The organism is Actinomadura miaoliensis (assembly GCF_039536785.1).
Lineage (GTDB): Bacteria > Actinomycetota > Actinomycetes > Streptosporangiales > Streptosporangiaceae > Spirillospora > Spirillospora miaoliensis.
In genome coordinates this window covers 56952-114261 of sequence record NZ_BAAAZG010000007.1, presented here as the reverse complement: position 1 = coordinate 114261, position 57310 = coordinate 56952, and the positions used below count along the sequence as shown (strand labels likewise).

Sequence of the window (57310 nt, the reverse complement as noted above, 5' to 3'; positions counted from 1 at the left end):
CTGGGAGCACCTGCGCCAGGCCCGCGCCGAGGGCCTGGCGGTGCTGCTGATCTCCGCGGACCTGGACGAGCTCATCGGCATGTCCGACACGCTGCGGGTGATCCTGCGCGGCCGCGTGGTCGGCGAGGTCGACCCCGCCGACGTGACGCCCGAACGGCTCGGCTCGGCGATGACCGGGGCGCCGCTGGAAGGGGAACAGTGAACCGGCTGAAGAACTCGCCGCTGGCGCTGACGGTCCTGGCGGCGGTGGTGGCGCTGGCGTTCTCCGTCGCCGTCACCTCGATCGTGCTGTCGATCAGCGGCTTCAACCCGCCGTCGACGTTCCAGGCGATGATCCAGTTCGGTCTGGAGCCGGACAGCGTCGTCAACATCGTCAACCGGGCGTCGACGTACTACCTGGCCGCGGTGGCGGTGGCGATCGGGTTCCGGATGGGCCTGTTCAACATCGGCGTGGACGGCCAGTACCGCCTGGCGGCGATGCTGGCCGCCGCGGTGGGCGGCGCGGTCGCGCTGCCGCCGGTGCTGCACCAGGCCATGATCATCCTGGTCGCCATGCTGGTGGGCGCGCTGTGGGCCGGCATCGCCGGGCTGCTGAAGGTCACCCGGGGCGTCAGCGAGGTGATCGCCACGATCATGCTGAACTTCATCGCCACCGGGATCATCGCCTACCTGCTGCAGAACGGCAGGCTCGGCACGCAGGTGGCGGGCAGCGACAACATCGGCACCGAGCCGATCGCCTCGTCCGGGCGGGTGGCCGGCATCCCCTACCCGGGGGCCAATCTGAAGATCTTCGGCCTGGTGCTGCTGGCCGTGGCGGTGGGCGTGGCGTTCCACGTCGTGGTGGAACGCACCCGGTTCGGGTTCGACCTGCGCGCCACCGGGCTGTCCCCGAGCGCGGCCGTGGCCAGCGGCGTCGACGCCAAGCGGATGGTCGTGGTGGCCATGCTGCTGTCGGGCGCGGCGGCCGGGCTGATCGGCATGCCGCAGCTGCTCGGCTCGTCCTACTCCTACGGTCTGGACTTCCCCGGCGGCCTGGGCTTCGTCGGCATCGGCATCGCGCTGCTGGGCCGCAACAACCCGGTCGGGATCGTGTTCGCCGCGCTGCTGTGGTCGTTCCTGGACCAGTCGTCGCAGATCCTGGAGTTCAACGAGATCCCCAAGGAGATCGTGGCGATCACGCAGGCGGCGGTGCTGCTGTCGGTGGTGGTCGTGTACGAGGTGGTGCGGCGGCTCGGGCTGCGCTGGCAGCAGCAGGCGGTCGCCGCGGAACTGGCCGGCCGTGACTCGTCCCCGAAGGAGGTGGCCGCGTGAGCTCGACCCTGGCCGAGGCGATGCCGGCGGCGGAGCCCGCGCCCGCCCGGACGGCGCGCCGCCCGCTGGTGCGCGTCCTGATCGCCCTCGCGGCCGTGTTCGGCGTGCTGGTGCTGCTGCGGGCCATCACCGGTGAGAACACCATCACCTCCGGCGGGACGGTGAGCACCACCCTGGCCCTGGGCCTGCCGATCGGCATGGCCGCGCTCGGCGGCCTGTGGGCCGAGCGGGCGGGTGTGGTCAACATCGGCCTCGAAGGCATGATGATCTTCGGGACGTGGGGCGGGGCGTTCGGCGCCTACTTCTCCGGCAACCCCTGGATGGGGCTGCTGATGGGCCTGCTGATGGGCGCCCTCGGGGGCCTGCTGCACGCGGTGGCCACCGTCACGTTCGGCGTGGACCACATCGTCTCCGGTGTGGCGATCAACATCCTGGCGCCCGGCGTGGCCCGCTACCTGTCCTCGATGTTCTTCCTGGGCGAGGAGGGCGGCGGCGCCACCCAGTCGCCGCCGCTGCCGGAGTTCCCGACCGTCAGCGTGCCGGGCATCGCCGGGCCGCTGCGCGACCTGGAGGACCGGCACTGGTTCCTGCTGTCCGACCTGGCCGGGCTGGTGCGCGGCCTGACCACGGACTTGTCCGCGCTGACCATCATCGGGCTGGCGCTGATCCCGCTGACCTACGTGCTGCTGTGGCGCACGGCGTTCGGGCTGCGGCTGCGCTCGTGCGGGGAGAACCCGTACGCCGCCGAGTCCCTCGGCGTCAAGGTCTACAGGATGAAGTACGTGGCGGTCACGGTGTCGGGCGCGCTGGCCGGGCTGGGCGGCGTGTTCCTGGCCATGGTGGGAACGCACCAGTACCAGGAGAACCAGACCGGTGGCCGCGGCTTCATCGGCCTGGCCGCCATGATCTTCGGGAACTGGCGTCCCGGCGGGCTGGCGGCCGGCACCGGGCTGTTCGGCTACACCGACGCGCTCCAGCAGCGCGGCGCCACCGGGGCGGTGCACGCCCTGCTGTTGGTCGTCGCGGTCGCGCTGTTCGCGTTCGCCGCCTGGCGGCTGCTGGCGCTGCGCCGAGCGCCCGCCACCCCCGCGGAGGTGGGCGACGGCCACCGGCGTTCCCGGATCTACCAGGCGGTGGCCGCCGCCGTCGCGGGCGCGCTGCTGCTGGCGTGGTACCTGCTCACCGACGAGCTGCCGAAGGAGATCGTCACCTACAGCCCGCACATCACGACGCTGCTGGTGCTGTCGCTGGCGTCCCAGCGGCTGCGGATGCCCGCGGCCGACGGCCTGCGCTACCGGAAGGGGGAGGCCCGATGAGTGGGGTCGACTGGGAGGTCCTGCGGACCGCCGCCCGGGAGGCGATGCGGCGCGCGTACGCGCCGTACTCCAATTTCCCGGTCGGCGCGGCCGCGCTGGTGGACGACGGCCGGGTCGTGTCCGGCTGCAACGTGGAGAACGCCTCCTACGGCGTGGGTCTGTGCGCCGAGTGCAGCCTCGTCAGCGCCCTGTACGGGCCGGGCGCGTCGGGCCGTCCCCGGCTGGTGGCGGTGGCGGTCGTCGGCGGCGACGGCGAGCCGCTGATGCCGTGCGGCCGCTGCCGCCAGCTGCTGTGGGAGCACGGCGGCCCTGACATGCTGCTGGAGACGACGCGCGGCGTGCGCCCCATGGCGGACGTGCTGCCCGACGCGTTCGGCCCCGACGACCTGACCTCCTGAAGGAGCCATCCGACGTGGACGCGATCGACGTCATCCGCGCCAAGCGGGACGGCGGCACGCTGACGCCCGAGCAGATCGACTGGACGATCGACGCCTACACCCGCGGCGTCGTCGCCGAGGAGCAGATGGCGGCGCTGGCCATGGCCATCCTGCTCAACGGCATGACCCGGGCCGAGGTGGCCCGCTGGACCGAGGCGATGATCCGGTCCGGGGAGCGCATGGACTGGTCGGGGCTGGACCGGCCCACCACCGACAAGCACTCCACCGGCGGCGTCGGCGACAAGATCACCCTGCCGCTGGCGCCGCTGGTGGCGGCGTGCGGCGCGGCCGTCCCGCAGTTGTCGGGCCGGGGCCTCGGCCACACCGGCGGCACCCTGGACAAGCTGGAGTCGATCCCGGGCTGGCGGGCGTCGCTGTCGCCCGAGGAGATGCTCGCGGTGCTGGCCGACGCCGGGGCCGTGGTGTGCGCGGCGGGCTCGGGCCTGGCGCCCGCCGACCGCCGCCTGTACGCGCTGCGCGACGTGACCGGCACCGTCGAGTCGATCCCGCTGATCGCGTCGTCGATCATGTCCAAGAAGATCGCCGAGGGCACCGGGGCGCTGGTGCTGGACGTCAAGGTCGGCTCGGGCGCGTTCATGAAGACCGTCGAGCAGGCCCGCGAGCTGGCCGAGACCATGGTGGGCATCGGCTCCGACCACGGCGTGCGCACCGTCGCGCTGCTCACCGCCATGGACCGTCCGCTCGGCCGGGCGGTCGGCAACGCCGTGGAGGTCGCCGAGTCGGTCGAGGTGCTCGCGGGCGGCGGCCCGTCCGACGTCGTCGAGCTGACCGTGACCCTGGCCCGGGAGATGCTGGCGGGCGCGGGCCTGGCGTCCGCCAAGGACCCGGCCGACGCGCTCGCCGACGGCTCGGCCATGGACGTGTGGCGCCGCATGATCTCCGCCCAGGGCGGCGACCCCGACGCGCCGCTGCCGTCCGCCAAGGAGACCCACGACGTCACGGCGCCGTCCTCGGGCGTCCTGACCCGCCTGGACGCCTACGCGGTCGGCGTGGCGGCCTGGCGGCTCGGCGCGGGCCGCGCCCGCAAGGAGGACCCGGTCTCGGCCGCCGCGGGGATCATCTGCCACGCCAAGCCGGGCGACCGCGTCACCGCCGGTCAGCCCGTCCTCACCCTTCACACCGACGACCCGTCCCGCCTCCCCCGCGCACTGGAGGCCCTGGACGGCGCCGTCGAGGTGACCGGCGACGGCACCCCCGACCTTCTGCCGCTCGTCATCGACCGCATCGCCTGACGGGTCGCGTCATCGGATACCGGGGGACATGATGTCGAAAACCCCTTCACGGCGTTATCGCCCCCTGTACCTCGTCTGCCTCACCATCGCGTGTTTCGGGGGACTGTTCACGGTCACCTGGGGTGGCGGCGCCATCGGCGCGTCGGTGGAACAGATGGGGAAGTCCAGGGCGACGGCACGGGTCCTGGAGGTCGAGGGCAACCGTTCTCAGGGGCACATCACCGTCGAGTTCACCACCCGCGACGGCCGCCGGGTCGAGACGGAGGACAGACGCCGCGGCTGGCCCGCCGACGCCGGGCCCGGCGACGAGGTCGAGGTCGTCTACGACCCGAATGACGCGGCGGGCAGTGTTCAGCGGTTCCAGGACGTGAGAAAGGCTCTGGTGGTGGTGCCGTGCTTCACGATCGTGGCGGTCCTGTCGGGCGTCGCCGCCTATCGCACGCGGCCCCGATGACGAACAGTGCCGCCGTGAACACAATTCCGCGCACCCGGCAGAAGTTCCGCGGGTAAGTTCCGCAACGGTGTCCGGACGCGGTCCCGATGTCGATATCCAACTGTTTCCGGCGCGTCAAGATCGTATGATGACGCGACCTGAGAAACGGGGAGGACTGCGTGAAAGTCACGCGGACGGAAATCGACGGGGTTCCCACGTTCTGGGCTTCCGGGGGCGACACCGACGGCTATCGCGTCGCGCTGCTCTTCCGTGTCGGCCAGTCCGACGAAACGCTGGCGCGCAGCGGAATCACACATCTGGTGGAGCATCTGACGCTGCACCGCGTGGGGCAGCCCGAACACCACTACAACGGCACGGTCGATTCGGTGACGACGGCGTTCTTCACCGAAGGCGACGGCGACGAGGTGATCCGTTTCCTGGCCACCGTCTGCGGCGCTCTGCGCGAGCCCCCGCTCGACCGCCTGGAGGCGGAAAAGCAGATCCTGCGGACCGAGGCCGCCGGCCGGTCCCCGGGGGCCGCCGGCCGGCTGCTTCTGTGGCGGTACGGGGCCGCCGGCTACGGCCTGCAGGGCTATGACGAGCTCGGGCTGCCCGCGCACACCGGCGAGGACGTCACCGCGTGGACCGCCCGCTGGTTCACCCGCGCCAACGCCGCCCTGGCCGTCGTCGGCGGCCCGCCGCCCGCCGGGCTGCGCCTGGACCTGCCCGACGGCGAACGCATGCCCCTGCCCGAACCGACCAGCGCCCTGCCGCACACCCCCGCCTACTTCAACTCGCAGGTCAACGGCGTCGGCCTCAGCGCGATCGTGCCCCGCGCCACCGCCGGCAACGTGTTCGCGACGATCCTGCAGCGACGGCTGCACAAGGCGTTGCGACTCGACGACGCGCTCAGCTACAGCGTGCAGGTCGGGTACTCGCCCCGCGACCGCGACGTCGCCCACATCGTCGCGTTCGCCGACGGGCTCGCCGAGTCCCACCCCCGGCTGACGCAGGAGTTCATCGACGAGATCGAGCGGATCGCCGACGAGCCCGTGGCGGACGCCGAACTGGGGGAGGCGGTGTCGATCCACCGCGCCCGCCTGGACCAGCCCGAGACCGCGGGCGCGATGACGATGTCGTCCTGCTGGAACGAGCTGATGGGCGCCCCCCACCGCACGTACGAGGAGATCCTGCGCCACCTGGACGAGCTGACGCCCGACGACGTGCGGGACATCGGGCGCACCGTGCGGGACTCGGCCCTGCTGATGGTCCCCGACGGCCAGGAACCCCACGTCGAGCGCTACGTCCCGGCGCCCGGCTGCTCGGTCGTGGCGGTGCGCGGTGAGACCTTCACCCGCGCCGACCCCGAAGCGGGCCACCTGCACCTCATCGTCGGCCCCACGGGCGTGACCAGCATGGCCGGGCCGAACATGGGGACCGTCCGCTACGACTCCTGCGCCGCCGTCCTCGCCTGGCCGGACGGCGCCCGCGCCCTCATCGGCCTGGACGGCATCACCGTCCACATCGAACCGAACCGGTGGGTCGGCGCCGACGGCCTGCCCGCGCAGATCGACCGGCTGGTCCCCGCCGACCGCCTCGTCCCCATGCCGGCCCGCCCCGACGAGGACATCCCGGAGCGCCCCGAGACCACCACCGCGCCCCCGAAGCCCGGCAGGCGCCGCCGCTCACTGCGCTCCCGCGTGTCCTTCGGCCTGCGCGAGGGCACGGCCTGGGACGACCCCGACCTCGCCGCCGCGCTGCCCCAGGTCGGCGGCGGCCGGCTCGACGCGGGCCTGGAGTTGCTGTCCCGCTCGCGGTCCCTGCCCGAACTGCGCGGCCTCTATCTCGACCGGCTCTCCCGTGCCGCGTCCGGCCACAGCGACCGGCTCGCCGCCATGGCCGCCGCCCGCCCGGACGACCCGGACGTCCACCTGTGGCTGGGCGGCACGCTCGTCCGCGAGGCCTGGGACGCCCGCGGCAGCGCCCAATCCGAGTATGTTTCGGACGAGCAGTTCGCCCAGTTCTGGCTCATCCTCGCCGGTGCCGGAGAACCGCTGTACCGTGCCGCCGAACTGCTGCCCGAGGATCCGGTTCCCTGGGACTCCCTGCAATGGCATGCCATCGGCCTGCAACTGGGCCGTTTGGAACTCGACCGTATATGGCGAGAACTGAAGGACCGGAACGACGGCCTGTATTGCGGCCATTACACGCGGGCCCAAGCCCTCTGCGCCAAGTGGTGGGGCTCGGACGCCGAAGTCCTCGAATTCGCCGAGTCGACGGTCGAGGCCGCCAAGCCGGGCGACCCCCTGGCGGCCATACTGCCCGTCGCCCTTCTGGAGAACGGCATGGACACCGACGACGGCCTGGAAGAGTACCTCTCCCGTCCCGAAACCCACGCCGCCCTGGGCGCGGCGGCCGACAAATGGCTGACCAACATGAAGGAGCACCCCCGCACCCGCGAGGCCCACCACCTCTTCGGCGCCGCGTTCTATTTCGCGGGCGACTCCGACCGGGCCCGCCAGCACCTCTCTCAGACGGGCAAGACCCTCCCCGACGGACTGCCCTGGGGCTACTGGACACGCCCCGCTCGCGCCTACAAGGACGCCCTCCGAGACCTCGGCCTCCGCTGACCCGCCGGTTCCGGTTGCCCCTGCACGGCCGCGTGCGGCGGCCCCGGATACTCACGCAGGCGGTTCCTCTACCTCAGGCGGTCAACCGTCGCCGGGGAAACACCTAACCGCCCGCCACCGCCTTCACGACATCACGCAACGCGTCTGCCCGTTGCCAGGAGTAGGTGCTGGAATGGGCGATGCGTTCGGCCTGGGCCAGCAGGGTTTGCGCGCCGGCCGGATCGTGTGCGGCCACCGTGGCCGCAATCTTCGCCAGCGCCCATGCGTGATCGACAGGGTGGAGGGTGGAGCGGGCGATGCGCTGGGCCTGGGCCAGCAGGGTTTGCGCGCCGGCCGGATCGCGCGCGGCCACCGTGCCCGCAATCTTCGCCAGCGCATGTGCCTGCTTGTCGGGGTCGGTGATGGAGCGGGCGATGCGTTCGGCCTCGGACACATCACGCGCGGCCGCCGCAGCCGCGACCGATGACAACGCCCATGCCTGCTGGTCGGGGTCGGTGATGGAACGGGCGATGCGTTCGGCCTCGGACACGTCACGCGCGGCCACCGCTTCCGCAACCCAGTACAACGCCTCTGCCTGATCGTCAGGGTCGGTGATGGAGCGGGCGATGCGTTCGGCCCAGGACACGTCGAGCGCAGCCGCCGCTTCCGCAACCTGCTCCAACACCATTACCTGCTTGTGGGGGTCGGTGATGGAGCGGGCGATGCGTTCGGCCTCGGACACGTCACGCGCGGCCGCCGCATACGCAACGCTCCACAATGCGTGTCCCTGCTTGTCGGGGTCGGTGATGGAGCGAGCGATGCGTTCGCCCTCGGACACATCGCGCGCGGCCGCCGCACTCGCAACGCTCCACAATGCGTGTCCCTGCTCGTCCGGGTCGGTGATGGAGCGGGCGACGCGTTCGGCCTGGGCCAGCAGGACGTGAGCGCTGACCGGATCGTGCACGGCCACCGCACGCGCGACCTCTGCCAACACCGTCACCTGTCTGACAACGTCAGGGACGGACCGGGCAATGCGCTCGGCTTGGGCCAGAAGGATCTGAGCACCGGCCGGATCGTGCGCGGCCACCACCTTGGCGACTTCGCTCAACGCCTGCGCCTGCTGGTCGGGGTCGGTGATGGAACGGGCGATGCGTTCGGCCTCGGCCGGATCGTGCGCGGCCACCGCCGTTGCAACCTGCTTCAGCACCCGCATCCGGTTGTCGGGGTTGGGGGCGGAGCGGGCGATGAGTTCGGCCTCGGCCGGATCGTGCACGGCCACCGCGGCTACGACCTCCGACAACGCCCGCATCTGCTGGTCGGGGTCGGTGATGGACAGGGCGATGCGCCGGGCCTCGGCCATGAGGGGGCTTTGCGTGGTGGGGGCGGTCCTCAGGCGGGTTGCCGCCTGTGCGGCTGAGGTGGGGCGTTGGGCGGGGTCTTTGGCCAGGAGCGCTGTGACGGCGGTGTCGATGTGGCGGGGTATGGCCGGGCGGTGGGTGCTGGGTGGGTCGGGGGTCTTGGTCAGGTGCATGGCGATGAGGGCGCGCAGGTCATCGGCGGGGAAGACGGTCCGGCCGGTGAGCAGGTGATACAGGGTGGCGCCGAGGGCGTACAGGTCGGCGCGGTGGTCGACGTGCCCGCCGTCGAGCTGCTCGGGCGCCATGTAGGCGGGGGTGCCCGGCTGGAACCCCTCCCTGGTCAGGCCGGCGGTGCCGTCCTGGAGGCGGGCGATCCCGAAGTCGCAGATCTTGACGGTGCCGTCGTCCAGGACCATGAGGTTGGCGGGCTTGATGTCGCGGTGCACGATTCCCGCGTCGTGCGCGGCGGCCAGACCGTCGCAGACCTGCGCCCCGTAGTCCAGGGCCTTCTGCACCGGAAGCCCGCCGGGATGCGCTTCCAGGACCGTGTTGAGGTCACGGCCGTCGAGGAACTCCAGTACCAGGAACGGATGGGTCCGCTCGATGCCGTCGCCTCGGTCCTCCCGGTGTTCGCCCAGGTCATGGACGGCCGCGATGTTGCGGTGGTTCAGCCGTGCGGCCGCTTCTCCCTCCCGGTGGAAGCGCGTCAGTACCTGAGCGGCGAACCTCTCGTCGGCTATCAGGTCGGCCAGCAGCAACTTGACCGCCACCCGGCGGCGCAGACGCTGGTCGAAGCCCTCCCACACCTCGCCCATCCCGCCGCGGCCCAGTAGCCGTTCCAGCCGGTAACGGCCCGCCAGCAGGTCCCCAGCCCTCATGCCGATCACCGTAGCCGGGCGCTCCGTCGCGTGACAGAAGCTTTCCGTCATCTGCCACCTCACCCATGGCGATGCCTCAGCGCCGGGGTGTCGGACGCGCGCGTCGAGCACGACGGGCATGACCGCGCCGTACTCGTCGTTGCGGCGCGGTCATGGCCGTCGGCGGCGGGGTTACTTCGGCGGCGTGACGGTGACGGTCACGGAGCCGCCACCGGAGCCGGTCATGCCCTTTTCGAGCTTCTTGGCGTTCACGACCTGGTCGATGCTGATGGTGTAGCCGTTCGCGAGCTTCTCGCTGTGCCCGGCCTTGCCCGTCACCCTCCAGTTGCCTTCGGGGGGCACGCCGTACCCGGCGAGGACGACGACGGTGCCGGAGCCGCCGTGGGCGCCGGCGACGCCCAGGCGCAGCCCGCCCACCCAGCTGGTGGTGCCGCGTGCGACCGTGTTCGTCTCCTTCTGCGGGTTGGCCGGAGGGCTGAGCCTGGCGGTGGGCACGGATTGCGGGGACGACTTCGTCATGGGATCGGCCTCCTCGGAGGAGCCGCAGCCGGCGGCCGCGAGCGTCAGGGCGCCGGTGAGGAGAATCGGCACCGCGCGCCGGTATCCACGCTGGAACATGCTGATCCTTCTCACTCGAACGAACTGATGTCGACGCCGCTGAGGTACTGGTTGAACTCTTCCATCGTCAGGGTGGCGTGGTCATAGCCCCACGGGTTGTACAGCTCCACCTTGCCATCCTGCGTGATGCCCTTGACGACGTAGGCGTGGTTGGCGTGGAGCCGGTTCTTGTAGATCGGCTTGCCGTCGACGTCGCCCTCGTCCTTGGTGCTCACGGTGACGGCCTTGCCGTTCCTGAGCCAGTTCTGCAGGTCCTCCCGGGACACGTCGTCGGCGTCCTCGCTCTCGCTGTCGTGGCCGGTGAGGGTCTCCATGCCGTTCCCCGGGTCGCCGCCGACGATCTCCTCGTAGCCGCCCTCCTTCTGCGCGAGCGCCTTCTCCAGGACGAGCGGCCAGATCGTCGGGGGCTGGCCCTCCGGGTTGGCGAAGGACAGGTTCCCATCCTTGTTGATGGGGAAGTAGGGGGTGACCGTGACCCGCTCGCCGTCCGGGAACGTCACCGTGTACGTCCCGTTCGGGTTCTGCCGGATCATGTTCCGGAGCCGCTCGCGGCCCTCCGGGGTTTGGGCGAGCGCGCCCATGCCGGCCAGCCACCAGCAGTCGCCGAGGCCTCCCTGGTTGAGGTCCTCAAGGGACGGCTGCCCGCCGTTGCCCCACAGCCGCGCGTTCGGCACGGAGCCCCAGGCGGTGGCGGGGTTGTCGGACTTCTCGTCTTCGTAGACCTCGGTGAAGTTCGGCTCGATGGATCCCGGCGCGATGCGTTCGAGCTGGTGCAGCAGCCACGCGTCGGCGCGGAGCTTGAGGACGTCCACCACGCCGGGCTCCCGCAGGAGCCGGCGGATCTCGGCGTCGCTGAGCTCGTCGAACAGGGCCTGGATCTCGCCCGGCGACATGCCGGCCAGGAGGTCTCTGGGTGCCCGCGTCCCGTCGCAGCCCCACTTCCACACCCTCCACCAGGCGCAGGCGCTGCCGAGATAGTCGCGGATCCGGTCCGCGGCCTCCTTGCCGGTCTTGCGCTCGTCGTCGGTGGGGGCCGGAGGGGGCTGGCCGGGATCGGTGGGCCGGTTCCCCCACTCCTGCTCGCTCGGCGGGTTGTTCGCGAAGACCCTGGGTTCGGTCTCGCAGTCGTCGTCGCCGACCTTGCAGACGGCGGCCCGGATGTCGCCGACGACGGTGGCGCCCACGCCCGAGAGCGTCACCGCCCCGGCGATCCCGGCGATCAGCAGGACTACAGCGATGTACGACAGCGATCCTTCGCCGGCGTCCGATCTCCGCCCTTTCACGGTTCACGCCCTCCTACACCAGAAGGGGCCCCATCAAACAGCCCGGCCGCCGGGAGGGCATGGGCCTCCGGGCCCCAATCAGGGCTCAAATACTGGGCCTCGAACGAGTGTTTGAATGAGAGTATGGGGAAGTCTTCGATCTTCCGGAGTTTTCGATTCATCGCCCCTGGCGCGCACGAGTCTGTTAACCTCGCCGTGCTCACCGCCGACCCCGAAGAGGGGCGCCCCATTACCACGGATTCAGGCCGGGTGCCCCTGTCTTCCACGTGTGCGTGTTCCATCTGACATAGGCGGCCGTCGGAACGCTCGCAGGGCAGTCCGAAAAGCAGTGGGCCCCGGCCGGCCCGGAACCGCGCGGTAACGATCTTGCAGTTGTTCGGCGGTCGAAGGCCCGGCCTCGTTGTGGGGCGGACGCATCCCGGGGCGCCCGGTTGTTTGGGGGATCGTCGCCGGGTAGGGACGCTGTGCGATGCGATTGGGCCGAGGCGCTGGGGGAGCCGATGCCCGATGCCCGGCCGCGAGCAGCGGTCTTCGCCGCCGAAGAGGCGCGCCCCATGAGCGGCCTTTCGGCACAGGGCGCCGGACGCGCTCCTCTCACCACCATCACGCCCGCGTATCCGCCGCCTCGGGCCCGCTCGATTTCGGCCCGGGGATTCCGGCCACCGTGATGCCAGAAGTCCCGCGCCGCCTGGAGCGGCTCGTGCGGGCGTTCGGCGGGCTTCCCCACCCTGTTCGCCAAGCAAGGAAAGAGGGGCTCCGATGAGTACGATCGCGCCCACGCTGCCCGCTCCCACGGGTCCCTGGCTCGAACCGGGGACGCTTCCCGGGGACTTCTACGCCTGCGAGGACCTGCTGTCCGGCGAGGAGCGCACCAGGATCGAGCGCATCCGGGACTTCGCGCGCACCGAGATCGCTCCGATCGCCAACGAGTACTGGGCCCGTGCGGAATTCCCGTTCCAGATCATCGACCGCTTCCGGGAGCTGGACCTGCTGGGCTGGGCGGACCCGCACGCGCGGCAGAAGCCGCCGAGCAATCTGGCGACGGGCTTCACCGGCATGGAGCTCGCGCACGCCGACGCGTCGATCTCGACGTTCTTCGGCGTGCACGCCGGACTGGCCATGGGCAGCATCAGGAGGCTCGGGTCCGACGAGCAGCGGCTGCGCTGGCTGCCGCCGATGAGCCGGTTCGAGAAGATCGGCGCGTTCGCGCTGACCGAACCGCACGGCGGCTCGGACGTGTCGGGAGGACTGGAGACGACGGCGCGCCGCGAGGGCGACACGTGGGTCCTCGACGGCTCCAAGCGATGGATCGGGAACGCCACCTTCGCCGATCTCGTCGTCGTGTGGGCCCGCGACACCGAGACCCGGCATGTGCTGGGGTTCGTGGTGGAGAAGGACACCCCGGGCTTCCACGCGACGAAGATCGAGAGGAAGGTCGCGCTGCGCACCGTGCAGAACGCCGACATCGTGCTCGACGGGTGCCGCGTCCCGGAGGCGAACCGGCTGCAGAACGCCCGCTCGTTCCGCGACACCGCGGTGATCCTGCGCGCGACGCGCGGCGGCGTGGCCTGGGAGGCGACCGGCCTCACGCTCGCCGCCTACGAGATCGCGCTGGCCTACGCCAAGGAGCGCGTGCAGTTCGGCAGGCCGATCGGCACGTTCCAGCTGGTGCAGGACCTGCTGGTGAAGATGCTGGGGAACGCCACGACATCGCTCACGCTGTGCTGCCGGCTGGCGGAACTGCAGGACGCGGGCGTCTACCGCGACGAGCATTCGTCGCTGGCGAAGGCGACGTGCACCGTGCGCATGCGCGAGAACGTCGGCTGGGCGCGCGAGCTGCTCGGCGGCAACGGGATCGTCCTGGACTACAGCGCCGCCCGCTTCATGGCCGACTCCGAGGCCATCTACTCCTACGAGGGCACCCGCGAGATGAACACGCTCATCGTCGGACGCGCGGTGACCGGCCTGTCCGCCTTCGTTCACTAGGTGATGACGATGACGAACGATCCCGTGTTCAGCGGCGTCAAGGTGCTCGACATCGCCAGCTACATCGCCGGCCCCGCCGCCGCGACCGTGCTCGCGGACTTCGGCGCCGACGTGGTCAAGGTCGAGCCGCCGGGCACCGGCGATCCGCAGCGCCGCCTGGCGTTCGCGCCGCCGAATCCGCGGGCCGAGGCCAACTACGCCTGGCACCTGACGAACCGCGACAAGCGCGGCATGGCGGTCGACCTGAAGTCCCCCGGCGGCACCAGGATCCTGGAGCGGCTGGTCACCTGGGCGGACGTGCTGGTCACCAACTATCCGCACGCGGTGCGCACGCGGCTGCACCTGACCTACGACGAGGTCGCCGCCTGGAACCCGCGGATCGTCTACGCGGACTTCACCGGCTTCGGCAACGCCGGACCGGACGCCGCGCTTCCGGGCTTCGACATGACCGCCTACTGGGCGCGCAGCGGCCTGCTGGCGATGACCCGCGACGCCGACGCGCCGCCGACCCTGCCCGTCGAGGGCAGCGGCGACTACGTGTCGGCGATGGGCCTGTACTCCGCGATCGTGACCGGCCTGTACCACCGGGAGCGGACGGGCCGGGGCACGTGCGTCGGAACCTCGCTGCTCGCGCATGGCGTCTGGGCGACCGGCACGCTGGTGTCGGGCGCTCTCGCCGGCGGCGAGTTCTACGGGCTGCACGACCGCAGGGAGTCGCCGAACCCGCTGATCAACCTCTACGCGACGGCCGACGACCGCTGGCTGATGCTGGTGGTGGCGGCGCCGCGCTGGCCCCGGCTGGCCAACGCGATCGGTCGTCCGGAGCTGCTCGAAGACCCGCGCTTCACGGACGTGCCGCGGATCACCGAGAACTCACGGGCCCTGACGCGGATCCTCGACGAGGTGTTCGCCGGGCGGCCGCTGGCCGACTGGAAACGGGTGTTCGACCAGGCACGGATCACCTACGGGGCCGTCCAGACACCGCAGGAGGCGGCTGCCGACCCGCAGCTGGAGGCCAACGACATCGTCGTCCCGCTGGAGGGCGTGGAGCGGCTCGACTCCACCATCAGCAGCCCGATCACGGTGCACGCGAGCCCGAAGACGCCGCCGAGGCGCGCTCCCGGGCTGGGCGAGCACAACGACGAGGTCCTGACCGAACTCGGGTTCAGCCCGGACGAGGTGGCCGACTTCCGCTCCAGCGGAGCCATCCCCCCGGCCGCGGCCGGGACGAGCTGACCGCGAGCCGTCCCCACGGGCGGCCATGGACACGTCCGGACTCCGGCGCTCGGCGAGGAGGCGTGCGGTCAGCCGGGCGTGCGCGCGGTGGCCTCGGGGTTGGTGGCGTCGCGGATGACGCGCAGGGCGGCGGTGAGGGCGTCGAGCTGCTCCGGGGTGAGCAGGGCGATGAACCATCGCTCGATCGCGGCGAGGTAGTCGGGAAGGACCTCCTCAAGTCGCCGGGCGCCCTCGGGGGTCAGTGCCGCGAACGTGCTGCGCCTGTCGTCGGGGCAGGACTCGCGCCGGACGAGCCCCGCGCGTTCCAGGCGGTCCACCAGACGGGTCACGCCGCTGGTGGACAGGGAGGTCTGGGCGGCCAGGTCGTTCATGCGCAGCCTGCGGCCGGGGGAGCGGCTCAGGCGCAGCAGGGCGTTCAGGTCGAGGCCGGACAGTCCGGCCCGCTTCCAGGTGGGTTCCAGTTTGGTGAGCAGGCCCGCGTGAGCCTCGAAGATCAGCCCCATGGCGGTCAGGCGGGGGTCGTCGAAGAGTTCGGTCACCCGTCCCATGGTAGTTGACGCAAGGATAGTTGACGTGAGGAAGAACTGAGGATAGATATTTGCTCAAGCAAAATTCCTCACCGCAACTAGGAGTGATGGCGATGCGATGGGTGGCGGGATTCCGGTCCGCGCTGGTCGGCCCGTACGAGCAGATCCGGCTCGCGCAGCCGCGCGGATTCGCCGGCCAGACGGTGCGGCAGGCGCTGCGCCTGGCGGGCGGCGGTGAACGGCTGCGGGTGCGGCTGTCCAACCGGTACGGGCGGGAGCCGCTGACGGTCGGGGCCGCCCGTGTCGCGGTGCGCAAGGCGGGCGACGAGATCGTCCCGGAGACCGACCGCGAGGTGCGGTTCGGCGGGGCGGGACAGGTGACGGTCCCGGCGGGCGGGGAGGTGGTCAGCGATCCGGTGGGCCTGGCCGTGGCGGCGGGGGCCGATCTGGCGCTGAGCCTGTTCCTGCCGGGGGAGACCGAGCCCGCGACATACACGGGGTTCGCCGGCGAGACCGCCTACGTCAGCGACGGGGATCTGGTCTCGGCGGCCGCCCTGCCCGGCGCCGAACAGGTCGACGGGCGGTTCTACGCGACCGGCGTGGACGTGCTGGCCCCCGAGGGCCCCCGGATCGCCGTGGCGTTCGGGGACTCGTGGTTCGAGGGGGTCGGCACCACGCCCGGCGCCAACCGGCGTTCGGTCGACGTGCTCAACGAACGGCTCGGCCGCGACTGGGTCGTCAACCAGGGAATCTCCGGCAACCGGCTGCTGACCGACGAGGTCGGCGAACACGGCCTGGCGCGGTTCGACCGGGACGTGCCGTCGGTGCCGGGCGTGACCCACGTCCTGGTCCACTTCGGCATCAACGACCTCGGGCTGCCGGGCATGGTGGGGCTGCCGCCCGCGCGGGCCGCGGACCTGATCGCCGGATTCACCGAGCTGGCCCGGCGCGCCCGTGACGCGGGCCTGACGATCGTCGCCGCCACCGTCGGGCCGTACGCCGGAGCGGTCTACGAGGGGATCAGCACGCCCGAAGGGCTGGCGGCGCGGCGGAGAGTGAACGAGTGGATCCGCACGAGCGGTGTGTTCGACGCGGTCGCCGACGTCGCGCGGGCGGTGGAGAACCCCGACGACCCCGACTTCATCCGGCCGGAGTTCGACAGCGGTGACGGCATGCACCTCAACGACGCCGGGGCCCGCGCCATGGCCGAGGCGTTCCTCGCGGTGGTCGATCTGCGCTGACGGGGCCGCCGGGCCACGGCCGCCGGCGAGTCCCTGACCGCCCGCGCTACCGCGTCGGCGCGGGCGGGGCGGCCGGGGGCGGCGGGGCGAGGTGCAGGCGGCTCAGCAGGATCTGCACGAGTTCCTCGACGACCTCGTCGAGGGTGGCGTCGACCCAGCCGACCGCCCAGTCGTGCATGAGGCCGTTGACGGCTCCGATGAACGCCGTCGCGGTGACCCGGTAGTCGCGGGCGGGGATCTCGCCGCGGGCGGCGGCGTCCTGGGCCTGCTCGTAGAGGAAGTCGATCCAGCGGGCGCGGCGGTCCAGGCGCTGGCGGTCCAGGCGGGGGCTCACGCCGATGATCTCGACGTAGGCGATGCGGGTGTGGCGGGGGTCGCCGGTGGCTCCGGCGGCGTAGGCGCGGAACAGGCGCGCGTACCGGTCGGCGGGGTCCAGGTGCCGCACCTGCGGAAGGACGGCCAGCACGGCCTGCTCGGCGACGTCGTTGACGTACAGGTGCAGCTCGGCCAGCAGGTCTTCCAGCGTGCGGAACTCCTCGTAGAACTGGCGGGTGGACAGCCCGGCGGCCCGGCACACGTCGGTGAGCCTGGTGGCGCGGTAGCCGGGGCCGGCGCCGAACAGGTCCAGGCCCGCCTCCAGGAAGCGTCTGCGGCGTTCGGCCTGCCGTTCGGCCGCCGACCTGCCCCCGTACCGGCCCGCCGCCGGTGTGATCCTGCCCGCCACCGTGTCCTCCGCTTCCGTGCCGCACCGATTGTCGCCCATCGGCCCCGGGCCGGGCCCGCGCCCATGGTGCTCGGCGGCGGCTGCGCACCCGTCTCCCGATCGGGTCTTGTGGCCGGGGTCACGCGTGCCTACTATCGAGTAACAAGTCTGAATATCCCCGTATTCAGACCTGCTCCGCGCCTTCTCCCCTCTCCCACCCCCGGAGGAAGAACATGCAGGCTTCGGCCTTTGCGCGTCGGCGCAGATCCCTGCTCGGCGGCGTCGTGGCGGCCGTGGCGGCCGCCGGCGTCGTGTCCGGCGCCCCCGCCGGCCCGGCGAGCGCCGCCCCCGCGCTGCAGGAGGTGATGCTCGTCGGCAACAACTGGGAAGGCACCGCCGACGCCATCAGGTCCACCGGCGACTTCGCCAGGATCGGCCGGATCAACCTCATCCCCGACAAGGACGAGCGGCTGCGCGAGATCTACCTCAACCCGATCAGGCTCGCCTACTTCCTGGGCATCCGGGAGACCGTCGGCGAGGGCCACGACCAGTTCGTCGACGACATGTACACGACCCCCGACGGCTCGGCCATCGTGGTGTCGCGCCCGAGCTTCGCCGACGTCGCCTCCATCGACACCGCCACCGGCAGGCTCAAGTGGCGGTTCCCCGTCTCCGGCTACCGGTCGGACCACATGGCCGTCTCGCCCGACGGCTCCCGGGTGGCGGTGTCGGCGTCCACCGGCAACACCGTCCACGTGCTGGACATCCGCACGGGACAGCAGGTCGGCTCGTTCGCCACCGGCGACAAGCCCCACGAGAACGTCTTCACCGGCGGCGGCAGGTACATCTGGAACATGTCGATCGGCGAGGTCAACAACGACTTCGACGCCCCCTGGCAGGACTTCCTCAAGGGCGACCGCAAGATCACCATCGCCGACGCCGCCACCTTCAAGCAGGTGAAGGTCATCGACATGCGGCAGCGCCTGGACGCCTTCGGCCGCAAGGACTTCTCCGACGCGGTGCGCCCGGTCGCCTTCACCCCCGACGAGTCCACGCTGTACTTCCAGGTGTCGTTCTTCAACGGCTTCTTCGAGTACGACGTCGCCACCGACAGGATCACCCGGGAGAAGGTGCTGCCGAAGAACCCGGACACCAGCGACGACCGCACCACCTTCGTCAACGACTCCCGCCACCACGGCATGTCGATGAACCCCGCCGGCACCAAGCTGTGCATCGCCGGGACCATGGACGACTACGCCACCGTCGTCGACCGCGCCACCCTCCAGGAGGGCCCGCTGGTGACGGCGTCCAAGCCGTACTGGGCGACCGTCAGCGGCGACGGGCGGGCCTGCGTGATCTCCGAGAGCGGCGCCGACCGGGTCACCGCCATCGACTTCGCCACCGGCCGCAAGATCACATCCGTGCCGGTCGGCGACCACCCCCAGCGGGTCCGCCTGGCCCACCTGCCGGCGGGCTGGACCGGCCCGTCCACCGGCTGACCCCCGCGGACGCCGGGACGCGGCGGTGCGGCACCCCCCGCGTCCCGGCCTCGCCGGGCGCGCCTCGCGGCAGTTCTCACCGGCATCGTCGGCTACCGTGCGTTTGAATACCGACGTATTCAGAGTCGGAGGCGGGCGGTGGACCGCCGGCGACGAGGCGCTCGCCCGGCACGCCCGCCGGGACGCCGTGCGAGGCCCGGCGGCGGTCGGAGAAGGAGACGGTATGGACGCCGATGTGATCATCGTCGGGGCGGGGCTGGCCGGTCTGGTGGCGGCGCACGAGCTGACCCGCCGGGGCCGGAAGGTGGCGCTGCTGGACCAGGAGAACGCCGCCAACCTCGGCGGGCAGGCGTTCTGGTCGTTCGGCGGCCTGTTCCTGGTCGACTCGCCCGAGCAGCGCCGCCTGCGGGTGCGCGACTCCTTCGAGCTGGCCTGGCACGACTGGCAGGCCAGCGCTCGGTTCGACCGCCTGGACGACGAGGACTCCTGGGCGGTGCGCTGGGCCCGCGCCTACGTCGAGTTCGCCGCCGGGGAGAAGCGATCCTGGCTGCTCGGCCACGGCATCAGGCTGACGCCGATGGTCGGCTGGGCCGAACGCGGAGACCTGCGCGCCGACGGCCACGGCAACTCCGTGCCGCGCTTCCACGTGGCGTGGGGCACCGGCACCGGCGTGGTCGGGCCGTTCGTGCGCAGCGCCCGGCAGGCCGCCGACGCCGGCCTGCTGACCTTCCACCACCGCCACCGGGTGGACGAACTCATCCTGGACGGCGGGGCCGTTACCGGAGTGCGCGGCACGCTGCTGGCCCCCGACGAGGCCCCGCGCGGCGCGCCGTCCAACCGCCGGGCCGTGGGCGAGTTCGAGCTGACGGCCCAGGCGGTCGTCCTCACCACCGGAGGGATCGGCGGCAACCACGACATGGTGCGCCGGCACTGGCCCGAACGGCTGGGCACCGCCCCCGCCAACATGATCACCGGCGTGCCCGCCTACGTCGACGGGCGGATGCTCGACATCAGCGCCGAGGCCGGGGTGCGGCTGGTCAACCGGGACCGGATGTGGCACTACACCGAGGGCGTGCGCAACTGGGACCCCGTCTGGCCGGGGCACGCCATCCGCATCCTGCCCGGCCCGTCGTCGATGTGGTTCGACGCGCTCGGGCGGCGGCTGCCCGACCCCTGCCTGCCCGGCTACGACACCCTGTCCACCCTGAGGTACCTGCGCACCACCCCCGACCTGGCCGGACACGACCACTCCTGGTTCGTCCTCACCCAGAAGATCATCGAGAAGGAGTTCGCGCTGTCGGGCTCGGAGCAGAACCCCGACATCACCAGCGGCGACCGCAAGGCGGTGCTGCGTGAACGGCTGCTGGCCAAGGGCGCGCCCGGCCCGGTGGAGGCGTTCAAGCGCCACGGCGCCGACTTCGTCGTGGCCGCCACCCTGGAGGAGCTGGTGGACAAGATGAACGCCCTCACCGACGAACCCCTGCTGGACGCCGCGCTGCTGCGCCGCCAGATCCAGGCCCGCGACCTGCAGGTCACCAACCCCTACAGCAAGGACTCCCAGATCCAGGGCATCCACAACGCGCGCCGCTACCTGGGCGACCGGCTCAGCCGCGCCGCCGCCCCGCACCGCATCCTGGACCCGGCCGCCGGCCCCCTCATCGGCGTCAAGCTGCACATCCTCACCCGCAAGACCCTCGGCGGCATCCAGACCGACCTGGAGTCGCGCGCCCTCGGGCTGGACGGGCGGCCCCTCGACGGGCTGTACGCGGCCGGTGAGGTCGCCGGATTCGGCGGCGGCGGAGTCCACGGCTACAACGCCCTCGAAGGCACCTTCCTCGGCGGCTGCCTGTTCTCCGGCCGCGCCGCCGGCCGCTCCCTGGCCCGCGACCTGTCCTGACGCCCCGCGCGCCGGCCCGCCGGCGACGGCCCGTACGGGGCGAACCCGGTCATATCGAAGTACTCCGAAACTTCGGTGGAGAGCGGTACCCTGCGCCCATGGCGGAGACTGCGCCCACACCGGATCCCGACCTGGTCAGCGCGTTGCGGGCGCTGTCGAACCCCGTGCGACTGCAGCTGCTGCAGTGGCTGCGCGAGCCGGAGCGCCACTTCCCGATGGACCAGGCGATCGCCGATCCGGCGGAGGTCGGCGTGTGCGTGAGCCACATCCAGGCCAGGGCGGGGCTGGCCCAGTCGACGGTGTCGGCGTACATGGCCGAGTTGCAGCGGGCGGGCCTGGTGCGGGCCACGCGCGTGGGCAAGTGGACCCACTACAAGCGCGACGAGCAGCGGATAGCCCAGTTCGTCGCCGCGCTCGGCAAGACGCTGTAACCCCAAGGGCGTCCCCTGCCGGGCCCGGCGGTTGCGGTACATATCGAGATTCTGCGATAGTTCGATATGTTCTGCTGAGGGCGTTCACGAAGGGACGTTCGATGGGTGGCATCGATGGCCTTGACCTGGGCCGGTTCGGCGTCTGGACCTTCGACTTCGAGCACCTGCCCGCCGCGCGGACGCGCGAGTCGGTCCAGGAGCTGGAGGAGCGGGGCTGGCCGACCGTGTGGATACCCGAGCTGCTCGGGCGCGAGGCGCTCACGCACGCCGGGTACCTGCTGTCGTGCACCGAGCGGATGCGCGTCGTCAACGGCATCGCGCAGATCTGGTCGCGCGGGGCCCGATGGACGTACGGGGCCGCGCTCCTGCTCGCCGACGCCTACCCCGACCGGCACGTCCTCGGCCTCGGGTTCGGCGGCGAGCCTCGGCCGGGCACCAGGCCCCTGGCCGGCATGATCGAGTACCTCGACGAGATGGACGCGCTGGAGACGGTCAACCCCCGGCCGGAGGCGCCGATGCGCCGCGTCCTGGCCGCGTACGGGCCCAAGATGCTGGAGCTGGCCCGCGACCGCGCCGCCGGGGCCCACACCTACCACGTCAACGTGGCGCACACCGCGCAGGCACGGGAGATCCTCGGGCCGGACGCGTTCCTGGGCGTCGAGCAGGCGGTGCTGTTCGAGTCCGACCCGGACACGGCCCGCGCGCTCGCGCGCGAGCACCTGCGGCCCTACCTGACCACCCCGTACAACATCGCGAAGTTCCGCCGGCTGGGCTACTCGGAGGACGAGATCGCCCACGGCGGCAGCGACCGCCTCGTCGACGACCTGGTGTTCTGGGGCGACCTGGACGCCATCGTGGGCAAGCTGCACGCCCACGTGGAGGCCGGCGCCGACCACGTCGGCGTCCAGGTGATCGGCATCCAACCGGGCGGGTCCGCGATGCCGTACTGGCGTCAGCTCGGCGAAGCACTCCTCACCCCCTGATACCGGCCCGTTGGGTCGGCCACGCCCCGGGCCGCCGCGTCCCGCACCTGGACGGTGCGGCCGGGCGCCTGGCGGCTGCCGACGTCCCGAACGGACCCGTCCGTCACGTGACGCGGTGATGATCGGCGCAACCGCCGAACCAGATCGTTCCTTCGGGAGTCTGAGGGGTGTCGTCGAGTCCCGGGGGTGTGCGAGTGAGTGACGCGGAGCTGGCCGAGCTGGTCGAGATGGCGGCGGACGAGCCGCGCAAGGCCAGGTCGGGGGTGACCAGGCTCGCGCGGCCCCTGCCCGCCAAGGAGCTGGCGCCGTTCTTCGAGCGGGCGTGCCGCGAGTTCGCCGCCGCCGACGAGAAAGAGCTGGCGACGTGGGCGTTCACCCAGGCGCGCAAGGCGGACAAGAACCACCCGGCGCTGGTCGACATGGACCGCCTGCACCGGGTGTTCCTGGAGTTCACCCCCATGGGCGTGGTCGCGCCGACGGCGTTGCGTGACCTCGTCAAGCTGATGGGCGAGCGGCTGGCGCCCGAGGAGGCGTACGACCGGTACGGCGAGATCCTGGACGCCGCGTTCGCCGACGACCTCGTCCCGTACGCGCGGATCTACCCCGACGCGCGCAGGCTGGCGAAGGCCGCGAAGATCAAGAAGGTTCGGGCCGAGGACGACCTCACCGGACGGCTGCTGCGCACGGGGGCGCTGCGGTACGCCTCGCACGCGGTGTGGAACGCCGCCGAGGACTCACTGGTGCGGCTGGCCGGCGGCGACGAGGAATTCATGCGGCTGCTGATCGCCGCCGAGCCGGACGACGACGTCGAGGACGATCCCGACCTCGCCGAGCAGATCCGGCAGATGTGGCTGGCGGCGCTGGCCAGGGCGGGCGCGGGTGCCCGCCTGGCGGAGGAGTGGTTCGCCGAGCACGCGAGCCGGTGCGAGCCGAAGGTGCTGGTCCAGCTGGTCGGGCAGGCGGGCGAGCGGCTGCTGCCGGACGAGCGGGCCGAGATCGATCCGGCCGCCGACCTGGTGTTCGGCCCCGCCCCGAAGCGCGGGTCGAGCTTCGAGTGGGCAGATGAGGAGAAATTCCCGCGCTGGTGGGACGCCACGCTCGACATGGCCGACCTCGCCGCCCGGATCGAGCGCGCCCCCGCCGCGTTCGCCCGGCAGATGGACGCCTTCGTCGCCAACCTGGGCTACTACGCCAACGTCGACTACGTCGCCACGTTGCGCAGGATGTGGCAGGAACCGGCGATCCGGGACGTGCTGCGCGAACAGGTCGCCACCTTGAAGGCCGAGGCCGCCTCCGCGTCGCTGCCCGTCCTCGCCCGGGCCGTGCACCGCCTGCTGCGGCTGGCCGACCACGACTACGCCGAGCTGGACCCCGGCTTCGCGGACGGCCTGGAGATCACCGACCCGGTGGACGCCCTGCACGCCGCCCTGCGCGGCGGCATCCCCGAGGAACTGCACTTCCCGCACGCCACGTGGAGCCGCAACCTCGGCGGCCACGTGGCGCTCGTCCAGAACGGCGACCATCTGACGGTCGCCCGCGGCATCCACTGGACCGACGTGTACACCCCCGACGGGAAGATCCCCGAGATCAGGATCCGGAAGGACGCCGACGATCTGGCGCTGTGGTACGACGGCGAGGAGTTCCTGGCTTCGCTGGACGTGCGCGGCTCCCTGCTGACGTTCCGCGCCCAGAGCGACGGCTTCGAGACTCGCCTGACGTTCGACCCCGCGACGCGCAACCGGCGCCCGGACGGCCCCGCCGAGGCGGAGGTCACGTTCCCGGGGGCGGACGAGCCGTCGCGCGTCGCGTTCCGCGAGGGCGTGATCAGCGTGATCGCCCCCGACGGCACCCTGACCGCCCGGCTGCCGTACGCACCGCGTCAGTCGCTGTCGAAGGAGAAGTGGGTACCGGTCTACCCGCCCGGCTGGTGGCCCCATCTGCGGCCGGTCGACCCCGACGGCTCGGCCGCGCTGCGCGACCTCGACCGCGAGCGGGCCGTGCGGCTGGTGGAGATGACACTCGTCGGGCGCGGGGCGGCCCGCGACGCGTGGTCGGTGCTGGTGCCGGAGATCTCGGCGCCCGCCCTGCGCGACGGCGTGATCGAGCACGCCCGCGGCGCCGCCGAGTGCGTGCTGAACGCCGTGCGCCTGCGCGAACGGCTCGGCCTGCCGCAGCCCGCGGAGCCGCCGTCGCCGCTGTGGACGCGTCCCGACCTTCCGGCCGGCGGCGCCCTGTCCAACCTGCCTGGCATCCGGTGGGTGGAGGGCGTCGTCCGGGACGCCATGGAGACCCCGGCGCCGTCCGAGCCCCGTCCGGTGCGGGTCGTGCCCCTTCCCGAGCCGCGCTCCGGACTGTCGGTGGCGTTCGGCGGGACGGGCCTGGCCGCGCTGGGCGCCGTCTGGCCGTGGAACACCGAGCGCAGCCGCAGGATCGCGCTGGAGGGCCTGAACGCGTGGGCGAACACCGCGCGCGGCGACGGGTCCGGACGCTGGCGGCTGCTGCGTCTCACCCCCGAGGACGGCCGGCACAAGGAGGACTCGGCCGGCGAGGTGTGGCGGACGCCGCGCGGAGTCCTGCTCCTCGGCCACTACAGCAGCCACGACAAGACGCTGGGCGTGTGGGAGTACGCGCCCGACGGCGCGTTCGGCCCCGTGGAGCTGCCGGGATGGCGCGAGCACAGGACGCCCGTGCCGCAGGGATGGGGCGGCGCCGACCGCGTCCTGGCCCTGCGGCGGCTGCTCGACGAACGCGGCCCCCTCCACGCCGACCCCGCCTGGGTCCACGAGCTCGCCGAACGCACCGGCATGTCCACGACCGACGCCGCGATGATCGTCTTCGGGGTCCGCTACTACACCTTCACCCACTACACCCCGCGCGAGGTGTTCCCCGCCGAGATCCTCGCGTTCTACCCCGAGGGCGGTACCAACGACGTGCCCTACCCGCTGCAGGACGCCGTCACCGAGTGCCTCATGCCGGACGACCCCGCCGACCTGTGGGAGCACGGCCCGGACATCGCCCGCGCCGCCGACCGCTACCTGGAACTGCGCGACGCACCGGTATAGGCGACAGTTGACGACGAGCTCCACGGAAACCTCCGGGTAGGTTGGCCGTCATGGACGATCGGCCGACTCTTGACGCGATCCGGCGTGCGCCGAAGGTGCTGCTGCACGACCACCTCGACGGCGGGCTGCGCACGGAGACCATCGTGGACCTGGCCCGCGACGAGGGATACGACGCGCTGCCCTCCACGGACCCCGACAACCTGCGGACCTGGTTCGAGGAGGCGTCCAACTCCGGGTCGCTGGAGCGGTACCTGGAGACCTTCTCCCACACCGTCGGGGTCATGCAGTCGGCCGAGGCGCTGACCCGGGTGGCCTACGAGTGCGCCGAGGACCTGGCCGCCGACGGCGTGGTGTACGCGGAGGTGCGGTACGCGCCCGAGCAGCACACCCGCAACGGGCTGACGCTGCCGCAGGTGGTCGAGGCGGTCCTCGAGGGCTTCAAGGCGGGGGAGCGCGCCCACGGCATCCGCATCGGCACGCTGGTGACCGCGATGCGGCACCAGGCGCGCAGCATGGAGATCGCCGAGCTGGCCGTCCGGTACCGGGACGAGGGCGTGGTCGGGTTCGACATCGCCGGCGCCGAGGCCGGGTACCCGCCCACCCGCCACCTGGACGCCTTCGAGTACCTGCAGCGCGAGAACGCCCACTTCACCATCCACGCGGGCGAGGCGTTCGGGCTGCCGTCGATCTGGCAGGCGATCCAGTGGTGCGGCGCCGACCGGCTCGGCCACGGCGTGCGGATCATCGACGACATCGACGCGACCGACGGCGACGCGCCCGTGCTGGGCCGGCTGGCCGCCTACGTGCGCGACAAGCGGATCCCGCTGGAGATGTGCCCGACGTCCAACATCCAGACCGGCGCGGCCAAGTCGATCGCCGAGCACCCGATCGGGCTGCTGCGCCGGCTGCACTTCCGGGTGACGGTCAACACCGACAACCGGCTGATGAGCGGCACCAGCGTGTCCCGCGAGTTCCACAAGCTGGTGGAGGCGTTCGGCTACGGCTGGGACGACCTGCAGTGGTTCACCGTCAACGCGATGAAGTCGGCGTTCGTCGGGTTCGGTGAGCGGCTGGAACTGATCAACGGTGTGATCAAGCCCGGGTTCGCGCAGCTCAAGTGGCGCGGCGCCCGTCCGCTGGCATGACCGCGCCGCACCGGTTCCGCTCCACGCCCGCACGGGTCGGCGCCTGGCTGTGGCTGGCGTTCGCCGCGCTGAACCTGGCGGACATCGTGCTGCGCGGCCGCGACCTGACGTCGGCGGCGACGGCCGCCGTGCTGCTGCTGGGCTGCGGCATCGCCTACGTCGTGGGGCTGCGGCCCGTGATCGTCGCCGACGAGCGCGGCGTCACCGTCCGCAACCCGCTGCGCGACACGCGGATGCCGTGGCCCGCGATCAAGAGGATCGAGCCCACCACCGCCGTGACGATCACGTTCGCGGACGCCGGCGGCGCCGAGCGCACCACCCGCGCCTGGGCCCTGCAGACCTCGCCGCGCGCCCAGGCCAAGGCCGAGCGCGCCGCCCGGCGCGCGGAGTCCGGCGGCGACCCGCGCCAGGTCATGCTGCCCGCCGTGATGCGCGACGGCGGTGCGGCCTCGGGGACCGGCGGCGGGTCCAGGGTGCCGCCCGACGCGGCCGGGCGGACGCCGACGATGTTCGTGGCGCAGCAGCTCAACGACATGCGGACCCGCCACCGCGGCGGGCAGGCCGCCGAGCGGGCCGCCGAGGGCTCGGTGGGCTGGGCGTGGCCCGCCGTGGCGAGCGTGGCCGTGCCCGCGGCGGCGTCGGTCGTGCTGGTCCTGGCCGCCTGGCTCAGCTGAGCCCGATGGCGGACGCCAGGTCGTCGCGCAGCCGGTCCAGGTCGGCGGCCGCGCGGGCGCGCACGGCGTCCACGTCCTCGCCGTCCCCGACCGGGTGGACGACCTGCAGGTAGCACTTGAGCTTCGGCTCGGTGCCCGACGGGCGGACGACCACCCGCGCCGACGCCAGCCGGAACCGCAGCGCGTCGGTCGGCGGCAGGCCGCCGGCCCCGTCCGAGAGGTCGTCGACGGCCTCCACGTCGCGGCCGCCCAGCCGGGACGGGGGAGCCGCGCGCAGCCGGGCCATCGCCTCGCCGATCAGGTCCAGGTCGGTGACGCGGATCGTCAGCGGGGCGGTGGCGTGCACGCCGTGCCGGCGGGCCTGGTCGTCCAGCAGGTCCAGCAGCGTGCGGCCGTCGCGCCCGGCCTCGGCGGCCAGGGCGGCCACGGTGAGGGCCGCGCCGATGCCGTCCTTGTCGAGCACGACCACGCCGTCGTCGCCGCCCGCGCTGTAGCCGAGGGCCTCCTCGTACCCGTAGACGAGCCGGTCGCCGGGCCGCTCCGCCTTCATGATCCACTTGAAGCCGGTGAGGGTCTCGGCGAACCGCACCCCGTGCTCGCGGGCGAGCGCGCCGAGCAGGGACGACGACACGATCGTGGTGACGACCAGCCGGTCCCGGCCCGTGGTGTGACGCAGCACGTGCTCGGCCAGCAGCCCGCCGATCTCGTCGCCGGTCAGCGTCCGCCAGCCGCCGTCGCGGCCCGGTACGGCCACGGCGCAGCGGTCCGCGTCCGGGTCGTTGGCGATCACCAGGTCGGCGCCCGAGGACGCCGCCAGGCCGACCACCAGGTCCATGACGCCCGGTTCCTCGGGGTTGGGGAACGCGACGGTGGGGAAGTCGGGGTCCGGCTCGGCCTGCTCGGGGACGACGGCGGGGGCGGGGAAGCCCGTCCAGGCGAAGGCGCGTTCCAGCACGTCCCGCCCGACGCCGTGCAGCGGCGTGTAGGCCACCGAGACGTCGCGGGCGTCGCCGAGCGGCAGGTGCGACAGGGCGTGCAGGTACGCCTCGACGATCTCGTCGCCGAGCACCGTCCAGCCCTCGCCGAGCGGCAGCTCGTCGACCCGGCCGACCGCGTCGATCGCCGCCGAGATCTGCGCGTCCACCGGCGGCGTGATCTGGACGCCGTCGCCCCAGTACACCTTGTAGCCGTTGTCGCGCGGCGGGTTGTGGCTGGCCGTCACCATGATCCCCGCCGCGGCGCCCAGGTGCCGGACGGCGAACGCCAGCACGGGGGTGGGCAGCGGACGCGGCAGCAGCCACACCCGCAGCCCCGCCCCGGTCAGCACCGCGGCGCTGTCGAGGGCGAACCGCTCCGAGCCGTGCCGCGCGTCGTACCCGATCACCACGCCCGCGCCCTCGTCGTCGGGCGGCGGGTCCTGCAGCAGCCGGGCGGCGATCCCGGCGGCGGCGCGCATGACCGTGACCCGGTTCATCCGGTTGGGGCCCGCGCCCAGCTCGCCGCGCAGCCCGGCCGTGCCGAACTCCAGCCGCGCGCCGAACCGGTCGGCCAGCGCAGCCTCGTCGCCGGCGTCCAGGATCGCGCGCAGCTCGTCGCGGGTGGCCGGGTCGGGGTCCTGGGCCAGCCAGTCCTCGGCCCGGCCGCGGTAGTCGCTCATGACGGCCTCTTACAGCTTCGACAGCACGGTGCCCAGCAGCGCGCCCATGCGGGCGGCGGCGGCCCGGCCCGCCGCCAGCACCTCCTCGTGGTCCAGCGGCTGGTCGCTCAGCCCGGCCGCGATATTGGTGACCAGGGAGATCCCCAGCACCTCCGCGCCGCCCTCGCGCGCCGCGATCGTCTCCAGCACCGTGGACATGCCCACCATGTCGGCGCCCAGCGCCCGCAGCATGCGGATCTCCGCCGGGGTCTCGTACGTCGGGCCGCGCAGCGCCGCGTACACGCCCTCGCTGAGCGTGGGGTCGACCTCGCGGGCCAGGGCCCGCAGCCGCGCCGAGTACGCCTCGGTCATGTCCAGGAACGTCGCGCCCGTCAGCGGGTTGTCGCCGGTGAGGTTGAGGTGGTCGGCGATCAGCACCGGGTCGCCGACCCGCTGGTGCTCGGGCCGCAGCCCGCCGGCCGCGTTCGTCAGCACCACCGTGCCCACCCCGGCGGCCAGCGCCGTGCGCACGCCGTGCACCACGGGGTCGACGCCGCGTCCCTCGTACAGGTGGGTGCGGCCGAGGAACACCAGGGCGCGGCGTCCGGCGACCTCCACCGCGCGGATCCGGCCCGCGTGGCCCTCCACGGCGGGCGGCGCGAACCCGGGCAGCTCGGTCACCGCCAGCTCGGCCACCGGCTCGCCCAGGGCGTCGGCGGCCGGCACCCATCCCGAGCCCATCACCAGGGCGACGTCGAAGGAGTCCAGGGACGTGCGGGCGCGCAGCTGCTCGGCCGCCGCCCGGGCCAGGTCGAACGCGTCAGTGCTCACGCCGCGACGCTACCCCGGAGATCAGCCTGCGGGCGACTCGGGCGGATCAGTCGCCGAGCGACTTGCAGGGCCGGGTGCGCAGGTCCTTGACGTAGTCGTCGGGCGCACCGGCCTTCTCGGCCGCGTCGGCCAGGATGCCCAGGTAGCGGGCGGACGGCAGGCCGCCCTCGTAGTCGTCGAGCACGTACATCCACGCCAGCACGTCGCCGTCCAGCGTCTGCACCCGGACCCGGATCTTGCGGTAGACGCCGAGCGCGGCGCCCTCCCACGCGTCCAGCTCCTTCTCGTCCCAGGCGGGCACGTCGTAGAGCACGACGAACACCTGCTCGCCGGGCTCCTCGACGACCGTCGCCAGGGCGCCTTCCCAGCCGACGTCCTGCCCGCCGAACGTCAGCCGCCAGTCCGCCAGCCAGCCGGTGCCGCGCATCGGCGAGTGCGGGGCCCGCTCGGCCATCTGGTCGGGGTCCATGTTGGAGGCGTACGCCGCGTACAGTGTCACGGCAGCCAAGCGTACCCAGCACCGGGCCGCTGACCCCGGGCCGGGACGGGTCACTGCCCGTTATGCGAAACAATGGGATACGTGACCCGCATCGTGATCCTCGGTGGAGGCCCCGGCGGCTACGAGGCCGCTCTCGTCGCGGCGCAGCTGGGCGCCGACGTGACCGTGGTGGAACGCGACGGTCCCGGCGGCGCGTGCGTGCTGACCGACTGCGTGCCGTCCAAGACGCTGATCGCCACCTCGGTCCGCATGGCGGTCATGTCGGAGTCGGCCGACCTGGGCCTGCGCTACAACGGCGGCCCGGACGGGGTCGTCGGCGCCCTGGAGGCCGACATGGCCACCGTCAACAAGCGGGTCAAGGACCTGGCGCGGGCGCAGTCGTTCGACGTCGCCGAACGGCTCGCCTATGAGGAGGTCAAGATCGTGCGCGGCGAGGGGCGGCTGGTCGAGCCGCACGTCGTCGCGGTCGGCGACCGGCACATCCGGGCCGACATCGTGCTGCTGGCCACCGGCGCCACCCCGCGCGTACTGCCCGGGGCGGAGCCGGACGGCGAGCGCATCCTCAACTGGCGGCAGCTCTACGACCTGCCCGAGCTGCCCGAGGAGCTGATCGTGGTCGGCTCCGGCGTCACCGGCGTGGAGCTGGCCGGGGCGTACCTGTCGCTGGGGTCACGGGTCACGCTGGTGTCCTCGCGCGACCGCATCCTGCCCAGCGAGGACGCCGACGCCGCGTCCGTGCTGCAGGAGGTGTTCCTGCGGCGCGGCATGAACGTCATGTCGCGGTCGCGGGCCGCCGGGGTGGAGCGGTCCGGCGACCGGGTGATCGTCACCCTGGAGGACGGCAGCAAGGTCGAGGGCTCGCACTGCCTGATGACGGTCGGCATGGTGCCCAACACCCAGGGCATCGGCCTCGAGGACGTCGGCGTCACGCTCGACCGGCGCGGGTTCGTCACCGTCGACAAGGTGTCGCGGACGACCGTCCCCCACATCTACGCCGCCGGCGACTGCACCGGCATCCTCATGCTGGCCTCGGTGGCGGGCATGCAGGGCCGCATCGCCATGTGGCACGCCCTCGGCGAGGCCGTGCAGCCCCTCAAGCTCGGCTGGGTGGCCTCCAACATCTTCACCGAGCCGGAGGTCGCCTCCGTCGGCGTCACGCAGTCCATGGTCGACTCCGGCGAGGTCAACGCCCGCACGGTCATGCTGCCGCTGTTCAGCAACGCCCGCGCCAAGATGCAGGGGTTCCAGGACGGGTTCGTCAAGCTGTTCTGCCGCCCGTCCACCAGCATCGTGCTCGGCGGCGTGATCGTCGCGCCGCGCGCCAGCGAGCTGATCCTCGGCGTGTCGATGGCCGTCCAGCAGCACCTGACCGTCGACCAGGTCGCGCACACCTTCGCCGTCTACCCGTCGCTGTCGGGCAGCATCACCGAGGCGGCGCGCCGCCTGATGGCCGAGCACGCCTTCTAGCCGGCCGTACGCCCGGCCCGGTTCGGTCAGGGCTCGGGCAGGCCGTGCCGGCGCAGCCGGGAGCGGCGCAGGTCCTCCGCGCCGATCACCACGGTGAACGTGCTGGCGACCAGCGCCAGCAGCCCCGCCCCCGCGCCGATCCACCACGCGCCCGGCAGCAGCGCGAACAGCAGGCAGACCGGGACCATCAGCGCCACATGGCGGCGCAGCATGCGGCCGCGCCAGCCCGCGTCGGTCAGGTCATGCCGCACCCACTCGCGGTGCTCCGGCGGCAGCCGGAACCCCAGCACGTAGCGGACGCGCCGCAGCGGGCCCGGATCTCCCGGCAACCGTGTCATCGTCAGGGGCCTACCCGAGGGCCTTCGCGGGAACGCGCCGGGCGCGTCCCCGAGGGAACGCGCCCGGACGGTGCGGCATCGACCGCGAGGGGAGACGGCGGGGGATCAGAAGCCCCCGCCGAAGTCGCCGCCGCCTCCGAAGTCGCCGCCGCCGAAGTCCCAGCCGCCGCCGATGTCGCCGGTGTCGCCGCCGAAGCCGCCGCCCATGTCACCGGGGGCGAAGCCGCCGCCGAAGCCGCCGGACATCATCGAGCCGAGCATGGTGCCGATCATCATGCCGCTGAGCAGGTCCATGCCGCCGTAGGAGGCGTAGTAGCCGCCCGCGTAGGGGGCGTAGGCCGGGCCGGCGTCCCAGTACGGACGGCGCCCGTCGCCGTACGGCACCATGCGCACGTCGGGCGACTCGCCGTTCAGCACCCGCCGCGCGTCGGCCGCGCACGCCGGGACGGACCGGGCGGGCCCGCCGGGCGGCGCCCAGGTGACGTCCTGGACCGACGGCCCGTGCTGCGGGTTGAAGAAGCACGGTGCGCGCCGCTCGGGCACCGGATCGCCCGCCAGCCGCGCCCGCACGGCGGTCATGTGGTAGCGGCCGTCCTCCAGCGCCTCCGTGACGGCGTGCATGTCCTCGGGACGGGCGGCCCGCTCGGTGGCGGACTTGGCCCGGTCGTAGGAGTTCATGGCCTTCTCGTAGTCCTCGCGCGCGGCGGGGTCGAGATCCGGGTCCATGACGTTGAGGTCCAGGCGGGCGATGTCCTCGCCGAGCAGCGTGACGTCCTCCTCCACGCCCCGCTTGAGCTCGGCCATCTCGCGGGCCTGCTGCTCGCGGCGCCGCCTGCGCACGACCAGGAACGCGCCCGACGCCCCGGCCACCACGACGACCAGGAGGCCCAGCATCACGAACGCGCCGACCATGCCGGCGTGGGCCTTCTCGTCGGCCTTGGTCTCGGCCAGGTCGGCGAACCTGATCAGCCGCGTCTTGATGTCGCCGCCGGAGGTCCGGGCGATCAGCTGGTTGATCTCCTGGCCGGACAGATCCTTGGAGATCCCCATCATTCTGCCGTCGGCCGTGATGCCGACGTACGTCTTGCCCTCGCCGACGCGCTGCGCGACCGCCTCCAGCATCGGGCCGAGCCGGTTCTTGCCCACCCCGCTCTGCACGACGACGGCGCGCACGTCGGCGTCCGTCCGGCGGTCCAGGGCGGCGCGGATGGCGGCCTGGTCGGCCTCCGGCACCGCCGCGCGGGCGTCGGTGGTCACGTACAGGCGGGACCCGGTGAGCCCGTTGGCGATCTGCGAGACGTCGTCCGCCTGGGCGGGGACGGCGAAACCGAACAGCAGCAGGAACACCGCGGCGGCCACGGCCGCGAGGGCACCGCGGCGGACGCCTCGCCCCTGGCCCGCGGTCCCTCGCCGAAGCTGCGAAGTCATGATGACAGTGTGCCTCCTCACGTCACCTTGTACGACGAGCGGGCGGCGCGCTCCGTTCCGTCCCGGGTGGGCGTTTCGCCGCGATCGTCATGAAGTGGTGCGCCCCGGCGTGCCCTGGAGGCAATACCCGGCGGAAAAGGGAACACCCCCGCCGGGGCGGGGGTGTTCGCCGTGCTCCGAAGGCTCAGGCGTCCTTGATCTCGCAGATGACCGCGCCGGACGAAACCGTCGCGCCGACCTCGGCGGACAGGCCGGACACCGTGCCCGCCTTGTGCGCGGTGAGCGGCTGCTCCATCTTCATGGCCTCCAGGACCACGATGGTGTCCCCGGCCGCGACGCTCGCGCCCTCTTCGGCGACGATCTTGACGATGGTGCCCTGCATGGGGCTGACCAGGGCGTCCCCGGACGCCTGGGCCGCCCCGCCCTTCTTGGCGCCGCGCCGGCGCGCGGGCGCCGCGGCGCCCGTGGCGGCGGCGTTGCCGGCGGACACGGCGGCGCCCAGCCCGGCGGGCAGCACGACCTCCAGCCGCTTGCCGCCCACCTCGACCGTCACGCGCTCGCGTTCGCCCGCCTCGGCGGCCTCCTCGGCCGCGGCCGCGCCGTCGTAGGGCGGGATCCGGTTGTCGAACTCGGTCTCGATCCACCGGGTGTGCACGGTGAACGCCTGGTCGTCCTGCGGGGGGACGAACGCGGGGTCGTCCAGCACGGCCCGGTGGAAGGGCAGCACGGTCGGCATGCCCGCGATCTCGAACTCCGCCAGCGCGCGCCGGGCCCGCTCCACGGCCTGCCGCCGCGTCGCGCCGGTCACGATCAGCTTGGCGATGAGGGAGTCGAACGCCTGCGGCACCGTCTGGCCCTCGACGTAGCCGGAGTCCAGGCGCACGCCCGGACCGGACGGCGGACGCCACGTCGTCAGCGTGCCCACGGCGGGCAGGAAGTTGCGGCCCGCGTCCTCGGCGTTGATCCGGAACTCGATCGAGTGGCCGCGCAGCGGCGGGTCGTCGTAGCCCAGCTCCTCACCGGCGGCGACGCGGAACATCTCCCGCACCAGGTCGACGCCGGCCACCTCCTCGGTGACCGGGTGCTCCACCTGCAGCCGGGTGTTGACCTCCAGGAACGAGATCGTGCCGTCCTGGCCGACCAGGAACTCGCACGTCCCGGCGCCCACGTACCCGGCCTCCTTGAGGATGGCCTTGGACGAGGTGTACAGGATCTCCAGCTGCTCGTCGGTCAGGAACGGCGCGGGCGCCTCCTCGACCAGCTTCTGGTGGCGGCGCTGCAGCGAGCAGTCACGGGTGGACACGACCACCACGTTGCCGTGCCGGTCGGCCAGGCACTGCGTCTCGACGTGGCGGGGCCGGTCCAGGTAGCGCTCGACGAAGCACTCGCCGCGGCCGAAAGCGGCCACGGCCTCGCGCACCGCCGACTCGTACAGCTCGGGGACCTCCTCCAGCGTGCGCGCCACCTTCAGGCCGCGCCCGCCGCCGCCGTACGCGGCCTTGATCGCGATCGGCAGCCCGTGCTCCCGCGCGAACTCCACCACCTCGTCGGCGCCCGAGACCGGGTCCTTGGTGCCCGCCACCAGCGGCGCGCCGACCTTCTGCGCGATGTGCCGGGCCTGCACCTTGTCGCCGAGCGCGGTGATCGCGGCGGGCGGCGGACCGATCCAGGTCAGGCCGGCGGCCTCCACGGCGGCGGCGAAGTCGGCGTTCTCGGCCAGGAACCCGTAGCCGGGATGCACCGCGTCCGCGCCCGCCACGTCGGCGATCTTCAGGATCTTCTCGATGTCCAGGTAGCTGTCGGCGGCGGTCTGCCCGCCCAGGGCGTACGCCTCGTCGGCCACCCGAACGTGCAGCGCGTCCAGATCCGGCTCGGCGTACACCGCCACACTGGCCAGACCGGCGTCACGACAGGCGCGGGCGATGCGGACCGCGATCTCGCCGCGGTTGGCGATCAGGACCTTGCGCACGTTGGGTCTCCTCCCTCAACCAACGCACGCAGTCTAGATAATCACTCGCGGCCGGTTTCGTAAGGCCCTCCTTATAGCGCCCCCGCGGCTGGCCGGATCGGGACGCGGCGGGCCGCGTCCGACCCGGCGTGTTCACCGCGTCTTGCGGCCGTAACGGCGGTTGAACCGCTCCACGGCGCCGGTGGCGTCGAGGATGCGGCCGCGGCCGGTGTAGAAGGGGTGACTGGCCGCGCTGACGTCCACGTCGACCAGCGGATACGTGCGGCCGTCCGGCCACTCGACCGTGCGGTCGGTGACGACCGCCGACCGTGTGACGAACGCGACATCGGCGGCCCGGTCGCGGAACACGACCGGCCGGTACTCGGGGTGGATCCCCTGCCTCATGGCGACCTCCCAGATTGCTCAGTTGGACGAACACGCTGATAATGATTTTCATTCCATCCGACGGAGGGGGAGTGGGGCATGGCGAGCGTTCCCGTCGTCGTGGTCGCGGGCCTGCACGCACGGGCCCGCGGCGAGGTGGTGCGCGCCCTGCTGTCGGGCGTGTCGCACTCGGCCGCCGTCCACCACGACCTGCGCGGCGGACGCGTCGCCAGGGTGGTCCTGGACGCGTGGGGCGTCCGGGGCCGCGCGGACGTGCCGCTCGCCCACGGCTGCGTCCCGTGCACCGTCCGCGACGACGCGCCGCGCGCCCTGCTGGGCCTGGCGCACGCGGCGTCCCTGCTCGTCCTGGAGATCTGGGGCGCGCTGGAGACCCGCCCGATCGTCGAGGAGATCGCCAGGACGCCCGGCCTGCGCCCGGCCGCCGTCCTCACCGCCGTCGACGCGTCCGCGCTCCCGCACGACATCGCCTGCGACGAGCGTCTCGGCGACCGCCCGCCGGCCGCCGTGGACGACGACGACCGCTACGTGGCCGAGGTCCTGGCCCGGCAGATCGAGTACGCGTCGGGCCTGGTGCTCGTCCCGGCCGACGACCCCGACGACACCGCCCTGGCCGCCCGCGTCCTGGACCACCTGGGCGCCGGCCTGCCCGTCACGGCGCTGCCGGAATTGACGGCCGCCACCCCGGCGGGCCGGGTCGACCCGGCCGCACTCGCCGCCCAGGTGCACCCGGCCACCGTCCGCCTGCCCTGCGACCGCGACTCCGGCGACGTCGTCACGGTGGTGTGGCGCCGCCTGCGCCCCCTGCACCCGGTGCGCTTCCACGACGCGATCGAGGACGTCGCGGGCGCCGCCGTGCGCAGCCGCGGGCGCATGTGGCTGGCCAGCCGTCCCGGCACCCTCCTGGCCTGGGACTGCGTCGCCGGGCTGCTCGCCATCGAGGACCGCGGCCCGTGGCTGGCCGCCCGCCCCACCGCCTGGGCCGCGGCGTCCCCCGCCCGCCGCGCCGCCACCGCGCTCGACTGGCGCCCCGGGCTCGGCGACCGCACCCAGCTCATCGCCTTTACCGGCGGCGGGATCGACCGCGCCGCCCTGTTCGGCCTCCTCGACCGGTGCCTGCTCACCGACGAGGAGATGCTCGCCGGCGCCACGGCCTGGGAGTCCTACGCCGATCCCTTCGCCGCCGTCCTGGACTGACCGCCGGGCAACATTCGCGTGGACTCCCGAGCCCGCTTCACGGGGTGTATCTTCGCTCTGATTTCGGCTGGTTCCCGGGGAGTCTGATGGTTCGCCGTCTGGGTCTTGCGGCGGCCGTGCTGGCCGCGTGTGTGACGCTGCCCTCGTCCGCCGTCCTCGACGAGCGCCCGTTCGTCGACGCCGACATCACGCACCAGCTCACCGTCGCCGCCCGCGCGGTGCTCCAGTACCGCTCCGAGGCCCTCGTCCAGCGCGCGCGCCCCGAGGAGGTGCCCACCGAGGTGCTGGGCGTGCGGATCTCCCCGAGGCTCGCCCGCCAGCAGCACCGGGCCGCCCGCGAGCTGCAGAACCGCAGCCGCGCCCCGGTCGAGGGCGGCCCCCCGTACACCGGCGCCCGCACCCGCCTGGAACCCGAGCGGGCCATACGCACCGGCGACCGCATCACCCTGGACGCCACCGAGCACACCGAGGTCCGCTACGAGACGGGCAAGGTCACCCAGTCGGTGCGCCGCCGCTTCGACTTCACCGTCGACGGCCCCCAGGTCACCCTCGTCGACGAACACGTCCGCGACCCCGAGGCGCGCCCCGTCAACGACCCGCGCCCCGAACGCTGACCCTCACCGGCCGCCGTCCTCCCGCAGCCGGTCGGCGGCCTCCTGATAGGCCCGCGCGGCCCTGGTGAAGTAGTCGAACAGGACGTCGAGCTGCTCGGGTGAGTACCCGGCGAGGATCTCCCCGATCCGCTTCCGCGCGGGCGCCATGACCTCGTCCAGCCCGGCGGGCCTGCCGATCGGCTCGACGAGCACCTTGCGCCGGTCGCCCGGCTCGGGCACCCGCCGGACGTAGCCCGCCGCCTCCAGCCGGTCGATCAGCCGGGTGGTCGGCCCGGTCGTCAGGCCCGTACGTGCGCCCAGCTCCCCGGGGGTCATCGGGCCGGACAGCTCCAGGACGTTCAGCGCGTACAGGTCGGTGGCGCCCAGGTCGCACGCCTTGGCACTGGCCTGGCCGTGCAGCATCACCGCGCTCAGGTACCGCCGGTAGGCCCGGCTGGCGTCCGCGGACGTCTGCGGCCTTGACATGTGATCCCTCCATCCCTAATCTCTTCCTCAACGAAGAGACTTCTTCAAAGAAGAAACTTCTTATAAGAAGCTACCATGACGGAGGAACCATGTCCCTTACCGACCTCCCGGCCGCTCCCAAAGCCCCGGAAGCGCCCGCGCCCCGCCCCCGCAGGCGTCGCGTCGGACGCGTCCTCGGCGTCACTGCCCTGCTGGCCGGCCTGGGCGTCGGCGGCGCGTACCTGTGGCTCGACGGCACCGCCGACGTGCGCGCCACCGGCACGCCGGAGTGCCTCAGCGTCACCCCGACCGGGCCCGCCACAGGCCACCGCGACGTATGCGCCACCCTGGACGCCCTGACCGAGGCGTGGGGGCGCGGCGACGCCGACGCCTACGGCGCGTTGTTCACCGACGACGCCACCTACACGACCTACGTCGGCACCCACTACCAGGGCCGCCGCGACATCACCGAGGGCCACCGCGCCCTGTTCGGCGGCTTCCTCAAGGGCACGAAGCTGGCCGACTCGTTCCTCGGCATCCGCTTCTACGGCAACGCCACCGCGATCGTCACCAGCCGCGGCGACACCTACGACGGCAGCCCCAAGAAGCCCGGCGAACTCTCCAAGACGCAGACCTACACGCTCGTCCGCCAGGACGACGGCCACTGGCGCATCGCCGCGTTCCACAACACCAAGCGGCAGCCGGTCATGGAACGCATCTCGTTCCTGTTCTCCCCCGACACCCGCCCGCAGGCCGAGAAGTAAAGGACCCCCGTCATGTCGACCGACACCGCAGCGATTCTGACCACCCTGGAACAGAGCCAGGACGCCTGGAACCGGGGAGACGGCGCCGCCTACGGCGCGTGCTTCACCGCCGACGCCACCGACGTCACCTTCGTCGGAACCGTGTACCACGGCGCCGAGGAGATCGGCCGCGCCCACCAGGCGTTGTTCGAGGGCTTCCTCAAGGGCACCAGGCTCCTCCTGGAGGTCCTCGACGTGCGCCTCCACGGCCCGGACACCGCCGTCGTCGTCACCCGAGGCGACGTCGTCAAGGGCAAGCGCGCCCGAAAGCCCCGCAAGATCGCCACCTACACCCTCGTCCGCGACGCCGGCCAGTGGCGGATCGCCGCCGTCCAGAAGACCCAACGCAAGCCCCTGATGGAAGCCATCTCCTTCAAGCTCCAACCCACCACCGCCCCCACCACCCCCTGAACCCGCCCCCGATCCCCCACACTCGCAACGACTGTCGCGGCCGCCATCATCAGTACTTGGCTCCAACAAAGACCCACTTGGAAGCTCTTGAGGAGGGGCGTCAACGGGCGGAGCAGCTCTGGTCCTGTTTTACGGAGTGTGCGGCCGCCGCAGCGAGCCGAGGACGCTACTGGATGAGTTCCAGCCCCTTTCCTCCCTGTTTTGGGGGGACTGCTGCCTTGCGGTTACACCAGACGGGGTTGTCAGGGCCTGGTCCTAGGGTGGCCCGCATGGCGACGTTCCGATCCAGCTTCACTCTCCTGCGCATGGTAGAAGCGGCACGGGAGCTCACCGAGCACGCGCGCGTGGGGGAGCGCATCGATGCGGTGCTGCGCATCATGGGAGGCCTCGGTGGCACGTACGGTAAGGGCAGGCCGCTCGTGGACGCCTTGGAGGACGTGGCCCAAGAAGCCATCCTTCACGGAGACTTCGAACTCGCTCAGCGCTTCCAGCGTTTCGCTGCCTACGCTGGAGGGGAGCTGTTCCTCGAAATTCTGGAGAACTACTACGACGAGGAAGCACGGCAACGTAGCGAGGAAAGCTTGCGAAGAATGGTCGCCATAGCGGCCGACCGAGCGGTCGCCGCGCTCGACGTCCTATGCCGTGACAGGCCCGATGCGACCGCTGCCGACGCCCGTGAACTCTTTCGCGGCATCGCCCGATCCGCCGACCACCTGGGCATCGGAGCGGGTGAGGGCGGAATCCGGCTGTCCGCCCAGCAGGCGAGGCGGCTCCAGCAGTACGGACACATGGAGTTGGTTCTCCGGAACCTGCCCCGGCCAGCCTCCGCCGAGGCCGCGCGGCTGATGAGCGACGTCCTGAGGGACGTCGACGCGGGAATGCTGGCCCAGCTGCTCGAGCTCAGGGCCAGACAGGCTGGCCTCGCGGCCCTGCGCGCCGCGGTGGAGAACCCGAACAGCTCCGAAAGCGCCCTGCACGCCTGCCTGAAGGACCAGGAGTGGATCTTCGGTGGAGTCTATGTGGCCGAGTTGGCCCGTCGGCAGTACACACCGGACACCATTCTCGACATTCCGCTACTGCGCGGCGACGGATCCCTGCACGTAGTGGAACTCAAACGCGCCAACATCAGTGATCTGGTCATCCGACGCAGCGGCCACCTCATGCTGGGCGCCCCGCCGCATCACGCGGTATCCCAGGTGCAGAACTACCTCCGGACCCTGGACGAGAACCGCCAGACCATCCTCGCGAATTACGGTGTCGACACCCGCAGGGCCTCGGCAACGGTCGTGATCGGACATCCTCGGTACGTGAACAGGAGCATCACGCCCCAGGAGGTTGCGGAGACTCTGCGCACTTACAACACGCATACGACACGGATAGACGTGATCACCTACGAGACTTTGTTGGAGTCGGCCGCCCGGATGCTGACCCTCTCGTCGGCACGGCAGGACTCCGACCCGAAGGAAGAGCCCGAGGCATGAACGACACTCCTGCTGCGATTGCACCGCTTCTGGCTCGTCTGTGCGGTGGTGAGGTCACCGCAGAGGACTACGTCGGATACTTCCGGAACGAGTTTGGGGAGGAGCTCGTCTTCGCCCAGCGCCGGGGAGAGAAGACCGCTCGGCTCTGGCACAGCGACGCGGACTGGCAGATGTTCCGCGTCGGCGACCATTCGATACGGGTCGACGGCCCGATGGACGGAGTGATCACAGTTGACGGTCTGATCATCAATCGTGCGGAGGCGACATGGCTGTCCTCCTGCCTGGCCGTCTCCCGCCACCTACGCTCCGGCCGCGGTCGGGCAACCCCTGGTTGACCCGCGGACCTCGATCGGCGCGGGGATCTGAACCGCACTGTCAGATCAGAAACGGGAGCTACCCGGCCAGTCCATATCCGTCGATTTGGTCTTCACCCAACAGGCGGCCGCTGCGGACCTCGGACAACCAGTGATCACGAAATCGCCTACGTCGATCGGCCTGAAGAAGCTCAAGGATGTAAGGACGCGCTGCCTTCCGGGTAGCGGGCCGAACCGGCTGGCCGGAAGCAGCCTGCCCTGGCTTCACGAATCTGCACATGGACCTTCGGGTCCCGCTGCAGGGGGACGCGCGGCGTGACCAGCCGCAGGACGCCCGCATCTCACACCGTGGCCGGCCAGCCGCCGCCTGCGGCGTCCCTGGCGGGATGCAGGTTCAGTCTGTCTTGTCGTGGCGCGGTGCGACGTACGAGCCGCGCTGTGGCACGGTGTGGACGAGCCCTTGGTCGCGCGGGTATGTCACGGTCGGGCCTGAGGGGGCTTATGGCGCGGGTGCGCGGTGCGACCGTGCCGAGGCACGCCCGCATCTTGCACTGCGGCTGACGGGCCGCCGTCTGCGGGGTGTGCGTGGTGCTGGGTCAGTCTGTCTTGTCGTGGCGCGGTGCGACGTACGAGCCGCGCCGTGGAACGGTGTGGACGAGGCCAAGGTCGCGCAGGTACTCCACGGCCTTGCGCGCGGTGACTCGCGATACCTCGAACTCCTGACACAGCTGCTTTTCGCTGGGGATCGGCCGTCCCGGCTTGAGCAGGCCCGCGTCGATGCGCTTCTTGACGAGAGTGGCGATGCGCAAATACGCGGGGGCCTCATCACCGGTCGACCAGACCGGCGGGTCCACGGCGGCTCCGTCCACCGTCACAAAGCTCCCGCGTTGCGGCACCGTGTGGACGATTCCTTGATCTCGCAGCCAGGCCACGGCGCGTCGCACGGTTTCGCGTGCGACGCCGAACTCCTCCACCAGCGCCTGCTCGCTGGGAATCGGCTGCCCAGGGCGCAACTCCCCGGACTCGATCCGGCGCCTGATGATCTTTCCGATCTGCTGGTAGATCGGCGCGACGAGTTCATGATCGGGATCCACGATCTTGAACTGTAGACGTATAGAGACGTATCTAGACGTACAGGTACGTATTGAATACGTGGCATTACTAGTCGTGACTAATACATGGCCACTATCCTCGGCAGGGCTTTCATTGGCCGTCCTTCGACGCCGGTCGACGTCGTGAAAGGAGGAGGCATGGGGTCTCGGATCGGAGAGGTGCGTGTTGGTCGGGAGATCGTCCGGAGTGAGCTGGGTCGCGGGCCGGTGTGGTGGCCCGACGGGGACACGAACGAGCTGAGTGAGAGCGCCCGGGCGTCGTGCATGGAGGCGATCAGGCGGGCGTATCCGGGCTGGCGCGTGTTCGTGAGCGACCGGGGGCGGTGGTGGGCGACGCGGGGGCCGCTCGGCGCGGAGCAGATGCGGGTCGGCTGCCAGGCGTCGTTGGACGCCGACACCCCGGCACGGCTGTGCGAGTTGCTCGCTGCGGAGACCGTTCGGGACGAACAGGTGCTCGGTAGGGCATTTCAGACGAGGAGGTGATCTCGGCGAATGGAGCCGGGTGCGGACGACGATGACTCGACGGAGCCGTTGCGGCGGCTGGGCGAGGCGCTCGGGAAGTACGGGGTGCCCGTGCGGCTGCGCGTCGGTGACCAGGGAGAACACGTGCTGCGGGCGTCCCATCCGCAGGCGCCGCTCAGCACGGACGTCCATCTCCAATCGATCAACGGAGAGCTGTGCTTTCTGTCGGAATGGGGCAGCGTCATCTGCTCGGCCGGAAATATCGCGGAGGCGGTCGCGTACGTCGCACGGCTGCTCAGCCTGCGGATTTCTTGACGTTCGGTCATCCCGCGCGTCATGAGATCGCGGTCCGTAGTCGATCAGGGTGCCGAAGGGGTCGCGCAGCAGGGCAATCGGTGGCCGGATCCGGCCACGCGGGGGCGGCGAGAATGCGGCAAAACCACGCGTCCCGGTCGATGTACGGGTGGCTTCCTGTGATCCTTGAGCCGTAAACTGTCGGCGCTCTCGAAAAAACGGGGTAAGCGACGAAAGGGGTCGGGCATGAGCGACAAGCGGGGCGCGAGCATCGGAGCGCTCGAAGACCTCTCCCGGATGTTCAGCAAGCACTCCAGGAACCTCGACGCCCTGATCAAGGACCTCAACGGCCGCACGGTGAGCAGCACGGAGATCTGGTGGGGCCCCGGCGCCGACCGTTTCCGCAGCGCCTGGGCCGAGGCCAAGGCCGCGTTCGACAAGATGGCCGTCGCGCTCGAGCAGGGCAGCCAGGACATCAAGCGCTCCCAGCAGAACATCGAGGCCGCCACGCGCTGACCGCGCCCAAGGACGCGCGGGCCCCGGCCCATCCCCCCGAGGCCGGGGCCCGCGCCATGCCCGAAGGGAGGTCCCGTGAACGAAGCCGAACGTCTGCGCCTCCAGCTCGTGCTGAACCGCATCCAGACACTGTCGGACGAGCACTGGCACACCTTCACCGGGCCGCTACGTGCGATGGGCGACCACGCCTGGGTCGGTGGCGCGTCCGCCAAGGGGTTCGGGCACGAGCTGGAACGCAGTGACCGGGAGCTGCACGCGCAGCTGCGCAAGGCCCTGGAACTGGTGCAGGACAAATTGCGGCGGCCGCCGCTGGGCTGACAACGGGGATGGCAGGGGGCAATGGGGGACAACTGGCTCGGGCCGGATACCTGCGGCGTCAAGCTGGCTCAGTTCGAGCAGATGACGCGGCAGATGACGCAGGCGGCCCCGAAGCTCGAGGAGCTGGCCGACCAGCTCTGGCAGTCACTGAACGGGGCCGGGGTCAGCACCGCCCCGGCGATGGAGATCAAACGCATCGCCGCCTGGGCGAGCAGGGCCGCAGCCGACCTGCGCCGCCGCAACGTCCTGGCGCACAACCTGGACCGGCAGAAGCTCGCCTTCACGATCAGCCGCCCGGACGGGACCTACGTCACCCTGCCCGACCGCTACACCGACCAGGTCGCCTACGCCGACGGCCGGCGCGTCGCGGGCCTGCTGCGTCGCGCCGCCGACGGCGACGCCGCCGCCAAGGCCGCACTCGCCCGCGTGAACCCTGAGGACATCACTCCCGCCTTCGCCAAGGCGCTGCTGGAAGCGCTCGGCCCGGAGGGGGTCGTCCGGCTGCCGATCGACCTCACGTTCCACTTGGGCGGCGACATCAAGCAGCACCGCGACGGCGTGGACAACCAGGCCCGCGACGCCAGGCAGGCCCTGGCCATCCTCGGTCGCAGCCTCGCCCTCGGCACCAACCCCGCCAAACGCAGCGGCTACGTCGGCCAGGAGTACCTTCAGCGGCTGAACGCGGCGGGCCGGGCGAACTTCCCGCCCCAGAGCAGACCGCCGCACGGCGTGGTGGGCTACCAGTCGCTGTCCACGCTGCTGGCCGCTGCCGGAGATGCCCGTTTCTCCGCCGAGTTCATCACCACGGTCGGCAGCGGCATGATCGCCAACGACCGCACGCACAAGGACCGCCACACCTGGCCGCTGCCCGACCTCGCCGGTCGTTACGGCCTCGGCAACGCCCTCGACCCCGGGACGACCAAGGTCGTCGGCGGCGAACGCAGGACCGACTATCTCGTCCCGCTCCTCAACGCCGCCGCCGCGTCCGGACGGGAAGGCGCCCAGGCTCTGCTCAGCCAACGTCCCTTCGGTGTCTGGACCCACGACAAACAGAGCAAGAACGCCACCTCCACCCTGGAGTACCTGCTGCGCGACCGCCGGGCGATCTGGGGCCTGACCGACCACGGCGACGCCCTCGGCAAGGTCATCAAGACCGCCTCCACCGGCACCGACAAGGACTCCGAACGCATCGCCTTCGATGCCGGCAAGGTCCTCGCCGACGACGCCCGCAAGTACTACAAGGTCGCCAAGGTGGACGGCGACTGGAGCATCAAGCTCGACGACGGCAAGAAAACCGAACTCGACGCGCTATCGGGGCTGCGCCCTCATATGGCCGACGTGCTCGCCTCCCATATCACCAAGGTGAACGACGAATACGGCGTGTCCATCCTCGGCGCGGACCGTAGCAGGGCTCCGGTGAGCGATACCGACCTGGACTACCTGCTGCTGGAGGTGTCGCGGGACGCCAACGCCTTCGACAAGCTCCTCAACGCTCAGATCGCGCACGCCCAGGTGGACATTCAGCAAGCCGCTGCGACCGGGGACAGGACGCGCCTCAAGAATGCCGTCGTGGCCAACGCTCAGATCTTCGGCCACCTGCTGGAGGCCCGCAATCAGGCCGTCTACGCCGAGCACGGTCGCGTCGAGGCCGTCAACAAGGAACTCCAGGCCAAAGTCGCGCGCCTTGCCGCGGTCATCAGCGATGCCGGCGCCGCCGGCGTCGGCTCCCGAGGTGGCCCGGTAACGCAACTGGCCTACAACCACCTGGTGGCCAAGCAACTGGAGAAGGTGGCGGCCCAAGTCACCAAGCCATTGGAGCAGAAACCCGACGCCGTAACCGACCGCCCCACCACCAACGCCGAGGCCATCGAGGAGCTCTTCGGACAGATGCTCGCCTCATCGCTGGTCAAACAGCCCGAGGTGACCGGCAAAGAATTGCGTGGCAAACCTTTTGCCACTGACGACGAGCCGCCGCGGCTACGTCCACTCGACTCACTTGGTCCGGAACAGTACGAAGCGCTGCTGAGATGGGCGGATGACAGGTACAGCGTGCGCGAGTTGCAGGAGCGGGCCGGAGGTGCGATGGCCACAGGTATCAGCCAGGCAACGGGACATTATCGGACCGATGACGGACGCTTCAACGCGGAGCCGAGTGGGCAGCGGTGAGAGTGGCCATGCGGCGTCTGATCTGGCTCCACATTTGCCTTGCTCTCACGGCGGCAGGATGTACTGTCAATCAAGAACGTCCGGACGCCAGAGAAACTCCACGTCCGGACATGCGGCCTGTGAGTGACCGGGCGCCATATATTTGCGAGCTTGTGCCAGAGGTGGAGTTTCGTCGCGTAACCGGGATCACCGGTACGCTCAAACCTGCTGGTGGTGGCGATCCCGCTGACAATTATCTCTGTCTGGCACATGCCGCAGGAAGGTCGGCCCCTCTCGGGCTCCAGTGGGATCTGGAGGACGCCGAGAAAATCGTACGTCAGCAGGAACGAGGCTACGCTGAACGTAGCTCGTATCTCTTGCCGTCAGAGCTGGGGAAGGGCTTCGCGAGCCCCGCCGCCGGCTCGCCCCGGCCCAACTACGTGATCGCCATGTTTCGCTGTGGCGACGAGCGGCCGTGGTTGAGCATTGACTTCGCGCCGGTGGTGCGGGGGCGGGATGCGGTGCAGGACATGTTCGCGTTCATGCGGATCGCGCAGAAGCGGTTCGGGCAGATTCACAAGTGTGAGCCGAGGCCGTCGTGACACAGCAGGAGGACAGCCCTCGTCCGGTCGAAGCTGTCGAAGTGGGGCAGCGGATCAGGGGCGCGGTATGGGGCATGGCCGTCACGGGTGCGTTGTTCGTGTGGAACTATTTCCCGGCGGAGAAGGCCGTCGACCACGGCCGGGAATGGGCGGAGTTCGACGACCTCGGCCCCGGTGAGGTGGTCACCCTCGTGGCCGCGTCCGCTTTCGTTGCCAGCTTGGTGGCGTGCCTGGTGCTCGGGGTGGCCGCCAGCGCCGAAGGGGCGCGCAGAATTTCACGGTTGGCGGTGGCGTTCGGTCTGGTCGCCCTGGTGTCGCACGTGTGGCTGCTCTTCACCGTTGAGGAGATCTACGAACGCCCCGGCGCCGAGCTCGGTGTGCTGATCATCGTCGCGTACGTGGCGGTGTTCTTCACCGTGGCGGCGGGCACGCCCGACCCGGCAGAGCGCACGAAGGTCGCGCGGCAGCAGAGCTGGATGGACGAGGACTTCGGGACGGTCGACAGGCGCTTCCGCCCGTAGGCCCGCGGGTCACCGGTCGTCGCCGGTTGTGGGGGGTGGGAGGGCCACCTGGATTTGGGTGGTGATGCCGGTGGCCACGAAGAGGCCGCGGCCGGTGGGGCCGCCGAGGGGGGCGTTGCGGGGGAGGCGCAGGCCGAACAGTTCGCCGTCGTCGGGGGAGTCGACCGACAGCAGGACGCCGGAGCGGGAGCGGCGGGTGTCGGACAGGAAACCGCGGTAGCCGCGGCCCAGGTCCTCGGTGGTGCCGCCGATGACGACGGCGTGTTCGCTGTCGCGGGCGGTGCGCAGGACGCCGCACAGGGCGTCGTCGAGGTCGGTTTCGTCGAGGAGTTCGGCGTCGTCCACGACGACGACATAGCGGTGCTCCTCGCCGATGGTCTCGGCGAGGTCGTCGGAGTCGGCGTCGGCCGACAGGACGCCGAGGACGCCCGGGCGGCCCGACAACTGCCGCAGGGGCGAGCGGCGGGGAGTGATGAGGACGACGGGGGTCAGGCCGCCGCCCACGGACGGGTCCAGGAGCGAGTGGACGATCGTCCGCAGGGTGGTGGAGCGGCCGGAGCGGGGCGGGCCCGCCACGACGAAGCCGGGGCCTTCGTTGAGCAGGTCGATGCCGACGGGGGAGAGCGTGTCGCCGCCCACGCCGACCAGCGCCCACAGGGCGGACGGCGCCAGGAACTCGGGGTCGAGGGCCATCGCCTCGCGGTAGGTGACGCGGACGGGCAGTTCGTCCACGTGGATGGGGCGCTGTTTGCGGGGCAGCCGGCCGTAGCGGGTGACGCAGGCGCGTGCGATGTCCTGGAGCGCGGTCACCTGGGCGGTGCCGGACGGGTCGTCGCCGAGCAGGCCGATCTGCGACTCGCGCAGGGGCAGGCCGGGGCCGACGACCTCCAGGGCGCGGCCGGGCGGCATGGCGGCGGGGATCTGCTTTTCCTGCAGCCCCGCGTAGCCGTAGTCGTTGGGGTCGGCCATGCGCAGGACGAGGCGGCGGTCGAAGACGGTGGAGACCTGGCCGGACAGCCCGGAACGGTCGCCGGTGAACACCGCGCGCAGGCCGACCGAGGCGCCCTCGCGCAGGAGGCGGAGCAGGGCGTCGACCAGGCGGCCGTAGTCGTAGTTCTCGAACGCGGCGACGAACCCTTCCCAGCGGTCCAGCAGGAGCAGCATCCAGGGGAGGCGGTCGGTGGCGGCCACGGCGGCGCGTTGTTCGGACAGGGACGCGAAGCCCGCCTCGGCCAGCAGTTGCTGGCGGCGGGCGACCTCCGTGGAGAGCGCGGCGATGAGGCGTTCGACGCGGTCGAGCTGGTCGCGGCTCACCACGGCCCCGCAGTGCGGCAGCGAGACGAGCGGGAGCAACGCGTTGGCGCCGCAGTCGATGGCGTACAGGTGCGCGTCGTAGGGGGAGCACGCCCCGGCCAGGGAGCCCGCGATCGTGCGCAGCGCGGTGGAACGGCCCGACTGTGCGGACCCGGCGATGTAGAGGTGGCCGCCGGACGTCAGGTCCAGCGTGAGCGCCTCACGCGACTGGACGGCGGGCAGGTCCGTGATGCCGAACGGGACGGGCTGCACGTCCACCACAGAGCCCCCGGCGGCCGTACGGGGCGTGAGCCTGACCTTCTCCGGCAGCGGGTTCAGCCAGGGGGACGGCTGCCTGTCGATACCGGCGCGGCGGGCGGCCTCGTCCACGGCCTCGACGAGTGCGGCCAGATCGGTGACGGCGGGTGCGTCGTCCGGGGCTTCGCGGGGCGCGGGCAGGGGGCGGCCCAGGCCCTGCCAGGGGAGCGGCAGGACGGTCGGGGCAACGGACGCCGCGACGCTCCCGGGGCGGCGGCCTCCGACGCGGGCGGTCTGCACGGGATACAGCTCGGACGCGCCGGAACGCACGTAGCAGCGCCCAGGGGTCGACTTGGCGATGTTGGCGGCGTCGGGTGCGTCCAGCACGTCGGTGGACTCGTCCGGGTCGGTGACGCGCAGCGCTATGCGCAGGTTGGTGTTGGCGCGGATGTCGGCCGTGACGACGCCCGCGGGACGCTGCGTGGCCAGGATCAGGTGCACGCCCAGGGAACGGCCCCTGCGCCCGATGTCGACCAGGCCCGCGACGAAGTCGGGCAGTTCCGAGACCATCGCCGCGAACTCGTCGATGACCAGGACGAGCCGGGGGAGCGCGGTGCCGCCGCCCTCGTGGTAGTCGTCGATGTCCTTGGCCCCGGCGCGCAGCAGGATCTCCTCGCGGCGACGCAGCTCGGCTGACAGCGACTCAAGCGCGCGCTCGGTGGCGTGCCCGTCCAGGTCCGTCACCATGCCGACGGTGTGGGGGAGGCGGGCGCAGTCCTTGAACGCGGCCCCGCCCTTGTAGTCGATGAGCACGAACGTCATCTCGTCCGGGCGGTTGGCCACCGCCAGGGACGCGATGAGCGTCTGCAGGAGTTCCGACTTGCCCGCCCCCGTGGTTCCGGCGATCAGCCCATGGGGGCCGTCGGTGCGCAGGTCGAGTTCGAACGGCCCATCCGGGCCGATGCCTATGGGCACGCGCGTGGTGCGGCCGCCGGTGCGGTGCCAGGCGTCCAGCACCTGCTTGGCGGACGGATCCGGCATGTCGAGCAGGTCCAGCAGCCGGGCCGAGGCGGGGATGGCGTCTTGGGCGTCCTCGCGCGACACGTCCCGTACGGGGGCGAGCGCGCGCGCAACGCGGTCGGCCCACGCCGGCGACACCTGGTCCGCCAGGACGGGACCGAGCGCGTCCAGCCCCTGGCCGCGCAGCCGCAGAGTGTGGGGCCCGTCCCAGGCCGCCACGGCGGTGCACTCCTCCGGGAGCAGCCGCTCCTCGTCGTCCACGCAGATCGCGTACAGGCCGTACTCGGCGCCCCGCGACAGCAGCATCGGCATTCCGGGGACGCGGCGCAGCGCCCGCGCCCCGTCCAGCACGATGAGGATGTTGTACGGGACGGCGTCGCCGGGCTGCCGTTCCTGCCCGAAGAACGAGGACGACGCCTGCGCGGCGCGGCGGCGTTCGGTGACGCGGATGGCCAGTTCGGTGACGCGGTGCGCCACCGACTCGGGGTCGCTGCCGACCAGCGCCACGCACTCCTCGCCCTCGCGCGGCGCGCAGTGCGGCAGCCAGCGCACCCAGTTCCAGCTCTCGGCGGCGCGTTCCTCCTCGTCCGCGCACAGCACGACGATGGCCAGGTCGCGGGGGCTGTGCAGGGCGGCGGCCTGCGCGACCAGCCAGCGCGCCAGGCCGCGCGAGGCCGCGCGCGGGCCGGTCAGGCCGATCACGCCGAGGTCGGGCAGCGGCAGCGCGACCGGCACCAGCCGCGCCGCCGGGACGTCGATGTCGTCGGCCTCGCCGACCAGCTCCACGCGGGCGGGCAGGTCGGCCAGGCCGACGCGCAGGTGCAGCGTGTCGGAGTCGGTGACGCGCCGTTCCCACAGGCGGCGGCGCGGACCGGTCGCGGTGAGCAGCACCTCGGCCGGGTCGGGGTGCAGGGCGCGGCGCTCGTCCTGGTCGGCGCGGCACAGCCGGTCCAGCTCGCCGTCGAACTCGGCGGCTTTGCGCTGGTGGTCGCGCAGCGCCTTCTTGTACGACTTGCGGCCGTGCATCCGGTCGCCGATCCACTCGCCGACCGTCATCACCGGCCAGGCCAGCGCGAACAGCGCCCACCACCACTGGCCCAGCGCCACCGCCATGACCAGCCCGAACGCCGAGAACAGCAGCGCGCCGAACAGCCGCAGCCGCTCGCGCGGGTTGCGTTCGGGACGCTTGGGCACCTCCAGCCGCCGCGGCGGCCGGGCCGGGTGCAGGCGGGGCGGGCGGTTGAACGCCAGCCCGCCGTCGGGCATCCGCTCCAGGTGGGTGTCGGGCGCGGCGGCCGGGACGAGCGTCAGCACGGTGGCGCCGACGGCGAGCAGCGCGCCGGGCTCCCACACCGCGGCCTCGCCGGTCTGGTCGAGCGGCGCGCCGTCCAGCATCGCGGTCGCCGACGCGTCCACGCGGACGGTCTCGCGGTCGACGGTCACCCGCAGCGCGACGGCGGGCACGGCGGGGTCGTCAACGCGGACGTCCACGTCGTCGCCGGAGCCCAGGGTCGTCACGCCCAGCCCGAGCCGGTGCACCGAGCCCGCGGCGGGCCCGCCCACCACGCGGACCTCCACCATGCCGGTCGGCTCGGCCAGCACGGTCGCGGCGGCCGTGCGCTGCTCGACGGCCACGACGGCGCCCTCGCGCAGCTCCCGCACGGCCTGCGCCTTGGGGTCGAGCATGCGGCCGTCCAGCCACAGCGCGTGCGGGGCGCCGTTCCCCGACGCCGTGCCCGACGACCCGGCGCCCGATGCTGGAACGCCCGGCGCGGGAGCGACCGCAGAACGGGCGGCTTTCGAAAAGCGCGGCACCATGGGAATCGGCCGCTCATTCGCCGGCGCATTCGCGTCCAGGGCCGCGGAAAGGGACCGGGCGACGCTGTCGACCGTCGCATCCGAATCGACGCTGACGATCACGTCGCGGGAACCCCGGCCGGTCAGCGCCGTGAACGAGATCCGCATTCAGAGCCCCTCCATCGTGCCCCGCCGCCGGTCACATTACCCACCCGCGTCCCCCGCGTCGGCGGCCGCGCGGTGGTGCCGGATCCCAGGATGCGCCATTTCGCCCGGCCCGACCTGCGGTTTCCCGAACGCAGTCAGTGATCTCTGTGACTTCGGGTAAGCGCCCAAGTGGCCGGAGAATCGGCTGGTCATCACGGTGGGTGCGGTTACGGAGCGGCTTCACCTCCGAGAATCCATTGACGTGACCTCGCCCGTCCCGCAAGCATGGATCGCTCGGTGCATGCCGGATGCCGGGCGATCGCCAGGGCGAGTGCGGCGGACTCCAGGCGCAGGACGGGGCACGGATTCGCGGGCGGGACCCCGAGGGGGCGGGCGCCCGCCGGGGCGGGAAGGAGCACGTGGCGAGTGCGATGAAGAGCAACCAGTCGGCCGTCGCGAGCGGGACGACCGCCGCCGGCGCCGGCGCGGCGGCCGGGCTCGGCCGGTCCGGCCTCGGCGCGTCCGGCGGGCAGCGGCTTCCGTCCGCGCCGCGCGAGCGCAAGCCCGCGCTGGCCGCCCTGGCCGTGCTCCTGATCCTCGGCGGTGCGCTGACCAGCGCGTACCTGGTGATGGCCAGCGGCCAGCGGGTGTCGGCCATCCGGATCGCCCAGCCGGTCGCGGCCGGGCAGCGCATCCCGGCCGGCGCGCTGGAGGAGGTGCAGATCGGCGACACCGGCGTGGCGTACATCTCCTGGTCCGAGCGGCTCCGGGTGACGCAGGCGTACGCGGCCGTGCCGCTGGTCAAGGGCGCCCTGCTGACCAACGAGATGGTCAGCCGGGGCGACGACGCCGCGCGGGGCCGCGTGGTCGTGGGGCTGGCGCTCAAGCCCGGCCAGTTCCCCGCCCGGGGCCTGGAGACCGGCAGGCGCGTGGCGCTGTACGCGGTCGGCGGCGCCAACGGCGGGCCGCGCGCGGGCACGGTGCTGTCCACCGACGCGATCGTCCTCGGCGTGGGCGGCGGCACGTCCGACCGGCTGCGCGACGACCTGACGTCGGTGGACGTGGCGGTCGCGCCGGGCGAGGCCGCGCTGGTCACCCAGGCCGCGTCGGCGGGCACGGTCGCCGTGGGCCTCGTCCCGGACGGCACGCAGGTGGGGTCCGCTCCGGCGTCCACGCCCGAGCGGACCAGGGAGGCCTCGCCGGGGACGGGCGGCTCCCAGTCCCCCGGGGCCGACGACGGCGGGCAGAACCCGCCGCCCAACCCGGGCACGGGCGGGCAGCAGCAGAACGGGCAGCAACAGGGCGGGCAGCAGTCCAACGGGCAGCAGCGGTCGTCCGGCACAGGCGGGAACTGACCGTGGCACTCATCGCGCTCGCGGCCGACAAGGGAGCGCCGGGGGTCACCACCTCCGCCGTCGCCCTCGGCGCCGTGTGGCCCCGGCCGGTGCTCGTCGCCGAATGCGACCAGGCCGGCGGCGACCTGGTGTACCGGCTGCCCGCGGCGGCCGGCGACGGCGGCGACGACACCCGCACCACCATGCTCAACCCGTCGCGCGGCCTGCTCAGCCTGGCCGCCACCGCCCGCCGCGGCCTGCGCCCCGACCAGATCGCCGAGCACTGCCAGCGGCTGGTCGGCGGCCTGGACGTGCTGGTCGGCATCACCAACGCCGAGCAGGCCCAGGGCATGACCTGGCTGTGGGGCCCGCTGGCCCGCGCGTTCGCCGGGCTCGCCCCCGTGGACGTGCTCGCCGACTGCGGACGGCTCGGCGCCGGCACCCCGCTGCTCGACCTGGTCCGCGCGTCCGACATGCTCGTGCTGTTCACCCGCGCCACCCTCGAACAGGTCGCCCACCTGCGTGAACGCATCGCGGCGCTGGCGGGCGAGCTGCGCGGCGGCCCGCCGGTCGGCGTCGTCGTGCTGGCCGACCCGCGCGACTTCCGCGCCTCCATCGCCGAGGTCGACCGGATCGTCACCAGCGCCCACCAGCGGCTGCGCGCCGACGCGGCCGCGGGCGGCGGCCCGCCGCCCCCGCCGGTGTCGGTGCTGGGCGGTCTCGCGCTGGACCCCAAGGGCGCCGAACTCCTGGCGGGCCGGTGGGGCGGCCGGCTGGACCGGTCCCTGCTGATCCGCTCGGCCCGCGAGATCGCCGGGACGCTCGCCGCCCGCGTCGCGGCGCCGGGCCCCGACGTCCCGCACGCCCACGGCCCCGAGGGCGCCGTCCACCCGGCCCCGCCCGGCGGCCGGGGCCCGGCGGCCCCGCTGGACCCGCAGCTGCAGGAGGGGAGGCTCTAGGTGGATCACGCACTGGTCAAACGGCTGCGCCAGGAGGTGGGCGACCGGCTCGCCCAGCAGCGCCGGCTCGACGCCGCCGCCGGGCTGACCCCCATGTCCGGGGAGGACGAGCGGCAGTTCGCGCGGGCGCTGATCGGCCAGGTGCTGGAGGAGTACGCGCGCGGCGAGATCACCGCGGGCCGCCGTCCGCCCAACGCCGAAGAGGAGGAGGCGCTGGCGGCGGGCGTGCACGCCGCGCTGTTCGGCGTGGGCCGCCTGCAGCCGCTCCTGGAAGACCCCGAGATCGAGAACATCGACATCAACGGCTGCGACCGGGTGTTCATCGGGTACGCCGACGGCCGCGAGGTCATGGGCGAGCCGGTGGCCGAGTCCGACGAGGAACTGGTCGAGCTGATCCAGATCCTGGCCGCCTACAGCGGGCTGTCGTCGCGCCCGTTCGACACCGCCAACCCGCAACTGGACCTGCGGCTGCCGGACGGCTCGCGGCTGTCGGCGGTGATGGACGTCACGGTGCGGCCCGCGCTGTCGATCCGGCGCGCCCGCCTCGGCAAGGTGTTCCTGCCCGACCTGGTCGGCAACGGCACGTTCAGCGAGGAGCTGGCCCGGTTCTTCAGCGCCGCCGTGGCCGCCCGCAAGAACATCATGATCGCCGGGGCGACCAACGCGGGGAAGACCACGCTGCTGCGCGCCCTGGCCAACGAGATCCCGCCGCACGAACGGCTCATCACCGTCGAGCGCGCGCTGGAGCTCGGCCTGGACGCCTTCCCCGAGCTGCATCCCAACGTCGTGGCGTTCGAGCAGCGGCTGCCCAACTCCGAGGGGCAGGGTGCGATCTCCATGGCCGAGCTGGTGCGCCGGTCGCTGCGCATGAACCCCTCGCGCGTCATCGTCGGCGAGGTGCTCGGCGACGAGATCGTCACCATGCTGAACGCGATGACGCAGGGCAACGACGGGTCGCTGTCGACCATCCACGCCAACTCCTCGATGGAGGTCTTCAACCGCATCGCCACCTACGCCATCCAGGCGGAGGAACGCCTGCCGGTGGAGGCCACCCACATGCTGATCGCGGGCGCCATCGACTTCGTGGTGTTCATCGAGAAGCGCAACGACTACGCCCACGGCGGGCGGCTGCGCCGCTTCGTGTCCAGCGTCCGCGAGGTCACCGGCGTCGACCAGCGGGTGCTGTCGTCGGAGGTGTTCGCGATGGGCCGCGAGGGCGTCGCCGTCCCCGCCGCCCCCATCGCCTGCGCCGACGAGCTGGCCCGGCACGGCTACGACACCTCGCTGGGAGGCCCGTGGTGACCACCGCGCCGAGGGGAGGTGGGTGAGGTGTACTCGCCGGACGTCCTGCTCGCCATCCTCGCGGGCGCGGCGGTCGGGGGCGGGCTGCTGCTGCTCGCCGCCGCGATCCGCGGGCTGCCCGCCCGGCCGGGGCCGGCGCGCGGCAGGCGCCGCGAGGAGCTGGTCCGCACGCTGACCACGCGCGGCGCCGCGGCGGCCGTCGCGGGCGCGGTCGTGCTCATCGTGACGCGCTGGCCGATCGGCGCGGCGGGCGCCGCCGTGCTGGTGCTGGCGTGGAACGGCCTGGCGGGCGGGGCCGGGGAGGAACGGCGCGGCATCGCGCGGCTGGAGGCGCTGGCCGCCTGGACCGAGTCGCTGCGCGACACGATCGCCGGGGCGGTCGGCCTGGAGCAGGCCATCCCCGCGTCGCTGCGGGTGGCGTCCCCGGTGCTGCGCCGGCCGCTGGAGACGCTGGTGGACCGTCTGCACACCCGCGTCCCCATGCCCGAGGCGCTGCGCCGCTTCGCCGACGACCTGGACGACCCGTCCGCCGACCTGGTGATCGCCGCGCTGATCCTCAACGCGCGGCTGCGCGGCCCCGGGCTGCGCGACATGCTCACCGCGCTGGCCGTGTCCGCCCGCGCCGAGCTGGACATGCGCCGCCGCGTGGAGGCCGACCGGCGCTCCACCCGCCGCAGCGTCCGCATCGTCGTCGGCGTGTCCGTCGGCACGGCCCTCGGCCTGGCCATCTTCAACCACGACTACGTGCAGCCCTACGACGACTTCCTCGGGCAGCTGGTGCTGACCCTGGTGATCGCGCTGTACGCGGCGGGCTTCGTGTGGCTGCGGCGGCTGTCCCGGCACGAGATGCCCGAACGGTTCCTGACCAGATCGCGCACCGCGCAGCCCGGCGTCCCCGGCGAGGTCCCGACCACCGTGGCGTCGTGGCAGGCCAACGGCTCGTCCGGGGACGGCACGGTGCTGCGCGGACGGCACGCGATGGATGCGGGCGGAGGTGGATCGGCATGACGGGAGACGGCATGACAGGCCCGCTGCTCGCCGGGGCCGTCGTCGGCGTCGGCCTGTACCTGCTGGTGCGGGCGCTGTTCCCGCCGCGTCCCGGGCTGGCGGCGCGGCTGGCCGCCTTCGACGCCGCTCGCCGCCGCGACCAGGAGGACGCCGCCCGGCGCATGTCGCCGACCCTGGAGAAGGTCGGCGGGCTGCGCGCCCGCGTCGGCCGGGAGCTGGTGCGGCTGTGCGAGGCGCGCGGCTGGCGGCTGCGGTCGGTGCGCGCCGACCTGGCCATCACCGGCCGCTCCCTGGAGGCGTTCCTGGCCACCAAGTTCCTGCTGCCCGCCGCGGCGCTGCTGTTCATCCCGGTGGTCGCGGGGTACTTCGCGGTGCTGGGCGCCGGGGTGTCGTTCCAGGTCCCGGTGTGGATCTGCGTGCTGTTCGCGGTGCTGTTCTTCTTCTTTCCCGACATGCAGCTCAAGGAGGAGGCGCGGGCGCGGCGGCAGGACTTCCGGCACGTCGTCGGCGCGTTCCTGGACCTGGTGTCGATGAACCTGGCGGGCGGACGCGGCGTGCCCGAGGCGCTGGTGACCGCGTCCAACGTCGGCGAGGGCTGGGCGATGCTGCGCATCCGCGACGCGGTGGCGGGCGCCCGCATCACCGGGCAGACGCCCTGGCAGGCCCTCGGCCGCCTCGGCGACGAGCTGGACATCGACGAGCTGCGCGACCTGTCGGGCGCGCTGGCGCTGGTCGCCGACGACGGGGCGCAGGTCCGCAAGTCGCTGGCGGCGCGCGCCGCGTCCATGCGCAGCCGGGAGCTGTCGGAGCTGGAGGGCAAGGCCGGGGAGCGGTCCCAGTCGATGCTCGTCGCCCAGCTCCTGCTGTGCGCCGCGTTCCTGATCTTCCTGGCCTACCCCGCGGTGATGCGGGTCATGGCCGCCTGACGATGACCGCCCGACGACCGCCCGACGGCCCCACCACCGCCCGACGGCCCGACGACCGCCCGACGAACGACCGTCCTTGCGAGATCCCGACTCCGGCGAGGAGAAGCGATGCGACCGACCAATCCGCTGAACGATCCGGCAATCCTCTATCTGCGTGCGCTGCTCGGCGACCGGCTGCACCGGCTGCGCGCCGACGACGGCCGCGACCGCGGCGCCTCGGCCATCGAATGGGCGATCATCACGGCGCTGCTGGCCGCCATCGCGCTCGGCGTCGGCGTGCTGATCAAGCAGAAGGTCGAGCAGGCCGCCGGCAACATCAGGACCGGCTGAGGCGCCCCGCCATGCCCGCTCCGGCCCACGTCCGCACCGGGTCACGGACCCCGCCGCGGCGCACGGGGGACGGGCGCGGCGACACCGGCGCGTCCACGCTGGAGTGGGCGCTGCTGACGCCCGTCCTGATCCTGGTGATGCTGTGCGTGGTGCAGTTCGCGATGGTGTACCACGCTCGGCACGTCGCGCTGGCGGCGGCACAGTCGGGCGCCCGGGTGGCGCGCACCGAGCCCGTCGGCGGCGGCTGGCAGGACGCGGCGGTGACCAAGGCGA

At 72.3% G+C, this 57310-nt stretch carries 53 protein-coding genes (2 of these 53 only partly in view); 38 read left to right on the top strand and 15 right to left on the bottom strand.

The window, feature by feature from the left end:
• From ABD811_RS09215 to ABD811_RS09185, 7 genes are all read left to right on the top strand, one after another.
• Window positions 1–202, top strand: partial view of an ABC transporter ATP-binding protein gene (locus tag ABD811_RS09215; protein WP_344943842.1) — the 3' portion only. The gene continues 1352 nt to the left of window position 1, outside the view; only the last 202 of its 1554 coding nucleotides appear in the window; the start codon falls outside the window, past its left edge; it ends in the stop codon at window positions 200–202.
• Window positions 199–1311, top strand: a complete 1113-nt coding sequence (locus tag ABD811_RS09210) for an ABC transporter permease (protein ID WP_344943839.1) — start codon at window positions 199–201, stop codon at window positions 1309–1311. Before ABD811_RS09215 ends, ABD811_RS09210 begins: the two co-directional genes overlap by 4 nt.
• Window positions 1308–2627: an ABC transporter permease gene (locus ABD811_RS09205; RefSeq protein ID WP_425549385.1), complete on the top strand. Its 1320-nt coding sequence runs from the start codon at window positions 1308–1310 to the stop codon at window positions 2625–2627. The genes ABD811_RS09210 and ABD811_RS09205 overlap by 4 nt, the downstream gene beginning before the upstream one ends.
• Window positions 2624–3025, top strand: a complete 402-nt coding sequence (locus tag ABD811_RS09200; RefSeq protein ID WP_344943836.1) for a cytidine deaminase — start codon at window positions 2624–2626, stop codon at window positions 3023–3025. Before ABD811_RS09205 ends, ABD811_RS09200 begins: the two co-directional genes overlap by 4 nt.
• A gap of 14 nt (window positions 3026–3039) precedes the next feature.
• Window positions 3040–4317: a thymidine phosphorylase gene (locus ABD811_RS09195; protein ID WP_344943833.1), complete on the top strand. Its 1278-nt coding sequence runs from the start codon at window positions 3040–3042 to the stop codon at window positions 4315–4317.
• A gap of 154 nt (window positions 4318–4471) precedes the next feature.
• Entirely contained in the window at window positions 4472–4771 is a 300-nt protein-coding gene (locus ABD811_RS09190; protein ID WP_425549384.1) for a DUF3592 domain-containing protein, read from the top strand.
• Window positions 4772–4929: 158 nt separating this feature from the next.
• Window positions 4930–7380: a M16 family metallopeptidase gene (locus ABD811_RS09185; protein WP_344943828.1), complete on the top strand. Its 2451-nt coding sequence runs from the start codon at window positions 4930–4932 to the stop codon at window positions 7378–7380.
• A gap of 103 nt (window positions 7381–7483) precedes the next feature.
• Here the strand turns inward: ABD811_RS09185 and ABD811_RS09180 are convergent, their stop codons facing one another.
• The 3 genes from ABD811_RS09180 to ABD811_RS09170 all read right to left on the bottom strand — a co-directional run bounded on the left by ABD811_RS09180 (window position 7484) and on the right by ABD811_RS09170 (window position 11496).
• Complete coding sequence (locus ABD811_RS09180; protein ID WP_344943826.1) at window positions 7484–9646, bottom strand: serine/threonine-protein kinase; 2163 nt, start codon at window positions 9644–9646, stop codon at window positions 7484–7486.
• A gap of 120 nt (window positions 9647–9766) precedes the next feature.
• Entirely contained in the window at window positions 9767–10213 is a 447-nt protein-coding gene (locus tag ABD811_RS09175) for a hypothetical protein (protein WP_344943823.1), read from the bottom strand.
• Window positions 10214–10224: 11 nt separating this feature from the next.
• Window positions 10225–11496, bottom strand: a complete 1272-nt coding sequence (locus ABD811_RS09170) for a C2 family cysteine protease (RefSeq protein ID WP_344943821.1) — start codon at window positions 11494–11496, stop codon at window positions 10225–10227.
• A 759-nt stretch (window positions 11497–12255) separates the two neighbouring features.
• Between ABD811_RS09170 and ABD811_RS09165 the strand changes: the two genes are divergently transcribed.
• Entirely contained in the window at window positions 12256–13482 is a 1227-nt protein-coding gene (locus ABD811_RS09165) for an acyl-CoA dehydrogenase family protein (protein ID WP_344943819.1), read from the top strand.
• 9 nt (window positions 13483–13491) lie between these two features.
• Entirely contained in the window at window positions 13492–14718 is a 1227-nt protein-coding gene (locus ABD811_RS09160) for a CaiB/BaiF CoA transferase family protein (RefSeq protein ID WP_344943815.1), read from the top strand.
• A gap of 68 nt (window positions 14719–14786) precedes the next feature.
• Here the strand turns inward: ABD811_RS09160 and ABD811_RS09155 are convergent, their stop codons facing one another.
• Window positions 14787–15257 carry a MarR family winged helix-turn-helix transcriptional regulator gene (locus tag ABD811_RS09155; RefSeq protein ID WP_344943812.1) on the bottom strand — a complete coding sequence of 157 codons (471 nt, stop codon included), beginning with the start codon at window positions 15255–15257 and terminating at the stop codon, window positions 14787–14789.
• 95 nt (window positions 15258–15352) lie between these two features.
• Between ABD811_RS09155 and ABD811_RS09150 the strand changes: the two genes are divergently transcribed.
• Window positions 15353–16486 (top strand): GDSL-type esterase/lipase family protein, encoded by a 1134-nt coding sequence (locus tag ABD811_RS09150; RefSeq protein ID WP_344943809.1) that lies wholly within the window; start codon window positions 15353–15355, stop codon window positions 16484–16486.
• Window positions 16487–16532: 46 nt separating this feature from the next.
• Here the strand turns inward: ABD811_RS09150 and ABD811_RS09145 are convergent, their stop codons facing one another.
• Entirely contained in the window at window positions 16533–17210 is a 678-nt protein-coding gene (locus ABD811_RS09145) for a TetR/AcrR family transcriptional regulator (protein ID WP_344943806.1), read from the bottom strand.
• Window positions 17211–17422: 212 nt separating this feature from the next.
• Here ABD811_RS09145 and ABD811_RS09140 point away from each other — a divergent pair, with 212 nt between their 5' ends.
• The 7 genes from ABD811_RS09140 to ABD811_RS09110 all read left to right on the top strand — a co-directional run bounded on the left by ABD811_RS09140 (window position 17423) and on the right by ABD811_RS09110 (window position 26880).
• Window positions 17423–18688 carry a YncE family protein gene (locus tag ABD811_RS09140; RefSeq protein WP_344943804.1) on the top strand — a complete coding sequence of 422 codons (1266 nt, stop codon included), beginning with the start codon at window positions 17423–17425 and terminating at the stop codon, window positions 18686–18688.
• Window positions 18689–18911: 223 nt separating this feature from the next.
• Window positions 18912–20585, top strand: a complete 1674-nt coding sequence (locus ABD811_RS09135; RefSeq protein WP_344943801.1) for an FAD-binding dehydrogenase — start codon at window positions 18912–18914, stop codon at window positions 20583–20585.
• Window positions 20586–20683: 98 nt separating this feature from the next.
• Entirely contained in the window at window positions 20684–21016 is a 333-nt protein-coding gene (locus ABD811_RS09130) for an ArsR/SmtB family transcription factor (RefSeq protein ID WP_344943798.1), read from the top strand.
• A gap of 101 nt (window positions 21017–21117) precedes the next feature.
• A complete protein-coding gene (locus ABD811_RS09125; protein WP_344943791.1) occupies window positions 21118–21999 on the top strand; it encodes a TIGR03620 family F420-dependent LLM class oxidoreductase in 882 nt (293 codons plus the stop codon).
• 194 nt (window positions 22000–22193) lie between these two features.
• Complete coding sequence (locus tag ABD811_RS09120) at window positions 22194–25061, top strand: hypothetical protein (RefSeq protein ID WP_344943788.1); 2868 nt, start codon at window positions 22194–22196, stop codon at window positions 25059–25061.
• 50 nt (window positions 25062–25111) lie between these two features.
• Complete coding sequence (locus tag ABD811_RS09115; protein ID WP_344943785.1) at window positions 25112–26206, top strand: adenosine deaminase; 1095 nt, start codon at window positions 25112–25114, stop codon at window positions 26204–26206.
• Window positions 26203–26880 carry a PH domain-containing protein gene (locus ABD811_RS09110; RefSeq protein WP_344943783.1) on the top strand — a complete coding sequence of 226 codons (678 nt, stop codon included), beginning with the start codon at window positions 26203–26205 and terminating at the stop codon, window positions 26878–26880. The genes ABD811_RS09115 and ABD811_RS09110 overlap by 4 nt, the downstream gene beginning before the upstream one ends.
• On the opposite strand, the gene ABD811_RS09105 is transcribed toward ABD811_RS09110, so the two are convergent.
• Genes ABD811_RS09105 through ABD811_RS09095 form a run of 3 tightly spaced genes read right to left on the bottom strand, consistent with a single transcriptional unit; the run spans window position 26873 to window position 29846 of the window.
• Window positions 26873–28537 carry a phospho-sugar mutase gene (locus ABD811_RS09105; protein WP_344943780.1) on the bottom strand — a complete coding sequence of 555 codons (1665 nt, stop codon included), beginning with the start codon at window positions 28535–28537 and terminating at the stop codon, window positions 26873–26875. The genes ABD811_RS09110 and ABD811_RS09105 overlap by 8 nt on opposite strands.
• Before the next feature lie 9 nt (window positions 28538–28546).
• Window positions 28547–29347, bottom strand: coding sequence for a purine-nucleoside phosphorylase (locus tag ABD811_RS09100; protein WP_344943777.1), 801 nt, complete (start codon window positions 29345–29347; stop codon window positions 28547–28549).
• 46 nt (window positions 29348–29393) lie between these two features.
• On the bottom strand, window positions 29394–29846 hold the full coding sequence (locus ABD811_RS09095) for a gamma-glutamylcyclotransferase family protein (RefSeq protein ID WP_344943774.1): 453 nt from the start codon (window positions 29844–29846) through the stop codon (window positions 29394–29396).
• Window positions 29847–29927: 81 nt separating this feature from the next.
• On the opposite strand from ABD811_RS09095, the gene ABD811_RS09090 reads away from it, so the two are divergent.
• On the top strand, window positions 29928–31313 hold the full coding sequence (locus tag ABD811_RS09090; protein ID WP_344943769.1) for an NAD(P)H-quinone dehydrogenase: 1386 nt from the start codon (window positions 29928–29930) through the stop codon (window positions 31311–31313).
• A gap of 26 nt (window positions 31314–31339) precedes the next feature.
• Here the strand turns inward: ABD811_RS09090 and ABD811_RS09085 are convergent, their stop codons facing one another.
• The 4 genes from ABD811_RS09085 to ABD811_RS09070 all read right to left on the bottom strand — a co-directional run bounded on the left by ABD811_RS09085 (window position 31340) and on the right by ABD811_RS09070 (window position 35432).
• Window positions 31340–31651 carry a DUF5313 family protein gene (locus tag ABD811_RS09085; protein WP_344943766.1) on the bottom strand — a complete coding sequence of 104 codons (312 nt, stop codon included), beginning with the start codon at window positions 31649–31651 and terminating at the stop codon, window positions 31340–31342.
• 105 nt (window positions 31652–31756) lie between these two features.
• Entirely contained in the window at window positions 31757–33079 is a 1323-nt protein-coding gene (locus ABD811_RS09080; protein WP_344943763.1) for a hypothetical protein, read from the bottom strand.
• Window positions 33080–33263: 184 nt separating this feature from the next.
• Window positions 33264–35048, bottom strand: coding sequence for an acetyl/propionyl/methylcrotonyl-CoA carboxylase subunit alpha (locus tag ABD811_RS09075; RefSeq protein ID WP_344943760.1), 1785 nt, complete (start codon window positions 35046–35048; stop codon window positions 33264–33266).
• Window positions 35049–35180: 132 nt separating this feature from the next.
• Window positions 35181–35432: a type B 50S ribosomal protein L31 gene (locus ABD811_RS09070; protein WP_344943757.1), complete on the bottom strand. Its 252-nt coding sequence runs from the start codon at window positions 35430–35432 to the stop codon at window positions 35181–35183.
• A 78-nt stretch (window positions 35433–35510) separates the two neighbouring features.
• Between ABD811_RS09070 and ABD811_RS09065 the strand changes: the two genes are divergently transcribed.
• Together ABD811_RS09065 and ABD811_RS09060 are read left to right on the top strand one after the other, a co-directional pair.
• On the top strand, window positions 35511–36626 hold the full coding sequence (locus ABD811_RS09065; protein WP_344943754.1) for a GTP-binding protein: 1116 nt from the start codon (window positions 35511–35513) through the stop codon (window positions 36624–36626).
• An 86-nt stretch (window positions 36627–36712) separates the two neighbouring features.
• Window positions 36713–37240 carry a hypothetical protein gene (locus ABD811_RS09060; RefSeq protein WP_344943752.1) on the top strand — a complete coding sequence of 176 codons (528 nt, stop codon included), beginning with the start codon at window positions 36713–36715 and terminating at the stop codon, window positions 37238–37240.
• Window positions 37241–37243: 3 nt separating this feature from the next.
• On the opposite strand, the gene ABD811_RS09055 is transcribed toward ABD811_RS09060, so the two are convergent.
• Window positions 37244–37705, bottom strand: coding sequence for a MarR family winged helix-turn-helix transcriptional regulator (locus ABD811_RS09055; protein WP_344943749.1), 462 nt, complete (start codon window positions 37703–37705; stop codon window positions 37244–37246).
• A gap of 89 nt (window positions 37706–37794) precedes the next feature.
• Here ABD811_RS09055 and ABD811_RS09050 point away from each other — a divergent pair, with 89 nt between their 5' ends.
• The 4 genes from ABD811_RS09050 (at window position 37795) to ABD811_RS09035 (ending at window position 40714) form a co-directional block, all read left to right on the top strand.
• The gene (locus tag ABD811_RS09050; RefSeq protein ID WP_344943746.1) at window positions 37795–38448 is read left to right on the top strand and encodes an SgcJ/EcaC family oxidoreductase; all 654 of its coding nucleotides are present in this window, start codon (window positions 37795–37797) and stop codon (window positions 38446–38448) included.
• Between the two features lie 12 nt (window positions 38449–38460).
• The gene (locus ABD811_RS09045; protein WP_344943743.1) at window positions 38461–38898 is read left to right on the top strand and encodes an SgcJ/EcaC family oxidoreductase; all 438 of its coding nucleotides are present in this window, start codon (window positions 38461–38463) and stop codon (window positions 38896–38898) included.
• A gap of 269 nt (window positions 38899–39167) precedes the next feature.
• A complete protein-coding gene (locus ABD811_RS09040; RefSeq protein WP_344943740.1) occupies window positions 39168–40379 on the top strand; it encodes a Shedu anti-phage system protein SduA domain-containing protein in 1212 nt (403 codons plus the stop codon).
• Window positions 40376–40714, top strand: coding sequence for a hypothetical protein (locus ABD811_RS09035; RefSeq protein WP_344943737.1), 339 nt, complete (start codon window positions 40376–40378; stop codon window positions 40712–40714). The genes ABD811_RS09040 and ABD811_RS09035 overlap by 4 nt, the downstream gene beginning before the upstream one ends.
• A gap of 575 nt (window positions 40715–41289) precedes the next feature.
• Here the strand turns inward: ABD811_RS09035 and ABD811_RS09030 are convergent.
• Window positions 41290–41787, bottom strand: coding sequence for a GntR family transcriptional regulator (locus tag ABD811_RS09030; RefSeq protein WP_344943734.1), 498 nt, complete (start codon window positions 41785–41787; stop codon window positions 41290–41292).
• Between the two features lie 84 nt (window positions 41788–41871).
• On the opposite strand from ABD811_RS09030, the gene ABD811_RS09025 reads away from it, so the two are divergent.
• The 7 genes from ABD811_RS09025 to ABD811_RS08995 all read left to right on the top strand — a co-directional run bounded on the left by ABD811_RS09025 (window position 41872) and on the right by ABD811_RS08995 (window position 46663).
• On the top strand, window positions 41872–42288 hold the full coding sequence (locus tag ABD811_RS09025; RefSeq protein ID WP_344943731.1) for a hypothetical protein: 417 nt from the start codon (window positions 41872–41874) through the stop codon (window positions 42286–42288).
• Between the two features lie 9 nt (window positions 42289–42297).
• On the top strand, window positions 42298–42582 hold the full coding sequence (locus tag ABD811_RS09020) for a hypothetical protein (RefSeq protein ID WP_344943728.1): 285 nt from the start codon (window positions 42298–42300) through the stop codon (window positions 42580–42582).
• A 225-nt stretch (window positions 42583–42807) separates the two neighbouring features.
• On the top strand, window positions 42808–43077 hold the full coding sequence (locus tag ABD811_RS09015) for a WXG100 family type VII secretion target (protein WP_344943725.1): 270 nt from the start codon (window positions 42808–42810) through the stop codon (window positions 43075–43077).
• A 75-nt stretch (window positions 43078–43152) separates the two neighbouring features.
• Window positions 43153–43395 carry a hypothetical protein gene (locus ABD811_RS09010; protein WP_344943722.1) on the top strand — a complete coding sequence of 81 codons (243 nt, stop codon included), beginning with the start codon at window positions 43153–43155 and terminating at the stop codon, window positions 43393–43395.
• Window positions 43396–43416: 21 nt separating this feature from the next.
• A complete protein-coding gene (locus ABD811_RS09005) occupies window positions 43417–45561 on the top strand; it encodes a DUF6571 family protein (RefSeq protein ID WP_344943719.1) in 2145 nt (714 codons plus the stop codon).
• A 152-nt stretch (window positions 45562–45713) separates the two neighbouring features.
• Window positions 45714–46142 (top strand): hypothetical protein, encoded by a 429-nt coding sequence (locus ABD811_RS09000; RefSeq protein ID WP_344943716.1) that lies wholly within the window; start codon window positions 45714–45716, stop codon window positions 46140–46142.
• A 74-nt stretch (window positions 46143–46216) separates the two neighbouring features.
• Window positions 46217–46663: a hypothetical protein gene (locus ABD811_RS08995; protein ID WP_344943713.1), complete on the top strand. Its 447-nt coding sequence runs from the start codon at window positions 46217–46219 to the stop codon at window positions 46661–46663.
• Between the two features lie 9 nt (window positions 46664–46672).
• On the opposite strand, the gene ABD811_RS08990 is transcribed toward ABD811_RS08995, so the two are convergent.
• Window positions 46673–50920 carry an FtsK/SpoIIIE domain-containing protein gene (locus ABD811_RS08990; protein ID WP_344943710.1) on the bottom strand — a complete coding sequence of 1416 codons (4248 nt, stop codon included), beginning with the start codon at window positions 50918–50920 and terminating at the stop codon, window positions 46673–46675.
• Window positions 50921–51597: 677 nt separating this feature from the next.
• Between ABD811_RS08990 and ABD811_RS08985 the strand changes: the two genes are divergently transcribed.
• The 7 genes from ABD811_RS08985 to ABD811_RS08955 all read left to right on the top strand — a co-directional run.
• The gene (locus ABD811_RS08985; RefSeq protein WP_344943707.1) at window positions 51598–52533 is read left to right on the top strand and encodes a hypothetical protein; all 936 of its coding nucleotides are present in this window, start codon (window positions 51598–51600) and stop codon (window positions 52531–52533) included.
• A 2-nt stretch (window positions 52534–52535) separates the two neighbouring features.
• Window positions 52536–53471, top strand: coding sequence for a hypothetical protein (locus ABD811_RS08980; protein WP_344943704.1), 936 nt, complete (start codon window positions 52536–52538; stop codon window positions 53469–53471).
• A complete protein-coding gene (locus ABD811_RS08975) occupies window positions 53472–54773 on the top strand; it encodes a TadA family conjugal transfer-associated ATPase (RefSeq protein ID WP_344943701.1) in 1302 nt (433 codons plus the stop codon).
• Between the two features lie 27 nt (window positions 54774–54800).
• Window positions 54801–55781: a type II secretion system F family protein gene (locus ABD811_RS08970; protein WP_344943698.1), complete on the top strand. Its 981-nt coding sequence runs from the start codon at window positions 54801–54803 to the stop codon at window positions 55779–55781.
• Window positions 55778–56707, top strand: a complete 930-nt coding sequence (locus ABD811_RS08965; protein WP_344943696.1) for a type II secretion system F family protein — start codon at window positions 55778–55780, stop codon at window positions 56705–56707. The genes ABD811_RS08970 and ABD811_RS08965 overlap by 4 nt, the downstream gene beginning before the upstream one ends.
• Before the next feature lie 108 nt (window positions 56708–56815).
• Complete coding sequence (locus tag ABD811_RS08960; protein ID WP_344943694.1) at window positions 56816–57037, top strand: Flp family type IVb pilin; 222 nt, start codon at window positions 56816–56818, stop codon at window positions 57035–57037.
• An 11-nt stretch (window positions 57038–57048) separates the two neighbouring features.
• Window positions 57049–57310, top strand: the 5' portion of a protein-coding gene (locus tag ABD811_RS08955) for a TadE family protein (RefSeq protein WP_344943691.1). Its footprint extends 215 nt past the window's final position; the window shows 262 of its 477 coding nt (coding positions 1–262); the start codon lies at window positions 57049–57051; its stop codon lies off the right edge, out of view.

Coding starts and splice junctions, on each gene's coding strand:
- ABD811_RS09160 (WP_344943815.1), top strand. CDS start 13,492: ATGACGAACGATCCCGTGTTCAGCGGCGTCAAGGTGCTCGACATCGCC.
- ABD811_RS09200 (WP_344943836.1), top strand. CDS start 2,624: ATGAGTGGGGTCGACTGGGAGGTCCTGCGGACCGCCGCCCGGGAGGCG.
- ABD811_RS09115 (WP_344943785.1), top strand. CDS start 25,112: ATGGACGATCGGCCGACTCTTGACGCGATCCGGCGTGCGCCGAAGGTG.
- ABD811_RS09015 (WP_344943725.1), top strand. CDS start 42,808: ATGAGCGACAAGCGGGGCGCGAGCATCGGAGCGCTCGAAGACCTCTCC.
- ABD811_RS09190 (WP_425549384.1), top strand. CDS start 4,472: ATGGGGAAGTCCAGGGCGACGGCACGGGTCCTGGAGGTCGAGGGCAAC.
- ABD811_RS09080 (WP_344943763.1), bottom strand. CDS start 33,079: ATGACTTCGCAGCTTCGGCGAGGGACCGCGGGCCAGGGGCGAGGCGTC.
- ABD811_RS09050 (WP_344943746.1), top strand. CDS start 37,795: ATGTCCCTTACCGACCTCCCGGCCGCTCCCAAAGCCCCGGAAGCGCCC.
- ABD811_RS09180 (WP_344943826.1), bottom strand. CDS start 9,646: ATGACGGAAAGCTTCTGTCACGCGACGGAGCGCCCGGCTACGGTGATC.
- ABD811_RS09130 (WP_344943798.1), top strand. CDS start 20,684: ATGGCGGAGACTGCGCCCACACCGGATCCCGACCTGGTCAGCGCGTTG.
- ABD811_RS09070 (WP_344943757.1), bottom strand. CDS start 35,432: ATGAGGCAGGGGATCCACCCCGAGTACCGGCCGGTCGTGTTCCGCGAC.
- ABD811_RS09125 (WP_344943791.1), top strand. CDS start 21,118: ATGGGTGGCATCGATGGCCTTGACCTGGGCCGGTTCGGCGTCTGGACC.
- ABD811_RS09165 (WP_344943819.1), top strand. CDS start 12,256: ATGAGTACGATCGCGCCCACGCTGCCCGCTCCCACGGGTCCCTGGCTC.
- ABD811_RS09060 (WP_344943752.1), top strand. CDS start 36,713: ATGGTTCGCCGTCTGGGTCTTGCGGCGGCCGTGCTGGCCGCGTGTGTG.
- ABD811_RS09045 (WP_344943743.1), top strand. CDS start 38,461: ATGTCGACCGACACCGCAGCGATTCTGACCACCCTGGAACAGAGCCAG.
- ABD811_RS09085 (WP_344943766.1), bottom strand. CDS start 31,651: ATGACACGGTTGCCGGGAGATCCGGGCCCGCTGCGGCGCGTCCGCTAC.
- ABD811_RS09140 (WP_344943804.1), top strand. CDS start 17,423: ATGCAGGCTTCGGCCTTTGCGCGTCGGCGCAGATCCCTGCTCGGCGGC.
- ABD811_RS09040 (WP_344943740.1), top strand. CDS start 39,168: ATGGCGACGTTCCGATCCAGCTTCACTCTCCTGCGCATGGTAGAAGCG.
- ABD811_RS09055 (WP_344943749.1), bottom strand. CDS start 37,705: ATGTCAAGGCCGCAGACGTCCGCGGACGCCAGCCGGGCCTACCGGCGG.
- ABD811_RS08990 (WP_344943710.1), bottom strand. CDS start 50,920: ATGCTCGACCCCAAGGCGCAGGCCGTGCGGGAGCTGCGCGAGGGCGCC.
- ABD811_RS09110 (WP_344943783.1), top strand. CDS start 26,203: ATGACCGCGCCGCACCGGTTCCGCTCCACGCCCGCACGGGTCGGCGCC.
- ABD811_RS09035 (WP_344943737.1), top strand. CDS start 40,376: ATGAACGACACTCCTGCTGCGATTGCACCGCTTCTGGCTCGTCTGTGC.
- ABD811_RS09135 (WP_344943801.1), top strand. CDS start 18,912: ATGGACGCCGATGTGATCATCGTCGGGGCGGGGCTGGCCGGTCTGGTG.
- ABD811_RS08960 (WP_344943694.1), top strand. CDS start 56,816: ATGCGACCGACCAATCCGCTGAACGATCCGGCAATCCTCTATCTGCGT.
- ABD811_RS09005 (WP_344943719.1), top strand. CDS start 43,417: ATGGGGGACAACTGGCTCGGGCCGGATACCTGCGGCGTCAAGCTGGCT.
- ABD811_RS09175 (WP_344943823.1), bottom strand. CDS start 10,213: ATGTTCCAGCGTGGATACCGGCGCGCGGTGCCGATTCTCCTCACCGGC.
- ABD811_RS09105 (WP_344943780.1), bottom strand. CDS start 28,537: ATGAGCGACTACCGCGGCCGGGCCGAGGACTGGCTGGCCCAGGACCCC.
- ABD811_RS09065 (WP_344943754.1), top strand. CDS start 35,511: ATGGCGAGCGTTCCCGTCGTCGTGGTCGCGGGCCTGCACGCACGGGCC.
- ABD811_RS09150 (WP_344943809.1), top strand. CDS start 15,353: ATGGCGATGCGATGGGTGGCGGGATTCCGGTCCGCGCTGGTCGGCCCG.
- ABD811_RS08965 (WP_344943696.1), top strand. CDS start 55,778: ATGACGGGAGACGGCATGACAGGCCCGCTGCTCGCCGGGGCCGTCGTC.
- ABD811_RS08995 (WP_344943713.1), top strand. CDS start 46,217: ATGGCCGTCACGGGTGCGTTGTTCGTGTGGAACTATTTCCCGGCGGAG.
- ABD811_RS09025 (WP_344943731.1), top strand. CDS start 41,872: ATGGCCACTATCCTCGGCAGGGCTTTCATTGGCCGTCCTTCGACGCCG.
- ABD811_RS09020 (WP_344943728.1), top strand. CDS start 42,298: ATGGAGCCGGGTGCGGACGACGATGACTCGACGGAGCCGTTGCGGCGG.